Origin of the sequence: Geobacter sp. (genome assembly GCA_009684525.1) — a bacterium.
In the GTDB taxonomy this organism is placed as follows: domain Bacteria; phylum Desulfobacterota; class Desulfuromonadia; order Geobacterales; family DSM-12255; genus Geoanaerobacter.
In genome coordinates this window covers 115026-172696 of the sequence record WKKR01000002.1, presented here as the reverse complement: position 1 = coordinate 172696, position 57671 = coordinate 115026, and the positions used below count along the sequence as shown (strand labels likewise).

The 57671-nt window shown below is 59.7% G+C and carries 49 protein-coding genes and 1 tRNA gene; 26 read left to right on the top strand and 24 right to left on the bottom strand.

Translation table 11 applies throughout. The annotated features are described in order from the left end of the window. Nucleotides 1-61 precede the first annotated feature (61 nt). The 4 genes from GJT30_07080 to trxA form a co-directional block, all read right to left on the bottom strand. A complete protein-coding gene (locus tag GJT30_07080; protein ID MSM39368.1) occupies nucleotides 62-313 on the bottom strand; it encodes a hypothetical protein in 252 nt (83 codons plus the stop codon). Between the two features lie 226 nt (nucleotides 314-539). Beyond that, entirely contained in the window at nucleotides 540-1670 is a 1131-nt protein-coding gene (locus GJT30_07075; protein ID MSM39367.1) for a diguanylate cyclase, read from the bottom strand. A gap of 306 nt (nucleotides 1671-1976) precedes the next feature. Continuing rightward, nucleotides 1977-2489: a redoxin domain-containing protein gene (locus GJT30_07070; GenBank protein ID MSM39366.1), complete on the bottom strand. Its 513-nt coding sequence runs from the start codon at nucleotides 2487-2489 to the stop codon at nucleotides 1977-1979. Between the two features lie 3 nt (nucleotides 2490-2492). Next, a complete protein-coding gene (trxA, locus tag GJT30_07065; protein MSM39365.1) occupies nucleotides 2493-2822 on the bottom strand; it encodes a thioredoxin in 330 nt (109 codons plus the stop codon). A gap of 15 nt (nucleotides 2823-2837) precedes the next feature. On the opposite strand from trxA, the gene GJT30_07060 reads away from it, so the two are divergent. The 6 genes from GJT30_07060 to hemB all read left to right on the top strand — a co-directional run bounded on the left by GJT30_07060 (nucleotide 2838) and on the right by hemB (nucleotide 9628). After that, nucleotides 2838-3683: a bifunctional precorrin-2 dehydrogenase/sirohydrochlorin ferrochelatase gene (locus tag GJT30_07060; GenBank protein ID MSM39364.1), complete on the top strand. Its 846-nt coding sequence runs from the start codon at nucleotides 2838-2840 to the stop codon at nucleotides 3681-3683. Next, the gene (gene ccsB, locus GJT30_07055) at nucleotides 3680-4495 is read left to right on the top strand and encodes a c-type cytochrome biogenesis protein CcsB (GenBank protein MSM39363.1); all 816 of its coding nucleotides are present in this window, start codon (nucleotides 3680-3682) and stop codon (nucleotides 4493-4495) included. The genes GJT30_07060 and ccsB overlap by 4 nt, the downstream gene beginning before the upstream one ends. 114 nt (nucleotides 4496-4609) lie before the next feature. Next, nucleotides 4610-5914, top strand: coding sequence for a glutamyl-tRNA reductase (locus GJT30_07050; protein MSM39362.1), 1305 nt, complete (start codon nucleotides 4610-4612; stop codon nucleotides 5912-5914). A gap of 111 nt (nucleotides 5915-6025) precedes the next feature. Continuing rightward, nucleotides 6026-6982 carry a hydroxymethylbilane synthase gene (hemC, locus tag GJT30_07045; protein ID MSM39361.1) on the top strand — a complete coding sequence of 319 codons (957 nt, stop codon included), beginning with the start codon at nucleotides 6026-6028 and terminating at the stop codon, nucleotides 6980-6982. A gap of 103 nt (nucleotides 6983-7085) precedes the next feature. Further along, nucleotides 7086-8627, top strand: a complete 1542-nt coding sequence (gene cobA, locus GJT30_07040; GenBank protein MSM39360.1) for a uroporphyrinogen-III C-methyltransferase — start codon at nucleotides 7086-7088, stop codon at nucleotides 8625-8627. A 17-nt stretch (nucleotides 8628-8644) separates the two neighbouring features. Beyond that, nucleotides 8645-9628 (top strand): porphobilinogen synthase, encoded by a 984-nt coding sequence (hemB, locus tag GJT30_07035; GenBank protein MSM39359.1) that lies wholly within the window; start codon nucleotides 8645-8647, stop codon nucleotides 9626-9628. 78 nt (nucleotides 9629-9706) lie between these two features. On the opposite strand, the gene GJT30_07030 is transcribed toward hemB, so the two are convergent. Beyond that, nucleotides 9707-9904, bottom strand: coding sequence for an RNA-binding protein (locus tag GJT30_07030; GenBank protein ID MSM39358.1), 198 nt, complete (start codon nucleotides 9902-9904; stop codon nucleotides 9707-9709). An 81-nt stretch (nucleotides 9905-9985) separates the two neighbouring features. Between GJT30_07030 and GJT30_07025 the strand changes: the two genes are divergently transcribed. From GJT30_07025 to uvrA, 10 genes are all read left to right on the top strand, one after another. Next, the gene (locus GJT30_07025) at nucleotides 9986-10549 is read left to right on the top strand and encodes an elongation factor P (protein MSM39357.1); all 564 of its coding nucleotides are present in this window, start codon (nucleotides 9986-9988) and stop codon (nucleotides 10547-10549) included. Between the two features lie 69 nt (nucleotides 10550-10618). Beyond that, nucleotides 10619-10694 (top strand) — tRNA-Phe (locus GJT30_07020). A 418-nt stretch (nucleotides 10695-11112) separates the two neighbouring features. After that, nucleotides 11113-11568, top strand: a complete 456-nt coding sequence (locus GJT30_07015) for a chemotaxis protein CheW (protein MSM39356.1) — start codon at nucleotides 11113-11115, stop codon at nucleotides 11566-11568. Continuing rightward, a complete protein-coding gene (locus tag GJT30_07010; protein ID MSM39355.1) occupies nucleotides 11565-13010 on the top strand; it encodes a chemotaxis protein CheR in 1446 nt (481 codons plus the stop codon). Before GJT30_07015 ends, GJT30_07010 begins: the two co-directional genes overlap by 4 nt. A gap of 15 nt (nucleotides 13011-13025) precedes the next feature. Continuing rightward, nucleotides 13026-13652: a chemotaxis protein CheW gene (locus GJT30_07005; protein MSM39354.1), complete on the top strand. Its 627-nt coding sequence runs from the start codon at nucleotides 13026-13028 to the stop codon at nucleotides 13650-13652. Between the two features lie 64 nt (nucleotides 13653-13716). Continuing rightward, nucleotides 13717-15330 (top strand): HAMP domain-containing protein, encoded by a 1614-nt coding sequence (locus GJT30_07000; GenBank protein ID MSM39353.1) that lies wholly within the window; start codon nucleotides 13717-13719, stop codon nucleotides 15328-15330. A gap of 66 nt (nucleotides 15331-15396) precedes the next feature. Then, on the top strand, nucleotides 15397-17628 hold the full coding sequence (locus tag GJT30_06995; GenBank protein MSM39352.1) for a response regulator: 2232 nt from the start codon (nucleotides 15397-15399) through the stop codon (nucleotides 17626-17628). 215 nt (nucleotides 17629-17843) lie between these two features. Beyond that, nucleotides 17844-18896: a chemotaxis-specific protein-glutamate methyltransferase CheB gene (cheB, locus tag GJT30_06990; protein ID MSM39351.1), complete on the top strand. Its 1053-nt coding sequence runs from the start codon at nucleotides 17844-17846 to the stop codon at nucleotides 18894-18896. Further along, nucleotides 18893-20152: a response regulator gene (locus GJT30_06985; GenBank protein MSM39350.1), complete on the top strand. Its 1260-nt coding sequence runs from the start codon at nucleotides 18893-18895 to the stop codon at nucleotides 20150-20152. The genes cheB and GJT30_06985 overlap by 4 nt, the downstream gene beginning before the upstream one ends. Nucleotides 20153-20239: 87 nt before the next feature. Then, nucleotides 20240-23119 (top strand): excinuclease ABC subunit UvrA, encoded by a 2880-nt coding sequence (uvrA, locus tag GJT30_06980; GenBank protein ID MSM39349.1) that lies wholly within the window; start codon nucleotides 20240-20242, stop codon nucleotides 23117-23119. A gap of 10 nt (nucleotides 23120-23129) precedes the next feature. Here the strand turns inward: uvrA and ald are convergent, their stop codons facing one another. Next, nucleotides 23130-24203 carry an alanine dehydrogenase gene (ald, locus tag GJT30_06975; protein ID MSM39348.1) on the bottom strand — a complete coding sequence of 358 codons (1074 nt, stop codon included), beginning with the start codon at nucleotides 24201-24203 and terminating at the stop codon, nucleotides 23130-23132. Nucleotides 24204-24403: 200 nt separating this feature from the next. Here ald and GJT30_06970 point away from each other — a divergent pair, with 200 nt between their 5' ends. The 6 genes from GJT30_06970 to GJT30_06945 all read left to right on the top strand — a co-directional run bounded on the left by GJT30_06970 (nucleotide 24404) and on the right by GJT30_06945 (nucleotide 28912). Further along, nucleotides 24404-25507, top strand: coding sequence for a cytochrome-c peroxidase (locus tag GJT30_06970; protein ID MSM39347.1), 1104 nt, complete (start codon nucleotides 24404-24406; stop codon nucleotides 25505-25507). Between the two features lie 79 nt (nucleotides 25508-25586). After that, nucleotides 25587-26660: a twin-arginine translocation signal domain-containing protein gene (locus tag GJT30_06965; GenBank protein ID MSM39346.1), complete on the top strand. Its 1074-nt coding sequence runs from the start codon at nucleotides 25587-25589 to the stop codon at nucleotides 26658-26660. A 25-nt stretch (nucleotides 26661-26685) separates the two neighbouring features. Further along, nucleotides 26686-27093, top strand: coding sequence for a cytochrome C (locus GJT30_06960; protein MSM39345.1), 408 nt, complete (start codon nucleotides 26686-26688; stop codon nucleotides 27091-27093). A gap of 89 nt (nucleotides 27094-27182) precedes the next feature. After that, nucleotides 27183-27566, top strand: coding sequence for a hypothetical protein (locus GJT30_06955; GenBank protein MSM39344.1), 384 nt, complete (start codon nucleotides 27183-27185; stop codon nucleotides 27564-27566). Between the two features lie 138 nt (nucleotides 27567-27704). Next, nucleotides 27705-28229: a flavin reductase family protein gene (locus GJT30_06950; protein MSM39343.1), complete on the top strand. Its 525-nt coding sequence runs from the start codon at nucleotides 27705-27707 to the stop codon at nucleotides 28227-28229. 74 nt (nucleotides 28230-28303) lie between these two features. Continuing rightward, nucleotides 28304-28912 (top strand): hypothetical protein, encoded by a 609-nt coding sequence (locus GJT30_06945; GenBank protein ID MSM39342.1) that lies wholly within the window; start codon nucleotides 28304-28306, stop codon nucleotides 28910-28912. A 25-nt stretch (nucleotides 28913-28937) separates the two neighbouring features. On the opposite strand, the gene msrA is transcribed toward GJT30_06945, so the two are convergent. Together msrA and GJT30_06935 are read right to left on the bottom strand one after the other, a co-directional pair. Continuing rightward, the gene (gene msrA, locus GJT30_06940) at nucleotides 28938-29555 is read right to left on the bottom strand and encodes a peptide-methionine (S)-S-oxide reductase MsrA (protein ID MSM39341.1); all 618 of its coding nucleotides are present in this window, start codon (nucleotides 29553-29555) and stop codon (nucleotides 28938-28940) included. Nucleotides 29556-29597: 42 nt separating this feature from the next. Next, on the bottom strand, nucleotides 29598-30419 hold the full coding sequence (locus GJT30_06935; GenBank protein MSM39340.1) for an alpha/beta fold hydrolase: 822 nt from the start codon (nucleotides 30417-30419) through the stop codon (nucleotides 29598-29600). 252 nt (nucleotides 30420-30671) lie between these two features. Between GJT30_06935 and GJT30_06930 the strand changes: the two genes are divergently transcribed. The 4 genes from GJT30_06930 to GJT30_06915 all read left to right on the top strand — a co-directional run bounded on the left by GJT30_06930 (nucleotide 30672) and on the right by GJT30_06915 (nucleotide 33634). Then, nucleotides 30672-31166, top strand: a complete 495-nt coding sequence (locus GJT30_06930; GenBank protein ID MSM39339.1) for a ferritin — start codon at nucleotides 30672-30674, stop codon at nucleotides 31164-31166. A gap of 183 nt (nucleotides 31167-31349) precedes the next feature. Continuing rightward, nucleotides 31350-31697 carry a DNA mismatch repair protein MutS gene (locus GJT30_06925; GenBank protein MSM39338.1) on the top strand — a complete coding sequence of 116 codons (348 nt, stop codon included), beginning with the start codon at nucleotides 31350-31352 and terminating at the stop codon, nucleotides 31695-31697. Beyond that, nucleotides 31672-31875, top strand: a complete 204-nt coding sequence (locus GJT30_06920) for a SlyX protein (protein ID MSM39337.1) — start codon at nucleotides 31672-31674, stop codon at nucleotides 31873-31875. Before GJT30_06925 ends, GJT30_06920 begins: the two co-directional genes overlap by 26 nt. A 133-nt stretch (nucleotides 31876-32008) precedes the next feature. Then, nucleotides 32009-33634: an aldehyde dehydrogenase family protein gene (locus GJT30_06915; protein MSM39336.1), complete on the top strand. Its 1626-nt coding sequence runs from the start codon at nucleotides 32009-32011 to the stop codon at nucleotides 33632-33634. Nucleotides 33635-33709: 75 nt separating this feature from the next. Here the strand turns inward: GJT30_06915 and GJT30_06910 are convergent, their stop codons facing one another. From GJT30_06910 to dnaA, 16 genes are all read right to left on the bottom strand, one after another. Then, nucleotides 33710-34756 carry a hypothetical protein gene (locus GJT30_06910; GenBank protein MSM39335.1) on the bottom strand — a complete coding sequence of 349 codons (1047 nt, stop codon included), beginning with the start codon at nucleotides 34754-34756 and terminating at the stop codon, nucleotides 33710-33712. Nucleotides 34757-34985: 229 nt separating this feature from the next. Then, nucleotides 34986-35399, bottom strand: a complete 414-nt coding sequence (locus GJT30_06905; GenBank protein MSM39334.1) for a DUF393 domain-containing protein — start codon at nucleotides 35397-35399, stop codon at nucleotides 34986-34988. Nucleotides 35400-35520: 121 nt separating this feature from the next. Beyond that, on the bottom strand, nucleotides 35521-36543 hold the full coding sequence (locus GJT30_06900; protein ID MSM39333.1) for a uroporphyrinogen decarboxylase: 1023 nt from the start codon (nucleotides 36541-36543) through the stop codon (nucleotides 35521-35523). Nucleotides 36544-36679: 136 nt separating this feature from the next. Further along, on the bottom strand, nucleotides 36680-37759 hold the full coding sequence (locus GJT30_06895; protein MSM39332.1) for a radical SAM protein: 1080 nt from the start codon (nucleotides 37757-37759) through the stop codon (nucleotides 36680-36682). Between the two features lie 87 nt (nucleotides 37760-37846). After that, nucleotides 37847-38602 carry an ABC transporter permease gene (locus tag GJT30_06890; GenBank protein MSM39331.1) on the bottom strand — a complete coding sequence of 252 codons (756 nt, stop codon included), beginning with the start codon at nucleotides 38600-38602 and terminating at the stop codon, nucleotides 37847-37849. A 49-nt stretch (nucleotides 38603-38651) separates the two neighbouring features. Beyond that, entirely contained in the window at nucleotides 38652-39581 is a 930-nt protein-coding gene (locus GJT30_06885) for an ATP-binding cassette domain-containing protein (protein ID MSM39330.1), read from the bottom strand. A 10-nt stretch (nucleotides 39582-39591) separates the two neighbouring features. Next, a complete protein-coding gene (locus GJT30_06880) occupies nucleotides 39592-41808 on the bottom strand; it encodes a response regulator (protein MSM39329.1) in 2217 nt (738 codons plus the stop codon). 49 nt (nucleotides 41809-41857) lie between these two features. Further along, nucleotides 41858-43390 carry a response regulator gene (locus GJT30_06875; protein MSM39328.1) on the bottom strand — a complete coding sequence of 511 codons (1533 nt, stop codon included), beginning with the start codon at nucleotides 43388-43390 and terminating at the stop codon, nucleotides 41858-41860. Further along, nucleotides 43380-45656, bottom strand: coding sequence for a HAMP domain-containing protein (locus GJT30_06870; GenBank protein ID MSM39327.1), 2277 nt, complete (start codon nucleotides 45654-45656; stop codon nucleotides 43380-43382). The genes GJT30_06875 and GJT30_06870 overlap by 11 nt, the downstream gene beginning before the upstream one ends. Before the next feature lie 89 nt (nucleotides 45657-45745). Beyond that, nucleotides 45746-46753 (bottom strand): NAD(P)H-dependent glycerol-3-phosphate dehydrogenase, encoded by a 1008-nt coding sequence (locus tag GJT30_06865; GenBank protein MSM39326.1) that lies wholly within the window; start codon nucleotides 46751-46753, stop codon nucleotides 45746-45748. A gap of 36 nt (nucleotides 46754-46789) precedes the next feature. Beyond that, entirely contained in the window at nucleotides 46790-48370 is a 1581-nt protein-coding gene (locus tag GJT30_06860) for a HEAT repeat domain-containing protein (GenBank protein ID MSM39325.1), read from the bottom strand. Nucleotides 48371-48421: 51 nt separating this feature from the next. Beyond that, nucleotides 48422-50995 (bottom strand): DNA gyrase subunit A, encoded by a 2574-nt coding sequence (gyrA, locus tag GJT30_06855; GenBank protein ID MSM39324.1) that lies wholly within the window; start codon nucleotides 50993-50995, stop codon nucleotides 48422-48424. Nucleotides 50996-51109: 114 nt separating this feature from the next. Continuing rightward, complete coding sequence (gene gyrB / locus GJT30_06850; protein MSM39323.1) at nucleotides 51110-53494, bottom strand: DNA topoisomerase (ATP-hydrolyzing) subunit B; 2385 nt, start codon at nucleotides 53492-53494, stop codon at nucleotides 51110-51112. Next, on the bottom strand, nucleotides 53491-54600 hold the full coding sequence (recF, locus tag GJT30_06845; protein MSM39322.1) for a DNA replication/repair protein RecF: 1110 nt from the start codon (nucleotides 54598-54600) through the stop codon (nucleotides 53491-53493). Before recF ends, gyrB begins: the two co-directional genes overlap by 4 nt. A gap of 76 nt (nucleotides 54601-54676) precedes the next feature. Further along, on the bottom strand, nucleotides 54677-55795 hold the full coding sequence (locus GJT30_06840; protein MSM39321.1) for a DNA polymerase III subunit beta: 1119 nt from the start codon (nucleotides 55793-55795) through the stop codon (nucleotides 54677-54679). Between the two features lie 232 nt (nucleotides 55796-56027). After that, nucleotides 56028-57380 carry a chromosomal replication initiator protein DnaA gene (gene dnaA, locus GJT30_06835; protein ID MSM39320.1) on the bottom strand — a complete coding sequence of 451 codons (1353 nt, stop codon included), beginning with the start codon at nucleotides 57378-57380 and terminating at the stop codon, nucleotides 56028-56030. Nucleotides 57381-57671: the final 291 nt, after the last annotated feature.

Here is a 57671-nt window from a genome sequence, read left to right as displayed (position 1 = left end):
GAGGCACCAGCGTGGAACACTGTGCCTCTTGTACGCGACAAACCAACCCCGTTAAAACCGGTCAGAGCGGAGGATTGCTGATAATGTCCCGCACCGACAGCAGCCGCTCGCGGAGCACCTCACCGCTTTTCACAACCTGGCGTGCGCGCCATTCGCTCCTGACATAGGGGGAAAGGCGCACAAGGGCCTCGTCGATCTTTCTGCTCACCAGCACTCTCTGCTTGTAATCCAGGAATTTGCCTTCTTCGAGCTGGCAGAGTATGGTGCCGAACTCCTCCTCGAAGTAGGAAATTACCTGTTCGGACATGGTCACGTCTTCCATCCTGGGCAGAACCCCCTCGCCGCTACAATCTCTTCTACTTGTGAATTTCGGCTCTTTGACAGCATTTCTTTAGAACAATGTATTAAGGTATTGCGAAAGAGGGCCTGTAAAATCAACATATTCACGAAGGGATAGCAAATGGGAGCAGTGCGCACGGAGTTCGGCCGTGCCATACCTGACAGGTGGTGAGAATATGAAGTCTGCGAAGAGAGATCCGTTATGCAGTCCTGAGCCAGGCAAAAGCCGATTCTCCGACCTCCGGCTTTTTGTTGAGGGCCACTGACTTGCAGGTATAGATGTAGCTCATGTTCTTGCCGCTTTTCTTGGCTCGATACAGCGCCTGGTCCGCCCTGCTGACTATCTGGGGGATGGAATCGGTTTTGGCCCCGGAGGTGTAGGAAATGCCGATGCTTGCCGTCAGTTTGAGGTGCTGGCCATTGAAGACGAACAGGGTGCTGGCAAGCCGTGACCGCAGGCGCTGGGCAATCTCGAATGCAGTGGCTGCCGTGGTCGCAGGGAGCATGATCGCGAATTCCTCGCCGCCGTACCGGGCAACCAGGTCCGAGCCACGGGTTCCCTCCCGCAGGATTCGCCCGACTGTCGCCAGCACTTCGTCCCCGGCAGGATGCCCATAGGTGTCATTGACCCTCTTGAAATCGTCCAGATCAATGAGGAGCAGCGAAATCGGCAGCAGTTCCTTGCGACGGACCTCCACGGCAAGCAATTCGTCAAAGACCCTGCGGTTGAACAGGCCGGTAAGGCTGTCCTTCATGGCCATCTCTTTGACCTTCACATGGGTCAAGGCGTTCTTCAGCGTCCGGGCAAAATGCGCCATGACCTCGGACAGGACTGACGACGTATAGCACTGCCGTTCAATCGCACTGAAAACGATCTGTACCCGGCCCAAATCTTCGGGGAGCACAAGCCGGATACCCGTACCGCCGGTTTCCGGATCAACGTACAGGGAACCCTGCAGCATTTCGTCGATCTTGAAGCCTTTGCAACGGGCCGTTGCAGGCCCCGTAACGAGGACGTCGCGGCCATCTTCCGATTTTCCCGGGGCAATGACAATGGACGGAAGGCCGAACTCGCTGGAGAGACAGAAGACGATGCGATTGAAGGGGGCAAAATCATATAGGTGCCGCGATGCAATGGCACAGATATCATGGGGATCGAGACTGGAGCCGATGGCAGCCATGAATCGGCTGATGAAGTTCGCTTCCTTGAGCTGTTGCTCCAATGCAGCCACATCAGGCAAATTTTTGACAGTAATCCCGGCGTTGCATGATTCTGACCCATTCTGACCGATTTCGGTTATCCCATGCGACATGGCATTCCCTCTCTTCATACGGCATACGCCTAATCTGGAGGATTTTGCAGCTCTCTACGCGCGGACCTCATTAGTGGTTGCAAATTGTTTGCCACAAATGGCAAAACCTCTCCACGAGCGCGCTGTAAGCCGGTCAAGCCATCTTAAAGGCTTCCAGCGCACCTTGACATCGCAGGGAAACCGTCAAGCCTGACAACAGGCACGTCAAAAACATGACTTTCAAGGGAAGGCTTTGTTACTCTCGGAGCGGAGGCTTTTGGCGGCGGGAAACTGCATGAAATAGGGGGGGGAGAATCTCCTCCCCCCGAAACGGCGGGAACTGCGCTATTCGGCAAGCAGCTGCTTGATTAAAAGATCCAGCTTTGCTGCCATGTCGCTGTTGAACCCCATGAATTTCTCTGCGACAATCCCTTTTTTGTTGATGACGTAGAGGGTTGGGATCGAACGGAGTCCATATTCGGTCTGCATCTCTTCGTTGGCAAGGGCAACGGGATAATTGACCTTCTGCACCGCACAAAAATCGCGGACCGTCTTATCTCCCTCTTCATCGAGACTCGCACCCAGAATCTGCAGCCCCTGCTTGCCATATTTTTGATTCAGACGAATCAGATGGGGGATGGAATCGCGACAGGGGCTGCACCACGTGGCAAAAAAATCGATCAGGAGCACGTGGCCCTTGTAATTGGCCTCTGTTATCTGCTGCCCCGAGGTACTGACCACCTTGAAGGGAGGGGCTGGCTGGCCTTTCTGCAGTATTGCCGAAGCCTGGCCCGGCAGCATCAGCATGGCCACCACCAGCACTGTCGCGAGCGGCATGGATATGAGTCTCTGCATCATCAGTTACAGGGCCTTCTTTATCAAGGCTTCGAGCTGTGCCTTGGGCACGGCTCCCACAACCTGGTCGACCACCTTCCCCTCCTTGAAGAGGATGATGGTGGGGATGCCGCGGACGCCGTATTTGCCGGGAGTGGCGGGATTGTCGTCCACATTGACCTTGCCGACCGCAACCTTGCCGGCATACTCGTCGGCGATGGAGTCGACAACCGGGGCTATCGCCTTGCAGGGCGCGCACCAGGTGGCCCAGAAATCGACAAGGACGGGAACGGTGCTCTGCAGCACGTCGGTATCGAAGTTTGCATCGGTAAAGGTTTTGACCATTTCGCTAGCCATATACTTCTCCTTGGTATGATTGTGTTTGGGAATCACTATATCGCGGAGAAGAAAAAAATCAAGGTGAAAACCGCGCGAGAGGCTGCAGCGGGACCTCTTAACCGACTGACAATATGCAATTGCGGCGGGACATGTTATAGTCTCATTTTCACGGTTGAACACCAGCGTAAGGACGGTATCTACGACATGCCTCACCTGCCGATAGCACTGGACGTGCAGGGAAAAAGGGTCGTCATGGTGGGAGGGGGCAGGGTTGCCGCCCGCAAGTGTCCGGGGCTCATCCGTTGCGGCGCCCAAGTGGTCGTGATCGCTCTGCAGCTCTCTGCCGGACTGCGCCGACTGGAAAAAAGGGGATGGCTCGCCCACCAGGCCCGAGAATACCGGGCAGGAGACCTGGCCGGCGCCTTCCTGGTCTATGCGGCAACGGACAGCCCGGAGCTCAATCAGACGGTCCGCAACGAAGCGGCATCCGCGGGCATCCTGGTAAATGTCGTCGATGCGCCGGCATCAGGCTCGTTTCACTCTCCCGCCGTGGTCCGCCGGGGCAGTATCGCCATTGCCATAACCACGGACGGGGAAGCTCCGGCGCTTGCACGGCGCCTGCGAAGACAGCTCGCCACCGGCTTCGGTCGCGAGTATGCCCTGACCGCCCGTCTCCTGGGAGCCATCCGCGAAAAGCTATTGACTCAGTGCGGTAACCGCGCATACAATAAGCAGATTTTAAGCGCTCTGGCCGCCAGCGACCTCCCGAAACTTTTCAGAACAGGCTCGTTTGCCGAGATCGACGACCTCCTGCGGGGGCAATGCGGCACCGGGTATTCACTGACTGAACTGGACCTGCGAAAAGAGGATTCTCCATGAACGGCTTACTCTACTTCGGCACCCTGGGCATTTACCTCCTGGGCACCATCGCCTATCTTGCCTACCTGGTCAAGCCCAGACCCCAGCTCGGCAGTGCCGCGCGCTGGATCGTCTTTGCCGGCTTTCTCGTCCATGCAGCCTTTACCCTGGCCCGCTACTTCGAGGCAGGGCGCACCCCCATTACCAATCTCCACGAGTCGCTCTCCTTTTTCAGCCTGACCATTGTCGGCGTCTTCATCATCTTCGACCGGAAATACCGGATTTCCATTCTCGGGTCGTTCGTGACGCCCATTGCGCTGCTGCTGATGGTAGCCTCAATGCTCTTCCCCATGTCCATCAACCCGCTCAACCCGGCGTTGAAGAGCAACTGGCTGGTGATCCACACCGTGGTCGCCTTTCTGGGCTATGCAAACTTCACCATCGCCTTTGGCGCAGGCATCATGTACCTGATCCAGGAACGCTTCCTGAAGCAGAAGAAGCTGGGCGCCATGTACCAGAAGCTGCCCTCCCTGGACAAGTTGGACGACATCAACTATCGGAGCCTCACCTTCGGGTTTCCGCTCCTCACCTTTGCCATCATTTCCGGAGCAATCTGGGCCGAAACCGCCTGGGGAACCTACTGGAGCTGGGATCCGAAGGAGACTTGGTCGCTCATCACCTGGTTCGTCTATGCGGCGCTGCTGCACGGCCGGCTGACCACCGGCTGGCGGGGACGCAAGGCTGCCATCCTCGCCATTGCCGGATTTTTCGTGATGCTCTTCACGTTCCTCGGAGTCAACCTCCTGCTGACAGGGCTGCACAGCTACAAATGAGGCGGAGTACCGCATTCCGCCGGGAGGTTGTTTGATGACGGGCGAATACAGATCGACACTACCCATATTGCACGTGCTTGATTGCTACTCCGTTGAGACAGAGGTTTTTGGCGAATGAACATTATCGTTGTGGGACTGTCGCACAAGACAGCTTCCGTTGACATCAGGGAAAAGGTGGCGTTTGCCCCCACAAACATGGAGAAGCCGCTGGCAGCTCTGGTGGCGATCCCCGACATTACCGAAGCTATCATCGTCTCCACCTGCAACCGGGTGGAGATCTACGCCACAACCCACGACATCGCCGGCGGCATTGCCAGGATCAAACGGTTCCTTGCCGACTACCACAAGCTCTCCCTGGACACGCTGGATTCCCACCTCTACAGTCATCACGGCGAGGCAGCCATCCGCCACGTCTTTCGCGTCGCCTCCAGCCTCGATTCCATGGTGGTGGGCGAACCGCAGATCCTCGGCCAGATCAAGACCGCCTACGGCTATGCCGCCGAATTCAAATCGTCCGGGATCATCCTCAACCGCTTCCTGCACAAGGCGTTCTCCGTTGCGAAACGGGTCCGCACCGAGACCAGGATCGCCTCATCGGCGGTCTCCGTCGCCTTTGCCGCCGTGGAGCTGGCCAGAAAGATCTTCGACGACCTCTCGGACAAGACCGTCATGCTGATCGGTGCCGGCGAGATGTGCGAGCTGGCGGCAAAACACTTCCTGAACAACGGCGTCCGCGGCGTCATGGTCACCAACCGGACCTTCGAGCGGGCCGAGCGGCTGGCCGAGGAATTCGGCGGTCGCGCAGTACAGTTCGACGACCTCTTCGACTACCTGCACAAGGCCGACATCATCCTCTCCTCCACCGGAGCCCCCCACTGCATCATCGGGCCCAAGGACCTGGAGGAGGTGATGCGGCGCAGAAAGCTAAGGCCGATGTTTTTCATCGACATTGCCGTGCCGCGGGACATCGACCCCAAGGTCAACGACGTGGAGAACGTCTACCTCTACACCGTCGACGACCTGCAGGAGGTTGTGACCGCCAACCTGCAGCAACGGGCCGCCGAGGCGAAAAAGGCGGAGGAGATCGTCGACCAGGAGATCGGCCAGTTCTTCAAGTGGCTCTCCTCCCTGGAGGTCACCCCGACCATCGTCGCCCTGCGCGCCAAGTTCGACGAGATCCGCAAGGCCGAGCTGGAAAAGACCCTCGCCAACTGGAAGGACCTGACCCCGGAGGGGCAGAAGCGGCTTGAGGCTTGCACCTCGGCCATCATGAACAAGCTGCTCCATCCTCCCACCTCACTGTTGAAGCAGGCAGGGCAGGGGGGGCGCGTCGACCTCTACGTGGATGCGCTGCGAGCGCTGTTCGAGCTGCAGACCGGCGAGCCCGAGCCGGGGGACCTGCAGGACCTGGATGACTGATTTTTCGCCGATCCCCGGCCGGCAAGGGATGAGAGAGCACCGGCTCCGTCCGGTCGAACCTGTCCTGCCGGGACGTTACCGCACTATCGTTTGTTTCAAAGGAGATTGAACATGGCATTGAAGCAGTTGAGAATAGGGACCCGGGCCAGCCAGCTGGCTCTCTGGCAGGCCAACTGGGTCAAGAGCGAGCTGGAAAAGCGCTATCCGGGCATGGAAGTCTCCCTGGTAAAGATCAAGACCATCGGCGACAAGATCCTCGATGTGCCGCTGGCACAGGTAGGGGGCAAGGGGCTGTTCGTCAAGGAGATCGAGGAGGCCATGCTGCGCGGCGAGATCGACATTGCCGTGCACAGCATGAAGGACGTCCCGACCGAATTCCCCGAAGGGCTCGGCCTGGTCTGCATCACCGAACGGGAAGATCCGCGCGACGCGGTCATCTCCAATGGGACTACCTTTGCCAACCTGCGCCAGGGGGCGCGGATCGGCACCTCGGCACTCCGCCGCCAGGCCCAGCTCCTCAAGGTCCGGCCCGACATGGAGATGGTGATCATCCGCGGCAACGTGGAAACCCGCATGAAAAAGCTGGAAACAGAGGGGCTCGACGCGGTCATCCTTGCCGCAGCCGGCCTGAAGCGGCTCGGCTTTGCCGATCGCATCGTCGAATACCTTTCTCCGGACCTCTCTCTCCCCGCCATCGGCCAGGGGGCGCTGGGGCTCGAATGCCGCCTCGACGACGAGAAGGTGAGGGAGACCATCGCCTTCTTCAACCACCCCGACACCAGCCATGCGGTACGGGCCGAACGTGCTCTCCTCTGGCGCTGCGAGGGTGGTTGCCAGGTCCCCATCGCCGCTTTCGGCGAAGTCACCGGCGACCAGCTCAAACTGACCGGCTTCATCGCCTCGGTGGATGGCAAGACCTCCCTCAAGGACTCCATCACCGGTCCGGCAACCGACTGCGAGAAGCTCGGGGTCCAGCTTGCCGAGCGGCTGCTCAAGGCCGGCGGCGCCGATATCCTGAAAGAGGTATACCAGCGCGAGGTATCCCGGGAAAAAGAGATCCCGGTCTAGTTCTCTCCCGCGACAGTAGGTTCAACGGCTCGCAAAGGCTAAAGGTAATAAGGTAGCTCCTTGTGCCCTTAGCCTTTTGCCATTCCGGGATTGGCAGCACCCTATGACAGAAATCACCCGCAAAAACGGCTATGTCTACCTGATCGGCGCCGGCCCCGGCGATCCCGGCCTGATTACGGTCCGCGGCCGGCAGTGCCTTGAGCTGGCCGATGTGGTGCTCTACGACTACCTGGCCAACGACCGCCTCCTGGCCCATGCCCGCCCCGATGCCGAACTGATCTATGCCGGCAAGGTGGGAGGTGCCCACAACCGCGAACAGGCCCAGATCAACGAGCTGCTGGTCAGCCTCGCCCTCGGCGGCAAGGTCGTGGCACGCCTCAAGGGGGGAGATCCGTTCGTCTTCGGCCGCGGCGGCGAGGAATGCGAGGCGCTGGTGGTGGCCGGCATTCCCTTCGAGATCGTCCCCGGCGTCACCGCCGGCATCGGCGCGGCAGCCTATGCCGGCATCCCGCTCACCCACCGTCACGTCACCACCTCCGTCGCCTTTGTCACCGGCCACGAGCACCCGGACAAGGATACCAGCGAGATCGACTGGGACCGGTTGTCGCTGGGGAGCGGCACTGTGGTCTTCTACATGGGGGTGAAAAACCTGCCGCAGATAACCGCGAACCTCATGGCGCACGGCAGGGGACCGGAAACGCCGGTGGCGCTGGTCCGCTGGGGGACCCGGCCGGAGCAGCAGGTTCTGACCGGCACCCTGGCCGACATTGCCGAAAGTGCCCGCAAGGCCGGCTTCAAGGCCCCGGCGATCACCGTGGTCGGCGAGGTGGTCAGGCTCAGGGAGAAACTCCGCTGGTTCGACAACCGGCCGCTGTTCGGCAAGGGGATGCTGGTCACCCGCTCCGCCGATCAGGCCGGCGAATTCAGCACCATGCTGGAGGATCTGGGTGCCTCGGTCTGGGAATGCCCCACCATCCGGATCGTTCCGCCCGAGGACCCGACTGAGCTGGACAGGGCCATTGGCGAGCTGCATGCCTTTGCCTGGGTCGTCTTCACCTCATACAATGCGGTACAGGCCTTCTTTACCCGACTTCACGAGCTGGGACGCGACAGCCGGGCGCTCGGCCCCTGCCGGGTCTGTGCCGTCGGCCCCAGGACGGCCGCAGCCCTTGCCCCTTACGGCATACGGGCGGACCTGGTCCCTGCCAGCTACAAGGCAGAAGGGGTGGTGGCGGCCTTTGCCGAACTGAACCCGGCAGGAAAGCGGATCCTCTACCCCAAGGCCGACCGGGCGCGCGATGTCATTCCCGCTGGCCTTGGTGTGCTGGGCGCCGAGGTGGTCGCGCCGGTGACATATTGCAATGTCCTCCCGGATGCCGTGCCGGCCGGGGTGATCCAGGCCCTGGAAGAGCGCCGCATTCACTGCGCCACCTTCACCTCCTCCTCCACCGTGGACAATCTCGCACGCCTGCTGGGTGAAAACCGCTTTCTCCACCTCCTGGAAGGGGTAACCATCGCCGCCATCGGCCCGATAACCGCCAGAACCTGCCGGGAACTGGGGCTGGACGTCTCTATCGAGCCCGCAGAATATACCCTTGCGGCAATGACCCAAGAAATTGTACGATACTTCAATGTGACTTCATGACGTAAGAGGAGAGTTCCATGTTCTACCCCACGTTCCGTGCCCGCCGCATCAGGGGCAAAGAGGTCTTCCGCCGGATGGTCAGGGAAACTACCCTGTCTGCAAACGACCTGATCTATCCCATGTTCTCCGCCTTCGGCACGGGGATCAGGAAGGAAATCTCTTCCATGCCCGGCATCTACCAGCAGTCCATCGAATATATCGTGGAGGAGGCTCAACAGGCCTATGAGCTGGGAGTCCCGGCGGTGATCCTGTTCGGCATCCCCGAGACCAAGGATGCAGTGGGAAGCGATGCCTATGCCGAGCACGGCATCATCCAGGAGACGATCCGTGCGCTGAAAAAGCAGGTGCCTGGCCTGGTGGTCATCACCGACGTCTGCATGTGCGAATATACCGACCATGGCCACTGCGGGATCATCAAGGACGGCGACGTCGACAACGACGCCACCCTGGAACTCCTGGCCCAGGAGGCCCTTTCCCATGCCAGGGCCGGCGCCGACATGGTCGCCCCGTCGGACATGATGGACGGCCGGGTCATGGCCATCCGCGAGATCCTGGACAATAACGGCTTCACCCATATCCCGCTCATGAGCTACGCGGTGAAATACGCCTCGGGCTACTACGGCCCGTTCCGCGAGGCAGCCGAGTCCACCCCCCAGTTCGGCGACCGCCGCTCCTACCAGATGGACCCCGGCAACCGGCTGGAGGCGATCCGCGAGGCGCAGATGGACGTGGAAGAGGGGGCCGACATCATCATGGTCAAGCCGGGTCTCCCCTACCTGGACATCATCCGGGAGATGCGCAACCAGTTCAACCTGCCGGTGGCTGCCTACAACGTCTCGGGCGAATACAGCATGATCAAGGCCGCCGGCAAGATGGGCTGGATCGACGAGGAACGGGTCATCATGGAGACCATGCTCTCCTTCAAGCGGGCCGGCGCCGACCTGATCCTCACCTACCACGCCACCGAAGTGGCAAAACTGCTCAAAAGCGGCAACTTCTAAAAATATCCAATACCGGAAATGAAAAGGCCCGCGGGAAACCGTGGGCCTTTGTGCGTCGGCGGATGCCAAAATGTTGCCTTACTCCACCAGGAACTCCTCATCCCCCAGCCGGACCCGGTCGCCGGGGCGCAGTTTCCTGCCACGCTCCAGGGCCACTGCGCCGTTGACCATGACCATCCCTTCCTGGATCAGCAGCTTGGCCTCCCCACCCGAGGAGACGGCATTCACCGCCTTGAGAAAACTATCCAGCTTGATGGTCTCGGTTTCTATCTTCATGGCCCCTCCTGTTTCCGGCAACGGTTGTTTTTAGCACATTTTTCTGTTAAAAAGGGACAATTTCATGTTTGGAGAGATACCATGCTAACCACATCCGATTTCAAGCGGGGCCTGATCATCCAGCTGGATGGCGCCCCCTGCGTCATCATCGACGTCCACTTCCAGTCCCCCTCCGCACGGGGGGCCAACACCATGGTCAAGACCCGCTACCGCAACCTGCTCACCTCCCAGGTGCTGGACAAGACCTTCCGGTCCGGCGACAAGGTGGACGAAGCCGATTTCGAGCGGCACAAGGGGCAGTTTCTCTACGCCGACGGCGACCGCGGCGTCTTCATGGACCTGGAGACCTACGAGCAGTTCGAGATGGACGCCGAGGCCTTCTCGCTCATCTCCCCCTTTCTCCTGGAGGGGACCGAGATGACCTTGGGCCTGTTCGAGGGGCGGATGGTCAGCGCCGACCCGCCGCAGACCGTGGAACTGACCGTGACCGACACCCCGCCGGTCATCAGGAATGCCACGGCCACGGCCCAGACCAAGGAGGCGGTTCTGGAAACCGGCCTGAAGCTGCAGGTCCCCCCTTACCTGGAGACCGGAGACCGGATCAAGGTCGACACCAGGGACGGCCGCTTCATCTCGCGGGCATAGACAGTTTGCGGCAAGGTCAATTAGGGTATTGACAGCGGACCGTTTTCGGATTATAAAGATGACCTTTCTGCCTAGGTAGCTCAGTCGGTAGAGCAGTGGACTGAAAATCCACGTGTCGGCGGTTCGACTCCGTCCCTAGGCACCATTTACAACTACATACCTTCATATAGACAGCACAGGCCTCCGGATTGGAAATGGGGGCCTTTCTGTTTTTGCGCAACCATCCACGTTGCCTCTATTTTTACGCAGGACCCTCTCACGTTACTCTTTCCTCCATGCCCTGTTCCGAAAAATGCCCCCTAAAATCTACATTTCGATGAAAAGCATCAATCGCCGGCCAGACTCCCATTTTCTTGACAGTATTCCGACTTCTCCATATGCATTCCATGACATATTCTTGTCCCGGACAAGGAGATGGAGATGAAAGTGCCCAACGTGATGCTCTCGTGTGAGAGAGTTGCATTTGCAGTTTGTAATAATTGACAAGTTGATTCAGTGCTGTGTATTGTAATGATCCAGCACATGGCCGTTTACCTAACAACTTGATCTATGCAAACAACTCTATGACCCCTTTCTGCCAACTCCTTGTCTTTACCATCGATTGCAAGCGCTTTGCACTCCAGCTCAAGGACGTGGTAAGAGCCGTCCGCATGGTTGAGATCACGCCGCTTCCCAAAGCACCGGAAATCGTGCTCGGTGCCATTACGGTCCAGGGGACGATCGTGCCGGTCCTGGACATGCGCCGGCGTCTGGGTCTCGCCCCCCGCACGCCGGAGCTGGACGACCATCTCCTCATTGCCCGCACAAGCCGGCGGACCGTGGCACTGGTCGCGGACACGGTCGACAGCCTGATCGAGCTGGCACACGAGACGATCGTTGCGCCGGCGTCGATCGTTCCCGGCATGGAATACGTGACCGGGGTTACCAGGCTCGATGACGGGCTGGTCTTCATCCACGACCTGGACAGCTTTCTTTCCCTGGATGAGGAGCAGACCCTGGAAGCCTCCCTGGCCTTATGAAACGTCACCTCCCCCCCCTGCTGCTGAGCCGGTTGAGCGGCTTTGTCACCGGCAGGCTGGGGCTGCATTTTCCGCAGCACCGCTGGCATGACCTTGAACGCCGCATCAGCCAGGCAGCCGTTGATTTCGGTTTCGACAACGCGAAAACGTGCATTGAATGGCTGCTGGAGGAGAAGCTCTCGCCGGAGCACATCGGGATGCTGGCGCGCCACCTGACGATCGGCGAGACCTACTTTTTTCGGGAGAAGAGCAGTTTCGAGAAGCTGGAGACCGTTATCCTGCCGGAGCTGATAGCCGCCCGCCGGGGGAAGGACCAGCGCCTGAGGATCTGGAGTGCCGGCTGCTCATCGGGGGAAGAGCCCTATTCGGTTGCCATAAGTCTGAGCCGGCTGCTCCCCGATCTGCATGAGTGGCAGATTACCATCCTGGCCACCGACGTCAACCGTGCGGCGCTTGCCAAGGCCGCCCGCGGCAGTTATGGCAACTGGTCGTTCCGGGGGATTCCCGCCTGGCTGCGGGACCGGTACTTTACCCGCGAGAACACCGGAACATTCCGGATCAGCGACACCATTCGGAGGATGGTTACCCTGGCCCCGCTCAACCTGGCGCAGGATAGATATCCGGCACTGATCAACAACACCAATGCCATGGACATCATCCTCTGCCGCAATGTCCTGATGTACTTCGAGCCGGCAGAGGCTCAGCGGGTTGTGAGCTGCTTCCACCGGTCCCTGCTGGATGGCGGCTGGTTGTTCGTCAGCCCGTGCGAGGCATCGGCAGATCTCTTCAGGGACTTCGAGACGATCTCCTGTCCGGGGACCATCTTTTATCGGAAGAGCGGGGCTTGCTCGCCGGTACCGGACAGACGGCGGGAAGCGGGCACCGAACTGCCGGCATCCGGCCAAAGCCCGTCAGCTGACAGCTGCCTGCCGCTGACAGCTGACGGGGTAGTGCCGCCACCCCTTGCCGGTGAGTGGGTCGAAACAGCGCCGGCAGCTCCCGCAACAGCCGCAGAGCAGCCCGAAATCCCGTCGGAAGCACCCGACGCCGCCAGCATGGCCCGGGAATTCGCCAACCAGGGGAAACTCAATGACGCCCTCGCCTGGTCGGAGAAAGCGATCGCCCTGGCAAAGACCGACCCGGAACTCTACTATCTCCGGGCCATGATCCACCAGGAACTGGGAGAGGCGGATGCGGCGATGGAATCACTGAAACAGACCCTCTTCCTCGACCATGACTTCGCACTTGCCCATTTCGCCCTCGGCAACCTCTCCCTGCAAGCGGGAAAGACGCTGGACGCGAAACGCCACTTCGGCAATGCGCTGGAGCTTTTGCAGCTTATGCCGGCCGCGGAGCCCCTGCACGGGGGAGAGGGGCTTACCGCCGGCAGGCTGGCGGAGATCGTTGCTACCGTGCAGGAAACCGCCACCGGCCAAGGATAACGGGAGAGCAACCACATGGAGCGAGAACGGAACAACGCCATACCGGATCGGCATCAGACATCTGACTGGGATGAGTTGCGCAGGCGATTGACTGCCGCCAGGGAGGCAACCAGCCGGGAGCCGACCCAGGCGGAAAAGCAGTCGATCCTCAGGGCTCGGGCCGCCATCCTGGCCCAAGACCCGGCAGGGGAGGAAACCGCTGCCGACTACACCGAGGTGTTGGAGTTTCGCCTTGCCCATGAGCTATACGGCATCGAAACGACGTACGTCAGCGCCACCGTCCCGTTACTGGAACTTACCCCGATTCCGGGGACTCCCCCTTTTCTGCTCGGCCTGATCAACCACCGCGGCCAGATCCTGTCGGTGATCGACCTGAAGAAATTCTTCGACCTGCCGGAAAAGGGGCTGACCGACCTGAACAAGGTCATCGTCGTCCAGAACGACGAAATGGAGTTCGGGGTCCTGGCCGACGAGATTGCCGGCGTGCGGCAGATCAGGCGGGACGAGATCCAACCGGCCCTTCCCACCCTGACCGGGGTCAGGGAAGAGTACCTGTTGGGGGTCAGCAGGGAGCGGACGGTACTCCTGGATGGCCGCAGACTGTTGGCAGATAGCTCCCTTGTCATCAACGACGAAGAGTAGACAGACCGGCAACCCTTAAGTCGGACAGCGAATCGAGCATACGGAGGGAGAAGCGGACATGATTATGGATATGAAGATACGGACCCGGCTGGTATTGACTTTTGCGATCATCCTGACGCTCCTCGTGGGGGTCGGTGGCTACTCGCTCAACCGGATGACCCTCCTGGCAGACCTCACCACCGATCTCTACGAACACCCCTTCACGGTCAGGAAATCGATCCGTGACGCCTACCTCAACCTGATGAAGATGAACCGATCGATCAACAGGATGGTGACGGCGCCGGGCAACGAGACGCTCAGTGTCGACCTGCAGACGATCCACGACACCGAACTGGAGTTCCAGAAGAACATGCACATGCTTAAAGAGCGGTTCCAGGGCAATCAGAGCGAAGTGGACGACGTCGCCAAGACCTATGACGAGTGGAAGCCTCTGCGCGACCGGGTCATTGCCCTGGTGGTTGCCAACCAGAAGGTTAAGGCACGAGAGGTCTACGCCGGCATGGATGCGCGGCTTTTCACCACACTGGACAAGGAATCGGCAGATATCCTCGCCATTGCCGACAACAAGGCAGCCACGTTGTTCAGCGATGCCCAGCAGACCGCGAAGTTCTCGCTCATCCTGACGACGCTCGCCGTCGTGCTCTCGGCCGGCATCGTCATTGCGGTGGCAATCACCCTTTCCCGCAGCATTACCCGGCCGCTCGACATCGCCATGGGTGTGGCATCACGAGTGGCCGAGGGCGACCTGACCGCCACGGTCCCGGTCACCGGCAGCAAGGACGAGATGAATCTCCTGCTCCGGACCTTTGGCCGGATGGTTGAGAACCTGCGCAGCCAGACCATGGAGATCCATGAAGGGGTGAATGTCCTTGCCGCTTCGGCAAGCGAGATATTGGCCGCCACGACCCAGGTCGCATCCAGCGCGGCAGAGACGGCAGCAGCGGTGAACGAGACGACCGCCACGGTCGAAGAGGTGAAGCAGACAACTCTGTTGGCTGACCAGAAGTCGCGCTATGTGGCCGATACTTCCCAGCGGACGATGCAGGTCTCGCAGGGTGGGCAGAAAGCGGTCGCCCAATCGATCGTGGGCATGGGGCGGATTCGCGAGCAGATGATGAGCGTCGCCGAAAGCATCGTCAGCCTCTCCGAGCAGAGCCAGGCCATCGGTGAAATCATTGCCACGGTAAACGACCTGGCGGAGCAGTCCAACCTGTTGGCGGTCAATGCCTCCATCGAAGCGGCCAAGGCAGGGGAGCACGGCAAGGGATTCGCCGTGGTGGCCCAGGAAGTGAAAAGCCTGGCAGACCAGTCGAAGCAGGCGACCGCCCAGGTGCGCAGACTCCTGAACGATATCCAGAAGGCGACCAACACGGCGGTAATGGCCACCGAACAGGGGAGCAAGGCCGTGGAAGCGGGCGAAAAGCAGGCAAGTGAAGCAGGCGAGGCCATTCGGATGATGTCTGAAAGCATTGCCGATTCTGCCAATGCCTCGGCCCAGATTACGGCAACCAGCCAGCAACAGCTGATCGGCATGGACCAGGTGGTTCTGGCCATGGAGAACATCAGCGAGGCGAGCACCCTGAGCGTGACCAGCACCAGGCAGGCGGAACGCTCCGCTCAGGACATTCATGAACTGGGTCAGAAGCTGAAACAACTTGTGGCGCAATTCAGGGTATAACCGAGGCACAGGGACGTTCACCCTGCAGAAGAGATGACAATATACCTGCCGATACGCGGATGATTTATGGACAGTGAACTTCAGAAAAGACTGCTTGCCACGTTCCGGGTTGAAACCCGGGAACGGCTTGAAACCATCGGTACCAGCCTCATCGATCTGGAGCGGGGACCGTCTGTCGACCTGGAGCAGGAACTGATCGAGGCGGTTTTCCGGGAGACCCACAGCCTGAAGGGAGCGGCCCGTTCCGTGGGTATTGCCGCCATCGAAACGGTCAGTCACGGGCTGGAGAGCGTCTTCTCGGCCCTGAAACGGCGGGAGATCTCTCTTGCCCCGCCGGTGTTCGATCTGATGCATGCGTCGATCGATCTGATCGGGCGTCTCCTCCCATCCCTGGAGGCTGCGCCCACATCCGAGGAAAATGAGCAGGTGCGGGCACTGAATCAACGCCTGGTGCGCGCGGCAAAGGGCCAATACTCGCCCCCTCCCGAAAAGACCGCGCTGCCTCCTACAGAGCGGGAAGAGACCGCCATCGAGAAATCAACGCCTCCCAAGACCGTGCGGATCGCCACCGAAAAGCTCGATGCAGTGTTGCAGCAGACAGAAGGCATGTTGACGGCGAAACTGGCTGCGGCACAGCAGGTAGAGGAGTTGCGAGAGGTTGGGAGAAGCCTCGCCCTGTGGGACAATGAGTGGAAAAAGGTCCAGCCGGCCTTCCGACGACTGCGGCGGCTTCGGCAGGTCGACGGTATTGACGGGGACCAGTACGGCGTGCTCTTCGAGTTTCTCGACCGGAATCATGCGACGGTTCATGGGCTGGCGCATCGCCTGGCCCAGATCACCAAGACGGCGGAACTGGACCATCATCACCTGGGAGGGATGGTGGAGTCGGTGCTCGATGACGTGCGGGATGCACTCATGCTCCCCTTTGCTTCTGTCCTGCCGATTCTGGAGAAGAGTGTCCGCGATCTGGCCCGCGACCGGGGGAAAACCGTCAGACTGGAGACAGAAGGTGCATCGGTCGAGATCGACCGGAGGATTCTGGAGGAGATGAAGGACCCCCTGCTCCACCTGATCCGCAATTGCATCGACCACGGCATCGAGAGCCCCGATGAGCGGAAGCGGCAGGAAAAGCCTCCCATCGGCACCATCACCATCGCCTTGACACTGGTCTCCGGCAACCGGGTGGAAATCATCGTCGCCGACGATGGCGCCGGCATCGACACTCAACTCCTGGTACGAACAGCCATTGATGCGGGTCTTGTCGCGCCGGAGGAAACTGAGCGGATGACGGCAACGGAACAGTTGAACCTTGCCTTCGCGTCCGGTCTCTCCACCAGCCCTCTCATCGACGACATCTCGGGACGCGGGCTCGGGCTGGCCATTGCCAGGGAGCGAACGGCATCCCTCGGCGGAACCATGTCCGTTATGACCCGCGTTGGAAAAGGGACGACCTTCCGCATCTCCCTCCCGTTGACCCTCTCCACCTTCCGCGGGGTGATGGTCGAGGTGGCAGGCCAGCTCTTTGTCGTGCCGACCACCGATGTGCAACTGGTCACCAGGCGGAAGAAGGAGGCCATCGCCACCGTCGAGAACCGTGAGACCATCGACCTGGCGGGCCAGCACCTCTCCTTTGTCCGGCTGCGCGACACCCTGGGGCTCCCGCAATCAGCCCCTCTGGCGGAAAGCGATTTCGTGCCGCTGTTTGTCCTTGCAGCCGACGCCGACAGGATTGCCTTCGGAGTGGATCGGGTTATCGGTGAACAGGAAGTGGTGGTCAAGGGGCTCGGGAAACAGTTGCGCCATGTCCGTAATTTCTCCGGGAGCACGGTCCTCGGAAACGGGCGCGTGGTGCCGATCCTGAACAGCCGGGAGCTTGCCAGATCGGCAGTGCAGGCGTCCGCGGCAGGAACCAGGGCGGTTGTCGGCACGACCGAAAGAAAAACGGTGCTGGTGGTGGAAGATTCGATCACTTCCCGCACCCTCCTGAAGAATATTCTGGAAGGAGCCGGCTACCGCACCCTGACCGCCGTGGACGGGATCGAGGCCCTGACCCGGCTCAAGACCGATCCGGTGGACCTGGTGGTTTCCGACGTGGATATGCCCCGCATGGACGGTTTCGAGCTGACCTCGCGCATTCGCGAAAGCAGGGAGTTCGCCGCTCTCCCTGTGGTGCTGGTCACCTCCCTCGATTCGCGCGAAGACCGGGAGCGGGGGATCGATGCCGGTGCCAATGCCTACATCGTGAAGAGCAGCTTCGACCAGAGCAACCTGCTGGACGTGGTTCGGCGTTTAATCTGAACATCAATCCGTGACAGATGCCGGGTCGACGAAGCGACTGTGCCCGAGAGCCAGCCGCTGCAGGCAAAATGAAGCGTCAACCGGCCAGCCTGTTTGAGCCCGAAAGGGTGAGTTGCAGGCCGGTAGCGAAATAAGCCGTACAGCGGCGGTGCGAGAGGCACGCGGAGCGTAGCGGCCCGGTAGTCGTCACGGGTTCACTCTGAAGGTAGGAGTCCATGATCAAAGTCCTGATCGTCGATGATTCGGCGAGCGTCCGTCTTTTTCTGCAGGAAATACTTACCGCCGATCCCGGCATCGAGGTCGTCGGCAGTGCCGGAGACGGGGAAGAGGCACTGGAGGCCGTGGCACGGCTCCGTCCCGACGTCATAACCATGGATGTCCACCTGCCGCGGATGAATGGCCTTGTCGCGACCCGGCGGCTGATGGAGACGTTCCCGACGCCGATCGTTATCGTCAGCGCCAGCCTGGATGCGGAAGAGGTTGCAACCACATTCCACGCCCTGCAGGCCGGGGCAGTGGCTGCCATTTCCCTCCCCGCAGGTCCGGGTTACCCTGAACACGCCACAGAGGTCAAGAATTTCGTCCTGACGGTGAAGCTGATGGCAGAGGTGAAGGTGGTGCGCCGCTGGTCCCAGTTCACCCGGGAACTGACACGACCCGCGCCTTCCTTGCCCGTTGCAACCCCACCCCCGGCCCAGATCCGTGCCGTTGCCATCGGCGCCTCAGCCGGGGGGCCGCTGGTGATCCAGACCATCCTGGCCGGGCTTCCCAGCAAGTTTCCGGTGCCGCTGCTCATTGTTCAGCATATGGCCCCCGGTTTCGTCGCGGGTTTCGTGGAGTGGCTCAATATCACCTCACGTCTGCCGGTCCGCCTGGCCAGCCATGGCGAGCCTCTGTTGCCCGGCCATGCCTATGTGGCCCCGGACGGTTGTCACCTCGAAGTGATGGCGGGCAACAGGGTCAACTTGCACAATGTCACCCCTGTCAACGGACTCTGTCCGTCCGTCTCCGTGCTCTTCCGTTCCGTTGCCATGGTCTACGACAAGGAAGCGGTCGGCGTGCTGCTCACCGGCATGGGGAGCGACGGTGCCCGTGAACTGCACATCATGCGGGAACTGGGTGCCGTCACGATCATCCAGGACCAGGAAAGTTCCGTCATCTACGGTATGCCCGGTGAAGCGCTGAAACTGAAGGCCGCCGGCCACATTCTCCCCCCCGCCGGGATCATTGCCCTTTTGCAGCGATTGATCATGGAGAGAACAGCATGACGACTACCCAGAAAGACAAGAACCGTGCAGGCGAGACGATCCTCGTCATCGAGGACAGCCCGACGCAGGCCGAGCACCTGCGGTATGTCCTGGAAAAACAGGGCTACCACGTTGTCGTCGCCGGCAACGGCCCGAAGGCCCTGGCGCTTCTGCCATCGCTGCACCCGGCCCTTGCCATCAGCGACATCATCATGCCGGGGATGGACGGCTACGAGCTCTGCCGCCTGATAAAGGCCGAAAGCGATGAGCGGGAGCTCCCGGTGATTCTCCTCACCTCCCTTTCGGACCCCCATGACGTGATCAAGGGGCTGGAATGCGGCGCCGATGCCTTTATTTCCAAGCCGTATCAGGAAGACAACCTGCTATCCCGGATCCGGTACCTGCTCGCGAACCGCTCGCAATGCCGGGAGGGAACGACGGAAGCCGGGATCGGCATCGACTTCGACGGCCGGGACTACCGAATCACTGCGGACCGGCGGCAGATTCTCGATCTCCTGCTTTCCACCTACGAAACCGCCATCCATAAAAACGCCGAATTGCTCACAGCCAGGGACAACCTGAAGATGTTGAACGATCGGCTTGAGGTCGCCAATAAAGAGCTTGAGGCATTCAACTACACTGTATCCCACGACCTGCGCTCCCCATTGACCAATATCAGCGGCTACTGTCAGGTCCTGCTGGAAATGTACGATGCGAAACTACCGGAGGATGCCAAGGGGTTCATCGAGGACATCTACAAGTCCGTGCTCAGGATGAACCAGCTAATCAGTGCTCTGCTCAAGTTTTCCCGCTTGATCGGCAAAGAGATCGCAACGGCGGAGGTCAACCTGAGCGCCCTTGCCGAGCTGATAGCGGCGGAGCTGCGAACCGCCGAGCCGCAGCGTTCGGTCCAGTTCTCCATTGCCCCGGGGCTTACCGCCAATGGGGACCCGGTGCTGCTCAGGGCAGTTCTGGAAAACCTGCTGGGGAATGCATGGAAGTATTCCGGCAAAAGGGAGAAGGCCACCATCGAGCTCGGCATGACCGAAGCAGGGGGAGAGGAGTGCTTTTTCGTCCGGGATAATGGTGCCGGATTCGACATGAGCCAGGCCCATCTGTTGTTCAGTGCCTTTCATCGGCTTCATAGCTCCAACGACTTCAAGGGGACCGGCATCGGGCTGGCAACCGTGCAACGGATCATCGAACGCCATGGTGGGCGGGTCTGGGCCGAAGGGGAACCGGATAAAGGAGCGACGATCTACTTTACCCTGCCGTAGCATCAGGTAACGCCTTTTTTGTCCTTTCATGAGTGAAAACATGGTAATGTATCCTGTTGTCATTCCATCACAGATACGGTTACCACCATGGCACACGATAAAATCATCATCAAGGGCGCCTGCGAACATAACCTGAAATGCATCGACGTGGAGATCCCCCGTGACCGGCTGGTGGTCATCACCGGCATCTCCGGTTCCGGCAAGTCAACCCTGGCTTTCGACACCATCTATGCCGAAGGGCAGCGACGCTACGTGGAGTCGCTCTCGGCCTATGCCCGGCAGTTCCTGGAACAGATGGAAAAACCGGACGTGGAGTCCATCGAGGGGCTTTCACCCGCCATCTCCATCGAGCAGAAGACCACCAGCAAGAACCCCCGCTCCACCGTCGGCACGGTCACCGAGATCTACGACTACCTCCGCCTCCTCTTCGCCCGGATCGGCACCCCCCATTGCTACCAGTGCGGCAAGGCCATCACCTCCCAGACCGTCTCCCAGATGGTGGACCAGGTCATGGCGCTCCCCGAGGGGACCAAGCTGAACCTCCTCTCCCCCATGGTCCGCGGCCGCAAGGGGGAATACAAGAAGGAGCTGAACCAGCTGCGAAAGGACGGTTTCGTCAGGGTCGTCATCGACGGCACCCCCCATGAGCTGGCCGACGAGATCGTTCTGGACAAGAACAAGAAGCACGATATCGACATCGTGGTGGACCGGCTCATCGTCAAGCCGGGGATCGAGCGCCGGCTGGCCGACTCCTTCGAGACCGCCCTCAACCATGCCGAAGGGGTGGCCAAAATCGTCCTCCTCGGTTCGAATCCCCTGCCGGCACCATCCGACCATCCCCGCGAGGAGCCTTCCCAAAGTGGAGACCAGCAGGACCAGACCATCCTCTTTTCCGAGGCGCTCGCCTGCATCGACTGCGGCATCTCCTACCCGGAGATGACGCCACGGATGTTCTCCTTCAACAACCCCTACGGCGCCTGCCCCGACTGTACCGGCCTGGGGACCCGGATGTACTTCGACGCCGACCTTGTGGTGCCAAACCCTGAGCTCTCCATCCGCGAGGGGGCCATAGCCCCTTGGGAAAAGCGGCTCTCCGGCTGGTACCACCTGACCCTGGAGGCGCTGGCCAAGGCCTACGGATTCGATATCCGCACCCCTTTCAAGGATCTGCACCCAGAGGTTCGCGAGGTGATCCTCCGGGGCTCCAAAGGGAAAAAGATCGAGTTCTGGTGGGAAGAGGACGGCGGGCGGCGCCACACCTACCTGAAGGAGTTCGAGGGGGTGCTGAACAACCTGGAACGTCGCTACCGGGAGAGCGAATCCGAGCATGTGCGGGAGGAGCTGGAAAAGTACATGAACGTGATGCCCTGCCCGAGCTGCGAAGGGGCGCGGCTGAAGAAGGAATCGCTCTTCGTCAGGGTAGGGGGGCAGAATATCCGCGAGGTGACGGCCCTTTCCATCCGCGACTGCCTCGACTTTTTCGCCAGCCTCTCACTCTCGGCCAAGGAGGCGGAGATCGCCCGCCGCATCCTCAAGGAGATCCGCGAACGGCTCAACTTCCTGGTCAACGTGGGGCTCGACTACCTCTCCCTCGACCGGACCGCCGGCACCCTCTCCGGCGGCGAAGGGCAGCGGATCCGCCTTGCCACCCAGATCGGGTCGAGCCTGGTGGGGGTCCTCTACATCCTGGACGAGCCGTCCATCGGGCTGCACCAGCGGGACAACACCCGCCTGCTCGCCACGCTCAAGCATCTGCGAGACATCGGAAACACTGTGCTGGTGGTGGAGCACGACGAGGAAACCATCATGGAGGCCGACCACGTCATCGACATGGGGCCGGGCGCCGGCATCCACGGCGGCAGGGTGGTGGCCGAGGGGACCCCGGCCGAGATCATGCAGAACCCTGCCTCGCTCACCGGCAGATACCTCTCCGGCGACCTGACTATCGCCGTCCCCGCCGGCCGCCGCAGCTCAGACAAGTACCTCCGGCTGATCGGCGCCAGCGAAAACAACCTGAAGCAGGTAAACGTCGACCTGCCGCTGGGGATCATGACCTGCGTCACCGGCGTTTCCGGCTCAGGCAAATCGACCCTGGTGATCGACACCCTGCACAAGGTCCTTTCCCAGCGGCTCTACAAGAGCAAGGAGCGGGCCGGCCAGATCAGGGAGATCCAGGGGCTGGAGATGCTGGACAAGGTCATCAACATCGACCAGTCCCCCATCGGCCGGACCCCCCGCTCCAACCCGGCCACCTACACCGGGCTGTTCAGCGACGTCCGCGATCTGTTTGCCCAGCTCCCCGAATCAAAGGTGCGCGGCTACAAGCCGGGGCGCTACTCCTTCAACGTCAAGGGGGGAAGGTGCGAGGCCTGCAGCGGCGACGGCATCATCAAGATCGAGATGCACTTCCTGCCCGATGTCTATGTCCAGTGCGAGGTCTGCAAGGGGGCTCGCTACAACCGCGAGACCCTGGAGGTGCGCTACAAGGGGAAGACCATCGCTGAGGTCCTGGACATGACCGTTTCCCAGGGGCTGCAGTTCATGGAGAACATCCCCAAGATCCGCAACAAGCTGAAGACCCTGGAAGAGGTGGGGCTCGGCTATATCAAGCTCGGCCAGTCGGCCACCACCCTGTCGGGCGGCGAGGCGCAGCGGGTCAAGCTGGCCAAGGAACTCTCCCGGCGTGCCACCGGCCGCACCATCTACATCCTGGACGAGCCGACCACCGGCCTCCACTTCGCCGACATCGCCAAGCTGCTTGACGTGCTGCAGAAGCTGGTGGAGGGGGGGAACACCATCGTCATCATCGAACACAACCTGGACGTGATCAAGACCGCCGACTGGATCATCGATCTCGGCCCCGAAGGGGGAGACCGGGGAGGGGAGATAGTGGCCTGCGGCACGCCGGAGCAGGTGGCGCGGGTGACCCGCTCCTACACCGGCCAGTTCCTGCGGAAACTGTTGTAGCGCCGCCCCGTCACAGGGCTTGTGCCAGCGTCGGATGGACGATCCGGCCGTCCCGGATATTGACGGCGCTGGCGAGCTCCGGGCTGGCGGCGATGGCTGCGTCGATCCCCCGGTCTGCCAGGAGCTTCACATAGGGGAGGGTGGCATTGGTGAGGGCGAGGGTCGAGGTGCGCGGGTAGGCGCCGGGCATGTTGGCCACGCAGTAATGGATGATGCCGTCCACCGCGTAGACCGGCCGGTCATGGGTGGTCGGCCTGGTGGTTTCGCAGCACCCCCCCTGATCCACCGCCACATCCACGATCACCGCACCCGGTTTCATGGTCGCAAGCATCTCCCGCGTGACGAGCACCGGCGTCCGGCCACCCGGGACCAGCACCGCCCCGACCACCAGATCGGCGATGCGGACCTCTTCGCGAATATGCGCGCCGGAGAGGGCAAGGGTGGCAACCCGCCCTGATAGCAGCTCGTCGATCCGTTGCAACCGCTCCACGCCCCGATTGAGCACCACCACCTCCATGCCGAGCCCGGCAGCCACCCGTGCCGCGTTATACCCCACCATCCCCGCCCCGAGAATGACCGCCCTGGCAGGCTTCACCCCGACGGCACCGGTCGGCAACAGTCCGGCTCCGCCGTTGATCTTCTGCAGGGACCAGGCACCGGCCAGCGGCGCCATCCGCCCGGCGATCTCGCTCATGGGGGCCAGGAGCGGCAGCCCTCCTCCATGCTCCAGGGTCTCGTACGCCAGCGCGGTCACCCTCCGCTCGCAGAGAAAGGCGGTCAGCTCCCGGTTCGGCGCCAGATGGAGGTAGGTAAAGAGGGCCTGCCCCTGGCGGAACAGCTCGAATTCGGCCGGCAGCGGCTCCTTGACCTTGACGATCAGCTCTGCCTGCCGGAACAGTTCATCGCGGGAAAGGACCAGGGCACCCTGGCGGCGATACTCTTCGTCGCCAAAACCGCTCCCTTCCCCGGCCCGTTCCTCCACCATCACCGTATGCCCGGCGCCAACCAGCTCGGTCGTCCCTCCCGGCGTCACGGCGACCCGGTATTCTTCACGTTTTATCTCCCTGGGAATGCCGATGATCATCTCTGCCCCCTTTCCGGCGTACTACGTACCCTTATAATCCTCCCGAGCAGCTTGTCAACCGGTGCAGCATTCGCCAGTGCGGTTATATCCTCCCTGCCGCTTGCAAAACGACTCCCATACAGTACATTGTTAATGTATTTGAATTGTTGGTACTATTGTCCTTTTTTGATGGAAACGGAGGTGAGACCATGAAAGTAACGATGCGAAGCATCGGCGTTGCAGCTCTCCTGTTGTGGGTTGTGCCGCTCTGGGCGGGAACGCCCCCCCTGGGACTGCCGCCGGTGCCGGTACCGGCCGACAACCCGCAGACCGCGGAGAAGATCGCCCTGGGCAAACGGCTCTACGAAGACAAGCGTTTCAGCGGCGACGGCACCATAAGCTGCTCCAACTGCCACGATGAATCCAAGGGGTTCACCGACCATCTCCCCGTGGCAGAGGGGATCCGCAAGCAGAAAGGGACCCGCAACTCACCGACGGTCATCAATGCCGCCTACTACACCAGCCAGTTCTGGGACGGGCGACGGGCCACCCTGGAGGAGCAGGCAAAGGACCCCTTCCTGAATCCCATCGAACACGGCCTGAAGAGCCACGACCCCATCATTGCAATCGTCCGCGAAGATCCCGCCTACCCTGCCGAGTTCAAAAAGGTGTTCAACGTTTCTCCGCAGGAGATCACCATCGACCACGTGGTGAAGGCCATCGCCTCTTTCGAGCGTACCGTGGTGGCAGGAGACTCCCCCTTTGACCGCTACCTGTACGGCGGCGACAAGACCGCCCTGTCGCCGGCAGCCATCCGCGGCCTGGATACCTACCGGACCAAGGCGCGCTGCCAGGACTGTCACGTCATCGGCCAGACCGATGCGATTTTTACCGACAACAAGTTCCATAACCTGGGGGTCGGCTTCAACCGGATCGAGAAGACTTTCATGCCGGCAGCCAACGCCTTTCGCAAGGCCAAGCAGGCAGGGAAAAACATCGACGAGAGCGTCCTCACCAGCTTTGAGGCCTCGGAGCTGGGACGTTTTGCCGTAACCCTGCGCCCCACCGATATCGGTGCATTCAAGACGCCGACACTGCGGAATCTGACGGTAACCGCCCCGTACATGCACGACGGCAGCATCAAGACCCTCGAAGAGGTCATTGAGCTGTACGACAAGGGGGGCGAGAAGAATCCGCTCCTGGACAGCGGCATCCGTCCACTCAACCTGACTCCCCAGGAAAAATCAGATCTGGTTGAACTCTTGAAATCCATGACCAGCCCGCAATTTGCCCGTCAGGCACCTACCAGCGCGCCCGTCAAGTAACGACACGGTGGCGGTGCACCGATGCAGCCTGTCAGCAAACCTGAGTGTGTACTTGAGTAATGCCGGAAAGGAGTGACATATGACGAACGGAATCAATCGCAGGACATTTCTGAAAGGGGCCGGGGTCCTTGCCGCCAGTGCGGCCCTTCCCGTGGGGCTCGTGGAAATCGCCTTCGGCAAGGGGAACGAGTCGTTTACCTTTGCCTACATCTCCGACTCCCACATCACCCAGATCAACGACACCCAGTTCGTGCGCAACTTCGACAGAGGGTTGCAGAAGGCAGTGCTGGAGGTCAATTTCATGGACCCGCAGCCGGACTTCGTGATCTTCGGCGGCGACCTGGCCCAGCTCGGGAAAAAGGCCGAGATCGACCACGGCCTGGCAATAATGAAGGATCTCACCGTACCGGTGAAGTGGGTGATCGGCGAACATGACTACTACCTGGACCTGGGCAAATACTGGCAGGAAAAGGTCAGCCCCCTCTATTACAGCTTCGACCACAAGGGTGTCCACTTCGTGGTCCTGAACAGCATCCTCACCCATGACGACTGGACCCACAAGCGCTGGCCGACACCTGAAGAGCGGATGCGGCAGATGGCGCGCCTCGACAACCCCGAGGGATCGCCCTTCATGGTGAAGGACGAACAGATTGCCTGGCTGAAAAGCGATCTGGCCAAGGTCAAGAAGGATACGCCACTGGTGGTGCTCTCCCATTCCCCGCTCTACAAGGTCTTCAAGGAGTGGAACTTCTGGACCGACGACGCCGAAAAGGTCCAGGCTCTGCTCAAGCCGTTCAAAAAGGTGCAGGTGCTGCACGGGCATGTCCACCAGGTGCTCTACAACCGGATCGGGAACATCTCCTTCAACGCCTTCATGGCAACGGCCTGGCCCTGGCCCTACCCGGTGAGCTACTCCCAGTTGAAGAACAAGGTCCCCGACATGACGGTGTTCATGAGCCGGGCCGACCCCTTCAAGGAGCGGGACGGAACGGGCTGGGGCAAGATCGACCTGGCTGACGGCCCCAAGGTGGTGCACCATTATGAACTCTGGGAGAATTCGCCCCGCACCGTCGAGAACAACCCCAAGGGAAATCCGGCCGATACCAAGTACCAGGACCCGAAAAAACGGATACCCTCGCAGGAGCACTACTGACCCCATACCGGCAAGGAGGACAACCATGCTGAAAATAGTTTGCAGTGTAGCGGCCGTAGTGGTTGCGGCAATCGCTCTGGTCATCTCGCCGGCCCGTGCCGATGAATTTACCAAGGAAGATCTGAAAAAATGGGATGCCGCCTTCCAGACCGTGGCAAAGGAGGGGGAGAAACTGTTCCACAGCGCACTCGGCAAGAACTCCGTCTCCTGCGACATGTGCCATCCCCACGCCTCGAACAACCACCCGGAAACTTACCCCAAGTTCCAGAAACAGCTTGGAAAGGTGGTTGGGCTGCGGGAGATGATCAACTGGTGCATCCAGAACCCCCTGGAAGGCGTTCCCCTAGCCCTTGACGACCCCAAGATGTACGCCCTTGAGGCATACATCTACTGGGAGCGGCGCGGCGTAAAACTGGCACCGGGCAAGCACTGATCTCCGGCCAATTCCCCTGCTACCAAACTGCGACGAGGGGATCGGTTTTCAGCCGGTCCCCTCTCGGGTTTCACTCGACGAGCTGCCAGATGCCAGACCTCTTTCGCCTTCTCCCCATATTCTGCCTTTTAACCGTAGCCGGCACCGCCCCGCCCGTTGCGGAGAGATCGTGGCTGACGCTGCGCGACGACGATCGAACCACGTACCGGCTCGATCTCTCCAGCCCGAACGGCCCGCCCGCCTCCCGCACCTGCCGGATCCGGCGCACCTTCAAGGTGCATGACGAGCGGGCCTATGCCCTCGACACCGTGGAGATCGACTGCACACGCAACAGCTACCGCTACCGCACGATTCTTGTCTTTGACCGCGACGACCTGCTGATGCACCGTTACGCCCTGACCGACCAGTTCTGCGGAATTCCCGGGGATTCATTCCTGAACAGGGTTCGCGATGAGGTATGCGGTTCTCCCTAGACTGCGCCCTTGCCAATCGGCCTGCCGCGCGGATTGACGCCGGGATGCCGCCATGCCGAACTGTGGTATACTGTCTGAATCATTGAACAGGAGGCTCTTGTGACCCAGGTGCAGATCAACCTGCAGGTATTCCCGCCGATGCCTGTTGTCCTCGTCGGCACCCAAGTGGCGGGCCGGCCGAACTTCATGGCGCAAGGGTGGATCACCCGCTGCAATTATGAGCCGCCGCTTCTGGCAGTGGCCATCAACAAGGGGCATTACACTTATGAAGGGATCATGCAGACCCGCCAGTTCAGCATCTGCATCCCCGGAAGGGATCTCCTGGTGGAGACCGACTACTGCGGCATCGTATCCGGAAGGGATGAGGACAAGGCCGATCTGTTCGAGGTCTTTTACGGCAATCTGCCGTCGGCCCCGCTCATAGCCGATTGCCCCCTGAATCTGGCCTGCTATGTCGTCAATGAGCTGGAATTCACCACCAACACGCTGTTTATCGCAGAGATCTGCGAGGCCTACGCCGATAACACGAAGATGGACGGCACCCGCCCCGGTTTCCGCGAGATCGACCCCTTCATCCTCACCATGCCCGACAACAGCTACTGGTCCCTGGGCGAGCCGATCGGCAAGGCCTGGCAGGACGGGAAAAAGCTCGACGGAGAATAAGTGACGATTTACTGTATCGCGACACGGATTCCAGCTCAGGGACGAGCCACCGAACCGCCCCCCCAACACAAGCCATGCATGCTCTCCGCCACAGCATAGCCGTCCTCCTTATCGTTGCCATCCCCGGCGCGATCCTCTACTGGTTTATGATCCATCCCTTCATCCGATTCTGGCGCAGGCTCGGCACACGGCTCTCCTACACGGTCATCTGCAGCGTCCTCGCTCTCTTCATGGCCTCCCTCTACCTGCTGAGCGGCCCCCTGCTGGCAACGAAGTGGCCATTCACCCCCTGGCTAGCCATCCCCGGCCTGCTCCTTCTGGCAGTCTCGGTCTGGTTGAAGATACGCCTTCGCAAAGAACTCTCCGTCAGAGTCCTGATCGGCATCCCGGAGCTTGCCAACGAACAGCCGGGGCGGCTTCTCTCCAGCGGGCTCTTCGCCCATGTCCGCCATCCCCGCTACATGCAGATGACCTTCGCCCTTGCCGGCTTCGCCCTCATCGTCAATTATCCTGCTACCTACGGAGCCCTGCTCGTCTGGCTCGCCGGTATCCGTGTCGTAGCGATCCTGGAGGAGCGGGAGCTGTGCGAACGCTTCGGCGAACCGTACCGGGAGTACTGCAGGGATGTCCCGCGATTTATTCCCCGGCTTAAAAAGAACCGCTCCACCGATGCCCGGCCCTAGCCGCTTTTTCAACGGAAACTCAGGTCTATTTCCCCCACAGCTCCTGTAGCCGCCTGTCCCGTCCGCATCCCTGCCGATAGAACTTGTACCGAATCGGATTTTTCCGATAATAATTCTGATGGTACTCCTCGGCACGATAAAAGGCGCCGGCAGGGACAACCTCAGTGGCTATCTTCCACCCGTGTATTTTCTGCAACCGGTCTTTCGATTCCAGTGCTGCCGCCTTCTGCTGTCCGTCGTGGTAAAAAATGGCGCTCCGATACTGTCTCCCCGCATCGCAGAACTGCCTGTTTACCGCCAGCGGGTCTATATTGTGCCAGAAAATGTAGAGAAGCTTTTCATAACTGATCCTGGCTGGATCGTAGACGATCTGTACCGCTTCGGCATGTCCGGTCCCCCCAGCAGAGACCTCCTCGTAGCTCGGATTTTTCGTCTGCCCGCCCGTATAGCCCGCCGTCACCGAGACAACCCCATCCTGCCCCTCGAAGGGTGGCTCCATGCACCAAAAGCACCCGCCGGCAAAGGTCGCCGTGGCAAGCAGGGTTCCCGGCAGGGGAGCCGCCCCCGACTGCCGGGCTGCCAGCGAGGGGACTGCCGTGCCTAAACCGATCAGAAACAGGATACCGAACAACACTCTCTTCATCACTCGAACCTCCTTCGGCTGATCAGCCGGTGAACCCCACGATCAAAGCAGCTTCCCGGCGCGAAGGAACTCGCCGATCATCCGCCAGAACTCCTGCCAATCCGGAGGACAATCGTTATGCGCACAGGCAAGCCCGACCAATCGCCCATGCCGGGAAAGCCGCGCCAGTTCGCTGCCGTGGGAAAAAGGGATAAGGTCATCGTGCCGGCCGTGCAGGATCAGGATCGGACCGGCAAAATCGACAACGGCACGCCGGTTGTCGAAGACGTCACGCACCAGAAAAGGGGGGAGGAAAAATCGCGGGGCAAAATCCCGCACAGAGGTAAAGGGTGACTGCAGAATCAGGGCTGCCAGGGGCCGCTTCCGGGCAAGGGCGCACGCCACGCCGCACCCCAGCGACCTGCCGAAACCGATGATCCGCCCGGCATCCACGTCGCTTTGCACTGCCATCGCATCGAACGCCGCAACAGCCGCTGCAAGAAGGCTCTCTTCGGACGGGCTCCCGGTCGATCTCCCGTAGCCGGGATACTCCACCAGCAGCACTCCGCACCCCAAGGCGCGGAAGCCTTCCGTCTGTTCTATCAGGAGATCGATGACCTCGCCGTTGCCATGGAAGAACAGAACAACAGGCTGCTTTTTTCTGCCGGGCATGTCCTTTGCCGGCAGAAACCATGCCTCGAGTTTGCCCGTGGATGTCTCGAACCAGAGCGGAACGCGGTCCGGCGAGGGTTCAGGGGAGTGTTGACCGACCTTGATGCTTTGACCGGGGTAGAGGAGAGTCCGTTGGGCGAGATAGAGCAAAAGCGCATAGCAAGCATATCCGGCAACAACGATTCCGGCCACTCTCCAGACGTTGAACTCCATGACGCTCCACACCCCTTGAAGGCGAGTACCTGCCCGGACTCATTCGACGTACTTTGGCAATATCCTTTATGAAATCATAGTTCATGATGCACCGAAATCAACTTGGAGGGAACTACTTTTATTACCGTGCGCTCATTTTATTTTCATCGATCCCTCACAGCTCATGGCAATAGCACCCGACCTATCGAGTATGTTTACCTGCCACGTCATTGTTCCGTGCTATAATTACTCCATGGAGAGGAGGTGGAATATATGAACATCTTCGATTATGCCATCAGGATAGAAGCAGAGGGGAACCAGCTGTTCCAACGGCTAGGCCATGAAACGACCAATAACGAACTGAAGAGGATCTATGGACTTCTTGCCAGTGCGGAACAGGAACATATCGGGACCCTGGAAGCCATGAAAAGGGAAATCGATCCGAACGATGCCGAGTCGAGCCTGGTGGAACGTGCCTGGCAAGTCAAAAGCGGCTTCAGGAAACTGCTGGAGAGCAGTGACGTTCTGCACGAACTGAAGGACGACCCTGACGGATTCTGGCACATCGTCAAGGCCGAAGAAGAGAATATCAAGCTGCTGGAGGGCATGGCTGCTGCCGAGCTGAAGGATGAAGCCCGTGTTCTTCTCTCAAAGATCGCCGATGACGAAAAGAAACATCTGGAAATCATCGAGGGGATCTACGAATTCATCGAAACGCCGCATACCTATCTGGAATGGGGCGAATTCAGCAATCTGCACCCCCTGTGAGGTGCGCGGACGAAAGAAAGGGTGGGGGAGATGAATCTTCTACGGTAAGCGGTCACCAGCGTGGCCGCTTTTTGTTTCCCCTCCCTCGGAGCATGAACGGTTTCCGTTCGATCACGGCAGGATTGTCCCCCCGGAGACTCCTGCTATACTTGAGATCTGCAATCCACGACGCACAGGAAGGCCATGGACAACACGGAAAGCGAACAGGAGCCCATCGATCTCCCCATAGACGGGGTTCTCGATCTCCACACCTTTCTCCCACGCGAGATCGGCCAGCTTCTGCCTGCCTATCTTGAGGAGTGCCGCCAACGAAAGATCCTGCAGGTCCGGATCATTCACGGCAAAGGGACCGGGACCCTGCGGCGGACCGTGGCGGCGCAACTGGACCGGCTTCCCTTTGTCAGGGGCTATCGGCTCGGCGACGAGACCAGCGGCAGCTGGGGTGCCACCATAGTCGACCTGGCCCCCCCTGGAACAGACATATCACCGAAGGAAGGACCCGACGATGGAAGAACGCCTCACCGATCTTGAGATCCGCTATACCCACCAGGAGCGTACCATCCAGGAGCTGAGCGATGCCATGTTCCGTCAGGAACTGAAACTGGAACAGCTTCAGACCGAGGTGCGCCAGCTGCGGGAACAGCTCATGATCGTCAGCCCCTCCATGGTGCGAAGCCCCGAAGATGAGGAGCCGCCCCCGCACTATTGACCCCTCTTCCACGGTCGAAGCGCCAGCACGAAACCCAGCCCGCATCTCCTGCCGGAGATGCCAAATCCCGTTTTTGTGTTAGAATGGGTCAATGAAATGCCCGGACCGGGCAACATCAGACCTGGAGGTTACCATGGCCACAATGGAACGGATGGATGGCATCTTCCCTTCACTGGAGGATATCCCGCCGCGATTTCGGTTCTCCGAGCCGATCCGGCAGCGGGAATACCTGTCAGGAGGAGAGATGCTGCTCTGGGACGGCCCGGTTCAGGAGGTCCGTTCCCCGCTCTGCATCAGGACCCCCCAGGGTCTCGAACAACAGACCATCGGCTCCTTCCCCCTCATGACGGAGGATGCCGCTCGCCAGGTCCTTGACGCTGCCGTGAAGGCTTACGATCACGGGCGCGGTACATGGCCGACCATGGCCGTTGCCGACCGGATCGAGCATATCCAGCGTTTTGCCCTGAACATGCAGGAGCGGCGTTCCGAGGTGGTCAGGCTCCTCATGTGGGAAATCGGCAAGACGCTGCGCGACGCTGAAAAGGAGTTCGACCGGACCGTCGCCTATATCGCCGACACCATCGATGCGCTCAAGGACCTGGACAGGGCCTCTTCGCGGTTCACCATCGCCGACGGCATCATTGGCCAGATCCGCCGCGCCCCTCTCGGCGTGGCCCTTTGCATGGGTCCCTACAACTATCCGCTGAATGAGACCTTCACCACGCTGATTCCAGCCCTGATCATGGGAAACACCACCATCCTGAAACCTCCGCGGCATGGGGTCATGCTGTTCCAGCCGCTTCTGGAAGCCTTTCACAAGTCATTCCCCCCAGGTGTAGTCAACACGGTCTATGGCGCCGGCAGGATCGTAACTCCCGCCCTGATGGGGACGGGAGAGGTGGATGTCTTCGCCTTCATCGGCACCAGCAAGGCTGCCAACCTCCTGCAGAAAGCCCATCCGCAGCCCCACCGCCTCCGGCTGGTACTCGGCCTGGAGGCGAAGAACCCGGCCATCGTCCTCGCCGACGCAAACCTGGATCAGGCCGTGGAGGAATGCCTGGTGGGGAGCCTCTCTTTCAATGGCCAGCGGTGCACAGCGCTCAAAATCATCTTTGTCCACCGGCAGGTGGTCGATGCCTTTATCGCCAAATTCGCCAATGCCCTCGCGCCGCTCGGCTGCGGTATGCCCTGGGCGCCGGGAGTCACCATCACGCCGCTGCCCGAAGAGGGAAAGCCGGCCTACCTGGCCGGGCTGGTGGAAGATGCATGCAGCCTCGGCGCACGGGTCATCAACGAGGGGGGCGGAACCACCATCGCCACCTTTTTCGCTCCTGCCCTGGTCTACCCGGTAAACGAACGGATGCGGCTCTATCGCGAGGAGCAGTTCGGCCCGGTGATCCCGGTCGTCCCCTTCGACAACCTGTCCGAACCGGTCGACTATATAACCGCAGCAGATTACGGCCAGCAAGTGAGCATCTTCGGCCGCGATCCCGAACTCCTTGCCAGCCTCATCGACCCCCTGGTCAACCAGGTCTGCCGGGTCAACCTCAACAGCCAGTGCCAGCGCGGTCCCGACATTTTTCCCTTCACCGGCCGGAAGAACTCTGCCGTGGGAACCCTCTCCGTCTCGGACGCCCTCCGCTCCTTTTCCATCAGAACCCTGGTGGCGGCCAAGGAAAACATGGCCAACAAGGAGATCATCCGGGAGATCATCCGCGAACGGCGCTCCACCTTCCTCTCCAACGACTTCATCCTCTAGCCGCAGCCGAGAAACGAAACGAGCGGGGTCACCCCCGCTCGTCCGCACCTTCATCCGCCTGCTCACGTATCGATATTAATAGGGTAATACAGCATTGGGGAGGACCACCACCTGGTCGGTGTCGGTCCGGAACGCCAGGCCGATACCCAGGTCGATCAGGCTCGACGTGACACCGGAGATCCCGAGGATATCGGAGCTCCCCAGCAGCACATAGGTGTCCAGGTCGTAGGAATAAATGGTCGGGATCGTCCCGGTCAGGTAAAAGATGATCCGCCCCACCGGATCGGGAGCCACCAGGGTCGTTGCCCCCATGCCGGGGATGGTTGCCACCAGGGATGGTGTGGCGGGACGGGGATCGATGACCTGGCCGCTGGTGGCGTAGATGAAGGTGCCGTCGCTGGTGATGTCGACATTATAGCCCGAGATGAGGCTCTGAGTCACGTCGGTCACGGTGACCCCCGAGGCATCGATCGCCATCCGGTAGAAGCCGAACAGACTGGTTTCGTTGTTGTACCCGTAAAGTGTCGTTGGACTGCCGGCAAAGGTAATGACGTTGCTTCCCGTGGCTCCCGGCGTTACCGTCGTCCTGATAGCCCCGTCATCGTAAACCGCCACTCCGGCATGACGAGGGCTGACGCCGAGGACCTTGCGCGAAACCGCAACTGACCGGGGATTGCTGGGGAGCACGGCCATGTCGTCCACGTAGTAGGGGCCAAAGGTCGGATCGCTCCCTAGGGAGAATCGGATATCCGCAACCGGCGTTGCCGGCAGGAGATCGAGGCGTGCCACTTCGGCAGAACCGTCCAGGGCGACGTAGAGGTAGCTGCCATCGTCTGAAAGGGCGAGTTTGCCCGGTTCGCTGCCGACAAAGATATACGGGCCCACCGCACCGCTCACCGGATTGATCAACGCCACCGAGTTGCCGTTCACCCCTTCGCGGCTCGGCACCGAGGCGTAGATGTAGCCGTCAAAAGGGTTGTAGACCAGGTCGTTGGTGGCAAGGGTTATGGTAAATGCTGCGGGCGGTGGAGCGGAGGTACCGGAACCGCCGCATCCGGAAACGGACAACAGTAACAGTGCTGCAAGAAACAACCAACCGGCCTTCATCGCCACTCTGCGCATGCCGAGAACCTCCCCTGATCGGAATATCCGTATCCATTCATTCAATTCGGGCGTACAGGCTCCACCCGCCACGGGAATCCTTCCATCTGTGGAAACTCTATCCCTCCACCCCCCCATCGTCAAGACAGCATTTCGATAAGGATGTTCGCTTACTATCAAAATTCCGGTTATTGCGTACTCACACAACCCGTATTGCCGCCGTGACCGACAAACCCGGAATGGGGCAGGATCAGCGGTGGAGCCTGCAGCTTTCGTTGGTGCAGTCAGGTGAACGTCTCGGGAAATATCGCCGCAACCGGGCAAATGTCCGGTAGGCGGCACGGGCAAGGGGATTCAGCAGAGGATGGGTGATGAGCCGCCCGGCGACCCCAAGCAGGGTCGAGGCGGGAAAGGCCTGCCAGATGGCCCAGAACGCCTCGACGCCACGGTAGACGGCGCCATGGCTGTCTATGGCATGGAGTTCGGCCATAAAGGCCTGCAACGGGATTCCATGGGGAAGGGGATCGAAGGAAGGGATGCTGATATCGATAAATTCCAGCTTCCCCGCGCGGTCGCGATCGCGGTAGTGCGCCATCTCCCCAGCGCAGACAGAACAGGCGCCGTCAAAGAAGATCTTGAGCGGAAAGTGCGGGATAGCGGGCATGCCCCCTCCTGCGGTGCAGCCATGCAACAGCGCCGGAACCGGTTGACAGAAGCCTGGCCGGGGAAGCCCGGCGCATGAAATGCGAAGGGGCGGTCTTATGACCGCCCCTTCGCTTCATTCCCTATTTCTGCGACAGCCGGTGCACGCACTCGACCATGTGGATGGCGTTCTCCGGCGGGACCGTAGGGAGGATGCCGTGGCCCAGGTTGAAGATGTGGCCGGGCCGATCGGCGTTCTCCGCCAGGACCCGCTTCACTTCGGCCTCGATGACGCTCTTGGGGGCAAAGAGGACCGTCGGGTCCAGGTTCCCCTGGACGGCCATGCCCGTGCCGAGGATGTCGCGAGCCTTGCCGAGGTTGATATGCCAGTCGAGCCCCATCACGTCGCCCCCTGCCTGTTGCACGATGTCGAGCATGGTGCCGGCACCCTTGACGAAATGGATCACCGGGGTGTGGGTCCGGTTCAGGCCGTTGATCAGCTTGGTGGTGTAGGGCAGGACATATTTCTCGTAATCGGAAGGGGAGAGGACCCCGCCCCAGGTATCGAATACCTGGATCGCCTGGGCGCCGGCCTTGATCTGGGCGTTCAGGTACTCCATGTCCATCATGGTCACCTTCTCCATCAGGGCGGCGTAGACCTCCGGGGCCTCGTACATCATCCGCTTGATGGTTGCCCAGTCCTTGGACCCCTTCCCTTCGACCATGTAGCAGGCCAGGGTAAAGGGGGCGCCGCCGAAACCGATGAGCGGCACCTTGGAGGCCAGCTCGCGGCGGAGGATCTTGAGGGTCTCCAGGACATAGGGGACATCCGCCTCGGGATCGGGGATGCGCAGCCGCTCCACGTCCGCCATGGTCCGGACCGGGTTTTCGAAGACCGGCCCCGGCACGAAGTCGAGCTTGAGCCCCATCGGCTCCACCGGGGTGAGGATGTCGGAAAAGAGGATGGCCGCATCGACCCCCAGGATATCCACCGGCTGAATGGTTACCTCGGCGGCAAGCTCAGGGGTCTTGCAGAGCTCCAGAAAGGTGCATTTGGAGCGGACCCGCATGTAGTCCGGAAGGTAACGGCCCGCCTGGCGCATCAGCCAGACAGGGGTCCGGTCCACCGGCTTGCCCCAGCAGGCATCGAGAAAACGTGTATTCATTGATAGTCCTCCTTGGAAATTCAAAATCTTCACCACGGAGACACGGGGGCACGGAAAACCGCAAAAATCCTTTTAAGGGTTTGAAGCCAAAAGTTTTAAGGTTTTCTCCGTGTCTCTGTGTCTCCGTGGTAGGTTTTCAGTTTTTGCCTTGCGCTTTTTGCATTCTGATCGGCACATAGTTGCAGAACGGCTCCTCTGCCATGTAATCCCCATGGATCGCATCGGCCCTGGCCCGGCAGCCGCCGCAGACGTTGATGAACTCGCACTCGCCGCACTTCCCCTTGTAGGCCTTGAAGTTGCGCAGATCCTTGAAGATCTCCGAATTTTCCCAGATCTCGCGGAAGGGGGTGGTTTTCACGTTGCCGGCAGTGCGGTGGAAATAGGAGCAGGGCTTGACGTTGCCGAAGCAGTCGATCAGGCAGATGGTCTGGGCCGCGATGCACCCCTTGCCGCCGCCGGTGGAGAAGGTGAGGGAGCGGCGCTCGAACTGGATCCCCTCCTCTTTGGCCCGCATCGGCACCATCCGGTAGTAGTGGGGAGCACAGGTGGGGCGCATCAGGATGTCGTCCTCCAGCTTCTCCTGCTGGTAGTGCCACTCCAGGATCTCCTCGTAATCCTCCTTGGAGATCAGCTCGTTCATGATCTCCTCGCCGCGGCCGGTCGGCACGATCATGAACATGTACCAGGCCGTGGCGCCCAGGCCCTTCGCCACCTTGAAGGTATTGGCGATGTCATGCTGGTTCCGCTTGGTGAAGGAGGAGTTGATGAGAAACTTGATGCCATTGTTGCGGAAGTGTTCGGCGGCATTGACCACACCCTGGAAGGCGCCGGGGCACTGGCGGAAATCGTCATGCACCTCTGCGGTGGAACCATCCAGCGACAACGACACCATCTTGATGTCGGCCTTCTTCATTTTCTGGCAGACCTCGTCGTTGACCAGGGCTCCGTTGGTGGCCATGCACATGCGGAGCCCCAGCGAGGTGCCGTACTCGGCCAGCTCGAAGATGTCGGGCCGCAAAAGCGGCTCACCGCCCGAGAGGACCACTACCGGCTTGGAGAAATCGGCGATCTCCTTGAGGAGCTTCTTCCCTTCCTCGGTGGTGAAGTCGCCTTCGGAAGAGGTCATGTCCGAGGAACAGCGGCAATGGACACACTTCAGGTTACACTTTTGCGTGGTTTCCCAGGCAACCCATTTGGGGATGAATTCTTCGGCCATACACTCTCCCGGAATCAGATATCAGAAAATCCTACTATGAAAACATCCCAAAACTCAAGGCATTTGACGTTGTTTCTCATTAATCTGCTATTCGGCCATCTTCCGGTTGAAGGTCTGCACCGCGGCGACAAAGGCGACCAGCGCCGTCACCAGGAGGTTTACGGCATAGCCACCATCCACACCCCCCTGCAGGAGCGACTGACGGGCACCGGCAAAGATCGCCGTGGTCGGGACCAGCTTGATGAACGGCAGCAGCCCGGCAGGATAGGAGGAAAGGGGAAAAAAGATGCCGGACATGAAGACCAGCGGGACAATCACCACCGCCTGGATCCGGCCGATATTCTCCGGCTTGTCGACCATGGTGCCGCAGATGGTGCCGATGCAGGAGAAGATCATGGAGCCGAGCACAATGAAGAAGAGGTAGGAGGCCAGATTGGCCGCCTCCACCCGGAAGGAGGTGATCAAAAGGATCACCGCGGCCACAGCCAGCCCCTTGATCGCCCCCTGCATGAACCCGGAGAAGATCTTGCCGATGACGATGTCATAGACGGTGATCGGCGCGGTCCGGTACTCCTCGATGGTCCGCTGCACCCGACGGTGGAACCACATGCTCCAGGCGCTCTCGTCGAAGGCCGCGTTGATGGCGGTCATGGAGATCAGGCCCGGCGCAATGAAGACCGGGTAGGGGACCCCTTCGACCGTACCGATATACCCCTTCATGCCGATGCCGAAGGCAAAATAGAGGGTCAGCGGATAGGCGACCACCGCCAGGAGCTCCGAGAAGATGCTGCGCCGCATGACCCGCATGTCGCGGCGAAAGATGGGGAAGGCACCCTTTATCATGCATTGCCTCTGTCCGCGCAAAGCGGTTTTCCTGCGCTACAGATGCGGATCATTCCCGCACCTCCCGGCCAGTCAATTCGATGAAAACATCCTCCAGGCTCGGTTCACGCAGGCAGACCCCCTTCAAGTCATCGGTGCCGACCGCATCCAGGAGGGGTTTCAAAAACTCCTCGCCGCGCAGGGTGACACGCAGAGCTTCGCCGTTGCGAACCAGGGAGGTGACGAAGGGGAGCCGGCCGAGCTGTTCCGCGTAACGGTCCAGACCGGTGCGGAACTGCAGCTCGTAGCCATGGGCATGGGCAAAGCGCTCTTTCAGCTCACCGGCGCTGCCGTCCTCCAGTATCCGCCCCTTGTCCATGATGACGATCCGGTCGCACAGGGCATCGGCCTCGTCCATGTAATGGGTGGTCAGAAAGATGGTCATCTCCCGCTGCAGGTCCCGCACATAATCCCAGACCGCCCGCCGGGACTGGGGATCGAGGCCGGTGGTCGGCTCGTCCAGGAACAGGACCCGAGGCCGGTGCACCAGCGCCCTGGCGACCACGAGGCGGCGCTGCATGCCGCCGGAAAAGGTGTCGGGAAACTCGTGCTGCCGGTTCGCCAGGCCGGTCAGCTCCAGGAGGGCATTCACCTGGCGGCGGTAGTCGGCGCTGCGCATCCCGTGCATGCGGGCATGGAGTTCCAGGTTCTCCCTGGCGGTCAGGTAGCGGTCGAGGTTGTTTTCCTGGGGGACGACACCGATGAGTGCACGGACCTTCTTCGCCTCGGACAGGACACTGCACCCTTCGATGAAGGCCTCGCCCGTAGTGGGCCGGATCAGGGTGGTAAGGATGCGGATGAGCGTGGTTTTGCCGGCACCGTTGGGACCGAGCAGGCCGAAGATGCTCCCCTGGCGAACCTCCAGGGAGAACCGGTCGACCGCGGCAAGGCTGCCGTATGACTTGCTGACGGAACGGATATCCACCGACATATCGATCATGCTGCCACCGTCAGTGCTGCCCAGCGGCAGCACTGTTTCCGACGGCCTGCCGCGCACCCGCTGCCTCGTCCGCCGGAAGGTCCAGCGGGAAGAGGAGGGCAAAGAGGCTGCCGCGGCCGCTGGGACCCTCGGTCACCCAGACAAGGCCGTTGTGGGCGTCCATGATCCCCTTGACAATGGAGAGCCCGAGCCCCGACCCCTTGGACATGAACTCGGTCTTGCCGGAGGAATGGTAGGCGATGTCTCCCACCCCGTAAAATTTTTCGAAGATCCGCTGTCGCTCCTCAGCAGGGACGCCGATGCCGTTATCGCAGACATCGAGCCGGTAAAACTGCTCCACGGCAGGCAGGCCGGACGGAAAGGCGGGGTAGAACTCCTTGATCTGCAGGGCGTCACCCAGGACGTCCTCCCGGTCGACACAGCGACCGAGGATGATCAGTTCGCCACCGTCAGGGGTGAATTTTATGGCGTTTTCCATCAGGTTGCGGATCACCAGCTTGGCAAATCTCTCGTCCACCGGCACCGGCCGGTTGTCACCCAGGATCTGCACGTGGATCTGCCGCTTGGAAAGGGGGAGGCTGAAGGTCTCGTAGACCTCGCGGGAGATAGAGATCAGGTCGTGCGGATGCTTCTGGAGGACGATCCCCTTTGCCTCGATGCGGGAGATGGAGAGCAGGTCCTCCACCAGCTTCTTGAGCTGCAAGACCCCCTCGTGGACCGAGGAGAAAATATCGAGCTGCTCTTCGGTGAGCTGGAGGCCGCTGTACCTGAGCAGAAACTCGACCCCGCCGAGGACCGAGGTGATCGGGGTCTTCAGCTCGTGGGAGGCCATGCCGATGAAACTGTTCTTGGCCCGGTTGAGCCGGTCCAGCTCGATGTTTGCCAGTTTCACCTCGTGCAGGTTCTCGCGTAGCGCCTTGCGGCTCCGCTGCAGCTCGGCCGCCTTCTCCTTCATCTCGTCGTAAAGCATGTGGTTTTCGATCAGCACCGCTAGCTGGCTGCCGATGGAGGTGAGAAGAAAGACCTCCCGGTCGGTGAAGTTCTTTTCCGATTTGTGGGCCACCATCAGGACACCCACGACCTCCTGACCGATCTTGAGGGGCACCGCGCACCACGCATGGATGCCGATCTCGCGGGCAGCCTCGATCACCTCCTGCGGTAGCTCCTTGCTTGCCATTGCCTTGGCCTTGAACGGCTTGCCAGCCAGGACCTCGCTCACCCAGGGGGCGAAATTGAGCAGCTTCTTGATGGCGGGCTCGAAATGCTCGGAAAAGCCGAGCGACGCCTGGAGCCGCAGGGTGCCGTGATCCAGCAGGTGGATGCTGGAAAAATCGATCTGCAGCATGTTGTGGATCTGGAACAGAACGTTGTTGAGGATCTCCTTGGAATCGCGCACGGAATTGAGACGGAAGGCAACGGCGTAGAGGGTGAGGAGTTCCCGGTCGCTGACCCGTTTCTCCTCCTCCATCCGTTTGCGCCTGGTCACATCCTTGACGATATGGACCATCCCCTGGCTCTCACGGTCGGTGTTGTTCATGGGGCAGCTGGTAACGGTGAACCATGCCTGCAACGTGGGAAAACGGAGGTCCTCCATACCGGCGTTCTGGCGCCCCTCACCGATGAAGACATCCTCGTCGTGACCGATCTCCCCGTAAAAGAGGTCACTGATGTTCCGGCCGATGATATCCGGGTAATCCGCCTGGAATGCGTCGATCACCCTCCGGTTGCAACGGGTGATGGTCCCGTTGGCATCGGTTACCAGGATCAGGTCGGACACGGCATCGAACACCGCCTCCCACTCGATCTTCCCCTGCAGGATCGCCTGTTCCGCCCGATGGCGCAGCCGGCGTTCAGCTGCCTCGCGCAGCGCACGCTCGACCGTGGGAATCAGGCGGGGCAGGTTGTCCTTCATCAGGTAGTCCATGGCCCCGGCCTTCATGGCCGCAACTGCTTGGTCCTCGCCGATCTTGCCGGACACGATGATGACGGGAAGGTCGTCGTCGAACTTCTTGATGATCGCCAGAGCGGCCGGGGCGCTGAAACCGGGAAGCCGGTAATCGGAGATGATCAGGTCCCACGCCTCACCCGCCAGGGCTTCCCGCAGCCCCTTTTCATTGTCTACCCTGCAGGTATGCAGCCGATAGCCGGCAACGGCGAGCTGTTTCTCAATGAGGATGGCGTCCTCTTCGGCATCCTCGACGAACAGGATTCTGAGTTGTTCTGACATGTACTCCCTCGGTCCGGCGAGGCCGTCGAATGCGACGCCGGGAGATGGGCTAGGATTTGCCTGCAGCGGGGAAGAGGAGGAAGAAGGTGCTGCCCCGTCCCTCTTCGCTCTCCACCCAGATGTAGCCGTGATGTGCGTCCATGACCTTACGGCAGAAGGCCAGGCCGAGACCCGTGCCCCGAGTCTTCCCAGCCCGGCGGTTCTTGGCCTGGGCAAAACGGTCGAAGATAGTCTCCAGGGCATCGGCCGGGATACCGACGCCGCTGTCGCTTACCGTGATGAGCAAAAATGTCCCTGCTGTCGGCAACTCGCCCGCGCTATAGAGATGCGGGGTGATGCGCGAGACCAGCTCTTTCGGGTCATTGAGCATGGTGGCACGCAGGCCGACCGTGCCCCCTTCCGGCGTGAACTTGAAGGCATTGGACAAGAGGTTCGCCAGCACGCGTCCCACCTTGGCACGGTCCAGCTCGACCGGAACAAGCTTCTTCTCGACCTCCAGGTGCAGCTTCAACTGCGCCCTGTTGGCAACCGGTCGATAGCGGGCCTCGGTCTTCTGCAGGAGCACGAGCGGGTCTTCCGGGTTGTGGGTCATGGTCATCTTGCCGGCCTCGAACTTATGCACGTCGAGAAGGGTGTCGATCATCTCCGTCATCTCGGCACAACTCTCAACCGCAGACTCCAGGTACTCTTTCTGCTCGGAGTTCACCGGACCGAGCCGTGCTTCCCGCACCAGGTCGAGTGAGCCGACAATGGCGGTGATGGGAGACTTGAGGTCATGGGAGAGCATGCTCACGAAATCTTCCCGCTCCTGCTCCAATGCCTTCAGCCGCGAAATGTCGCGGATGATCTCCACCGAACCAAGCAGTTGACCGTCCTGGCCCTTGAGAGGAGTTGCACTGGCAAGGACCGGTACGCTCCCCCTCTTCAACCTGAGGTTGTAGGCGACATCCCGGCACGGTTCCGCCGTATGGAGAGCGACCATGCAGGGAAGCCGCTCAACCGGGATATCCGTGACCAGTACCTCCTGTACCTGCCGGCCGAGCAGGAATTCCCGGTCCAGACCCAGCTCCTCTTCCACCCGTTGGTTCACCGTCATCAGACGACCATCGAGGTCAACCGCGATGAGCAGATCGGCCAGCCCCTCCAGGATAGCCGCCACCTTCTGCTGCTCATGGGCAAGCTCTTCCTGAAGGCGGCGGTTTTCCAGGCGGGAGCGATTGAAGGCGATGGCACGGTCCACTTTCTTCACCGCATCCTCGCCGGAGAAGGGCTTGGCAATGTAGTCCACCGCTCCCTTCTTCATCGCCTCCACGGCAATGTCCTCGCTGCCATGGGCGGTCATCATCACCACCGCCACTTCCGGGAACTCCTTCTGTGCCCGAGCTAGAACCTGGATGCCGTTCATCCGCGGCATCTTGATATCGAGCAGCATCAGGTCGAAGGGCTGCCGGGAAAGGCACTCCAGTCCTTCTAAACCGTCACGAGCGCGCACAGTGCGATAGCCGGCATCTTCCAGCTGCAGCTTGAGGATCAGGCTGATGTCGGCTTCGTCATCAACGATCAGAATGGTATCACCCCTCATGGCTCTCCTCGCAGACCGGCACCGTAAAGGAAAAGACATTCCCCCCGGACTGGCTGTTTTCATAGTATATCCTGCCGTGGTGTCGCTCGACAATCTCCTTGCAGATGGCCAGCCCCAGCCCTGTTCCGCCTCGCGTCCCCATGTCGTCGCGCTCAATCTGCTGGAATTTTCGGAACAGCTTGTCCCGGTCCGCCCACTGGATCGGCCTGCCGCTGTCTGTTACCGAGATGGTGACGTAGTTGCCGACATGCACGGCGCTGACCACGACCACCTTCTGCTCCGGCGAAAACTTGACGGCATTGGAAAGGAGATTGGTGAGCACCTGGACCAGGCGGTCATGATCACCATACACCAGCGGCAGGTCGACCGGAACACTGTTGATCACGGTTATGCCCCTGGCCAGGGCAACCCCCTTGATCTCTTCGATGGCGTTCACCACTAGCTCGTTCGCCGATTCGGGACGTAATATCAACTCCACCCTGCCGGCCTCGATCTTGGAAATGTCCAGGATATCGCTGATGAGACGGCTCAGGCGGTCGCTATTACGCAGGCAGACGTTAATCAGTTCACGTTCGGTGGTGGTCAGCCATTTCCCCTTGTTCATGATGAATTGCAAGGCCCCCTTGATGGAGGTGAGCGGGGTCTTGAGCTCATGGGAAACCGTAGAGATGAAATCGGATTTCATCCGATCGACCTCTGCCTCGGCAGTCACATCCCTAAGCGACACCACGACACCGGCACGCTCTCCGCTGCACTCAACCAGTTGCGACACCGAAACCTGCAGTTGCTTGCCCTTGACATGAATGGTTCTCTCTCCCGCGCCACCCATCCCCTCCTCATCAGCCCCGACACTCTGCGCAAAGCGGATCAGCTCGGCAAACCCTTCCTGATCGGCCAGTTGGGTAAGTGAATGGCCGATAACCCGGCAGGGAACGATGTCGAAGATCTTCTGGGCTGCGGGGTTGAACCGGACAACGCACCCCTGACTGTCGACGACCACCATCCCCTCGGCCATGCAGGTAAGTACCGTCTCCAGCATGCCCATCTCCAGCTGCAGCTGGGAAGTCCGCTCAGTGACGATCTTCTCCAGCCGTTCATTCAGTTTCTGCAGATCGTCGGTCTTGGACTCTATGATTCTCTTCCGTTCAGCCAGGGTTTTCACCATGCTGTTGAACGAACGGGCCAGTTGGCCCACCTCGTCGGACGACGTCACCTCCACCTGCTGTTCCAGGTCCCCTGCCTCGATCATCCGTACACCCCTGGCCAGTCTTCTGAGCGGTTCGGCCAGCTTGCGCGAAATAACCACGGCAATCACCAAGAGCAGCATCATGGAGACCACCGCAGTATTGAGCACGTTCTGCTTGGTATTGTTCCGGATCTTCTGGTAATCGGCGGTCGATACGGCCACTGCCAGGGAGCCGATGAATCCTCCCCGGCCGTTCAAAATCGGCACATAGGAGGAGCGATAGGGCATCTCGCCGGTCTCTACCCTGCCATAATAGGCCTGTCCCGACTTCAGCTCCTCCATGATCTCCGGGGCAACACGGGTGCCGTTGATCATCTCCTGACGGCTGCTGCTGACAATGGTGGTATCGAACTGGCTCACCATTATCTCGCCTTTATCGCCGAACAGGCTACGGTACTGTATCGGGAGGAAATTGTCGCCGTTCAGGACATCGCCGGCAACCACGGCGCCGATGACCTTGCCGGTCGCATCGATCACCGGCAGGACCAGGGTCACCATCATGACCCCACCATTCACGCTCTGCAGCGGAACCTTTGCAGAACCCGCCTCCATGGAGAGCGCTTTCACGCTGACCAGTTCTGTGGAAACCACCGGCTTTTTTTCGCTGAACGCCTTGTCGAGAAGGTCCGGCATGGCGAAGCGTCCCACAGGCTCGGCAGTGTTGAGTCGGGCCAGGGTCATCTGGTCGGCATTGACGATGGAAAAGAGATCGAGGAAGGGGAGAATGGCCTTCCAGCGCTGCAGCGCTGCGGACAGCCAGATACGATCATCCGCCCGCAGGTGTTCCTGCATGGTTGGCGACGTAAGTTGCTGGCCGAGGGAATCCCGCACGGTTTCGGTACGTTCGTAAAAATGATGCTGCACGTACCCGAGCTGTTCCGCAAGCTCGGTGTCGATCTGCCTGACAACGAAACTGTCGATACTTACAAGGGTGGATACCAGCAGGATGGAAAAGGAGATGACCAGCAGAAAGAAGACCGCAAGGAGCAGCTTGGTGCGTATGCCGATGTATAGGTTCATGGCGGCGGCTCTCTGCCCTGCGGTGGCGGTTTACGGGATGTCTATGCGACGCATGGCACCATACGGCACGTCAATGGCGGGAAAATCGCTCAAACCCCTTCCGCCTTCAGATCGCGGGTCATGAGCTCTATCACTGCGGTCCGGGCAGATTTCCCCTCGTAAAGGACCCGGAAGACCTGTTCGGTAATCGGCATGTCGACACCATGGCGTTGTGCAAGCTGCCAGGTCGACTCGGTGGTTTTCACCCCTTCAGCAACCATCCGCATCTCGCCCAGGATCTCTTTGAGGCTGCTCCCCTGGCCGAGCTGTATCCCAACGGTCCGGTTTCGCGACAGATCGCCGGTACAGGTGAGCACCAGATCCCCCATGCCGGCCAGGCCGGCAAAGGTTTCCGCCCGTGCCCCCATGGCCAGGCCAAGGCGGGTGATCTCGGCCAGACCGCGGGTAATGAGTGCTGCGCGGGTGTTGCAGCCAAAGCCGAGTCCGTCCGCGATACCCGCTCCGATGGCGATGACGTTCTTGAGCGCCCCCCCCAACTCGACCCCGATGACGTCGGAATTGGTATAGACCCGGAAGAATCCGCAGGTAAAGGCTTGTTGCACCTTCTTCGCCACAGCCTCGTCGTCAGCCGCCGCAACAACGGCGGTGGGCATTTCGTACGCCACCTCACGGGCAAAGCTCGGCCCGGAAATGACTGAAAAACGGCTGAACAGGGCAGGGGGGAGCAGTTCCTCATAGATCTGGGAAACCGCCTGCAGGGTCCCCACCTCGATCCCCTTGGAAGCGCTCAGGATGACGGCATCGGGCGAGACAGCCGGCAACGCCTGCCGCAGCACGCCGCGCAGCACCTGGGACGGTACCACAAAGAGCAGCAGCTCCTTGCCCCGTACCGCCTCCTGCAGATCGTTGGTAAAGGTCAGGTTCGGAGCCAGGGTGATACCGGGAAGGAACAGGCGGTTTTCCCGCGACGTCCCCATCTCCAGGACAAGCTCCGGCTCGTAGGCCCAGAGCGTCACGCTATGCCCTTTTTTCGCCAGCAGATCCGCCAGGGTCGTCCCCCAGCTTCCCGCCCCGATCACTCCGATGTTCTGTTGCATGCGACCCTCACCTGCCGACAGCGGCACTGTTCCGGTTTAGTCCAGCCATTCGTCGTCATCCGCCTCGTGCGGATGTTCCCTGAGATCATACCCTTCGGCAAGCGCCTCCCGTGCCGCATCCATGCTCTCCAGCGCAAGCCGGCGCAGGAATGGATGGAAATGATACGGCATGGTAAAGGAGTTGAGACTGAGGGCCGTTGCCAGGGCTGTCTCCACCAGCAGCCGGTCCCGCCCGGTCCGCAGCAGCAGATCCGCAGTGAGAAACAACCGGCTCCTGATCTGCTCGATGGCCGGTCCGATCAGTTCCCTGCAGAACTGTTCCAGGATGGTCTCCAGCCCCTTTGCCAGCGCCTTCCGCTCACCTGTTTTCTCCAGAGTGCTCCATTCCTCGGCAAAATCATAGACACGGCAGGTAGCCATATACCAGCCGGCAAAATAGTCGTCGTCGAAGAGGTCGTCCGAGGCCACCACATGCTGGGTGGCGTGGGCCAGGGCATTCAGGTCGAAACCCGCAAAATCGGGAAGGTAGGGGGTCGGTTGCAGATCCTCGCCCAGGAAGATCCCCTTGAGGACGTAGAATTCCGGCGGCAACTGGAACATGGTGTCGCGGTTACGGAACAGGCCGTCCCGGAGGAGTTGCAGGGCGTAGGGGAGGGGAATCCTCACCAGCCCCTCTTCGGGGAGCCTTTCCCTGCTCAATTCGTCGAACTCCTTGACTGAGATGTTTCCTGCCCCCCACGCAGCCCTGATTCCCGTGGTTTCGTGGAGATGCAGGCAGATGAATGCCAACTGGCCGGTTCCCCGCCAGCGGGCAAACCAGAGCGTACGGTAGCCTGCCCCGTCCATCGGGCTGACCCACGCCACATGAAAGGGTGAAGGGTGGACCGGCACCGGGGGGGATGGTTGGATGCCGACAAAGGCGAGCCGTCGCAGACTGCGCCGGCAGAGTTCCCGGAGCGGCTCACTCGCGGCCGCCGCACAGGCAGAGAGCACGTCGGCGGAACCAGGCTCGCGGATCTTCCCCAGTGTCGCCACCGCTTCTTCAACGATCTCCGGCGAATCGACCCCGAGCAGGACCTCCAGCAGGGTCAGCACCCGTGGGTCCGGAACATGGGCCAGTTCCTGCACCAGGGCCAGTTGCATCTCCTGGGGATAGAGGAGAAAATCCTCCATGAAGATGATCAGCCCTTCCTCTCCCTGTTCCAACAGGCGGGGAAGGGTCTCGGACAGCGGTCCCTGCACCTCGTCCAGCAGGCGGGCAAAGGGCGGCAGGTTGATATCGATGCCGTATTCCTGGAGCGCGCCCAGAAGCGCGCTCTTCGCGGTGCTGTCCAGGTCTGTCCGGCGCAGGACGATCTGTATCAGCTGCTCAAGCCACGGCTCATCCTCGAAGAAGTCGAGGAGGTAGGCATACTTGGAGAGAAGCTCGGCATCGGTTTCCCGCCAGAGACTGCGGACCAGGGGAGAGAGGGCACGCTTGCCCGCACGTTTCAGGGCAAGACCGATCTCGTCCATCTCGTCGTAGGTCACGTTCTCCTTCTCCACCTGTTTCAACAGGCTCAGGATGCCGTGACGCTCCTTGAGGCTGTGATCCACTATTTTTCTGCGTCGTTCCATGCGTGCCATTCCGCAGCAGGGAAAGAGACCTCTTCTCCCTGCAGGCGACTCCTATTCTTCGTCGCCTTCGATCGGCTCGATGACGTCCAGCTCATCATCGCCTGTTCCGGCTTCGTCGCCTTCATCCTTCTCCGCCAGCTTGGCAACGGCAACGATCCGCTCCTCGGGCTCGGTTACCATCAGGCGGACCCCCTGGGTATTGCGGCCGATGATGGAGAATCCCGACACCGGAACCCGAAGGATCTTACCCTGATCGCTGATCAGCATCAGGTCGTTCTCGTCGGTCACCTGCTTGATGTCCACCACGCAGCCGTTCCGCTCGGTGGTCTTGATGGTGATGACCCCCTTGCCGCCGCGGCTCTGGGTACGGTATTCGGTAAGCTCGGTCCGCTTGCCGAAGCCGTTCTCGGTGACGGTGAAGATGGTCGAGGCACTGAACGCCTCGTTGATGATCTCCATGCCGATCACCACGTCGTCCTCTTCCAAGGTCATCCCCCGAACTCCGCGGGAGACCCTGCCCAAGGGACGGGCATCCTCTTCCTTGAAACGGATCGATTTGCCGTGTCTGCTGGCGAGCAGCACGTCCTGCTTGCCGTCGGTGAGCGACACGGCAATCAGCTTGTCGTTGTCGTCAAGGTTGACGGCGATGATCCCGCCGACGCGGATGTTTGAGTATTCGCGCAGCGGGCTCTTTTTCACCACGCCGAGGCGGGTGGCCATCATCAGGTAGCGGTCCTCGCTGAACTCCTTGACCGGCAGGATCGCCGTGATCTTCTCGCCCGGATTGAGGTTCAACAGGTTGACTATCGCCTTGCCGCGGGTGGCGCGCCCTGCCTCGGGGATTTCATAGACCTTCAGCCAGTAGACCCTGCCGGCATCGGTGAAGAACATCATGAAGTCCTTGCTGGAGGCGATGAAGAGATGTTCGACGAAATCCTCTTCCTTGGTCTTCATCCCGGTCTTTCCTTTACCGCCGCGCCGCTGGGCGCGGTAAAGGGTCACGGCGTTCCGCTTGATGTACCCGGTATGACTGATGGTGACCACCATGTCCTCTTCGACAATGGTATCCTCCAGCGAGATCTCGGCAGTCTGGCCGACGATCTCGGTCCGCCGCTCGTCGCCGAACTTCTCTTTCAGCTCCAGAAGCTCTGCCGTGATGATCTTGAGGATTTCCTCCTCGGAGGCGAGGATCTCCTTTAACCGGCCGATGTATTTGAGGATATCCAGGTACTCCTGGATGATCTTGTCCCGCTCCAGGCCGGTCAAACGCTGCAACCGCATCTCCAGGATCGCCTGGGCCTGCAGCTCGGAGAGCCGGACCGGACCCTCGAAATTGGCCGGCATCGGGATGTCGAACCGCTTGAGGAAGTCGGGATCGGCAAACCGTCCTTCTATCAGCCCCATCTTTGCATCGGCAGGGGTAGGTGAGGAACGTATCAGCTCTATCACCGCATCCAGCCAGTCGAGGGCTATCTTGAGGCCTTCCAGGATATGGGCCCTGGCCTCGGCCTTTTTCAGATCGAAGATGGTGCGCCGGGTGACAATCTCCCGCCGGTGGTCGATGAAGTAGTTGATCATCTCCCGCAGGGCCAGCACCTTGGGCCGGTTGTTGACAATGGCCAGCATGATGATGCCGAAGGACGACTGCATCTGGGTCTGCTTGTAGAGGTGGTTGAGGATAACCTGGGGGTTCTCGTCCTTCTTCAGTTCGATGACGATCCGCATGCCGTCGCGGTCCGATTCGTCCCGCAGGTCGGAAATCCCTTCCAGCTTCTTCTCCTTCACCAGTTCGGCGATCTTCTCGATCAGCCTGGCCTTGTTCACCTGATAGGGGATCTCGGTCACCACGATGGACTGGCGCTCGGTCTTCTTGTGGGTTTCGACGATGGCTCTGGCCCGCATCTGCACGATACCGCGGCCGGTGGAGTAAGCGGAGAGAATCCCTTCCCTGCCGTAGATGAAACCGCCCGTGGGGAAATCGGGACCGGGGATGTGGCCGAGCAGTTCGTCGAAGGTGAGATCGGGGTTATGGATGACGGCAATGATCCCGTTGATCACCTCGGTCAGGTTGTGGGGGGGGATGTTGGTCGCCATGCCGACGGCAATGCCGGCCGAGCCGTTGACCAGCAGGTTGGGAAACTTAGAGGGGAGAACCAGCGGCTCGCTGAGCGAGTCGTCGTAGTTCGGCCCCATGTCCACCGTCTCTTTGTCCAGGTCGGCAAGCAGCTCATGGGCGAGCTGGTCCATGCGGATCTCGGTGTAACGCATAGCAGCAGGCGAGTCACCGTCCACAGAGCCGAAGTTACCCTGACCGTCCACCAAGGGGTAGCGGAGGGAAAAATCCTGCGCCATCCTGACGATGGTGTCGTATACCGCCGAGTCGCCGTGGGGATGATACTTACCGATGACATCACCGACGACGCGGGCCGATTTCTTGTACGGCTTGTTGTAGTCGTTCCCCATGTCGTACATGGCGTAAAGACAGCGCCGGTGCACCGGCTTCAGTCCGTCGCGGACATCAGGAAGGGCCCTGCCGATGATGACCGACATGGCGTAGTCCATGTAGGACCGTTTCATCTCGTCTTCGATATTAACGGAAATCTTGTTGTTGTTCTGGTCGAGCATGTAGTGTCCTTTATGCGGAAATCACTGAATCGCGCTGCTGCCACGTACTTCAGGAAACCCCATTACCGGCGGTTGCCGGAAGCCCCGCTCTTGTGGCGGCCGGTAAGCAGCAGGTTAAATATCCAGGTTCGACACGTTCAGCGCATTCTGTTCGATGAACTCTCGGCGCGGTTCCACCTGGTCTCCCATGAGGATGGTGAAGATTTCCTCCGCCTCCACCACGTCCTCGATCTTGACCTGCAAGAGCACGCGATTCTCCGGGTTCATGGTGGTTTCCCAGAGCTGTTCCGGGTTCATCTCGCCAAGGCCTTTATAGCGCTGGATGTAGAGCCCCTTTTTGGCATTTTCCAGGAAGAAGGTGAGCAACTCCTCGTGGAAGCCGGTCTCCAGCAGGGTCTTGTTCTCATTGGCAACAGACGCCGTGCCGTCACCCAAAAGCTCCTTTACCCGGTTGTTATGCTCCACGAGGATTTCATACTCGTGGGAATTGAAGACCTCCAGGGTGTGCATGTCGATGGCAACCCGCAGGTTGCCCATGCGGCAGATGATCCGCCCCTCGGAAACCGCAAAATCGAAATCCTCGTTGTGCACCTTGACCAGTTCCAGGGCGGGCGCCAACCCCTCCAACTCCTCACAGCCGCCGATGACCCCGTGCTCCAGGAGCAGACGGAGGAGTTCCTCGTTCACCCCTTTGCGCACCACCTTGTCGAACAGGCTTTTCCGCTCAATCAGCTGCCTGAGGATGGGAATGATCTGCTTGCCGCGGTAGGTCTTGTCCACACCGGCCAGGGTCAGCGTCATATCCTCGGTTCCCTCGTCCAGAAGGTAATTCTGCAGAGCCGCCTCGTTCCGGAGGTAGAGCTCCTTCTTGCCCCGCTTCACCTTGTAAAGCGGCGGCTGGGCAATGTAGAGATGCCCCCGCTCCACCAGCTCCGGCATCTGGCGGAAAAAGAAGGTCAGGAGCAGGGTCAGGATGTGCGAACCGTCCACGTCGGCATCGGTCATGACGATGATCCGGTTGTAGCGGAGCTTTGCGATGTCGAAGTCATCCTTGCCGATGCTGGTCCCCAGAGCCGATATGAGGGTCCGGATCTCCTGCGACGACAGCATCTTGTCGAAACGGGCCTTCTCCACGTTGAGGATCTTTCCCTTGAGCGGCAGGATCGCCTGATTTTTGCGGTCTCTCCCCTGCTTGGCAGAACCGCCGGCAGAATCGCCCTCGACCAGGTAGAGCTCGCAGAGCGCCGGATCCTTTTCCTGACAGTCGGCCAGCTTGCCGGGAAGGTTCCCCACTTCCAGGGCCCCCTTGCGCCGGGTCAGGTCACGGGCCTTGCGGGCCGCCTCGCGCGCCCGGGCCGCCTCGATGGATTTCTCCAGGATCCGCTTGGCAATGGCAGGATTCTCCTCCAGGTAGACCGCCAGCTTCTCGTTCATCAGGGTCTCCACATACCCCTTGACCTCCGAATTGCCGAGCTTGGTCTTGGTCTGTCCCTCAAATTGCGGCTGAGGAATCTTGACGGAGACGACCGCGGTGAGCCCTTCCCGCAGATCCTCGCCCGAGATGGCCACCTTTGCCTTGCTCAACAGGTTGTTTGCATTGGCATAGGTATTCATGGTCCGGGTCAGTGCGGCCCGGAAGCCGATGAGGTGGGTGCCCCCCTCATGGGTGTTGATGTTGTTGGCAAAGGTAAAGACCTTTTCATCGTAGGAGTCGTTATACTGAAGCGCAATCTCCATGTCGACCCCCCCTTTTTCGCCCCGGAAATAGATCGGTTTGGGATGGAGCGAAGTCTTGTTCCTGTTCAGGTACTCGACAAAGGAGATGATCCCCCCTTCGTAAAAGAACTCATGGCTCTTGTCCGCCACCCGTTCGTCGGTGATCTTGATCTTTACCCCGGCATTGAGGAATGCCAGCTCCCGCAGGCGCTGGGACAGGACGTCGAAAGAGAATTCCGTGGTTTCGAAGATCTCCTCGTCGGGGAAGAAGGTGATCTTGGTGCCCCGTTTCTTGGTTTCACCCGCGTCCTCCAGTGGGGCCAGCGGCTCGCCGCGGCGGTAGGACTGGCGGAAGAGCCTGCCGTTGCGGCGGATCTCCAGCTCCAGCCGCCGGGAGAGTGCGTTCACCACCGAGATACCCACACCGTGCAAACCACCGGAAACCTTGTAGGAGGTGTTGTCGAACTTGCCCCCTGCATGCAGCACGGTCATGACGACTTCCGCAGCCGACTTCCCCTCGGTGGGATGGATGTCGGTGGGGATGCCGCGGCCGTTATCCACTACGGTCACCGAACCATCCACATGGATGGTCACACTCACCGCGTCGCAGTGCCCGGCAAGGGCTTCGTCGATGGAGTTATCGACGACTTCGTAGACCAGATGGTGCAGACCCTGGGCCGAGGTGGAACCGATATACATCGCCGGCCGCTTGCGAACCGCGGACAGCCCCTCAAGAACCTTGATCTTATCGGCACCGTAATCGTTGACGTTCGTATCTGTCATTGCAACTCCTGTCTTTGCACGCTCCCCTGTTTCACGTGAAACGTGCGCAATGTCTCATGTTCTGCAAACAACCCGACCTGATCCAGGCTGGTCGTGGTGATAAAGACCTGCATGCCGCGCTGGGTGAGAAACCTGACCAGATTGGCCGTTCGTTGCCGGTCCAGTTCGCTGGTCATGTCGTCCAGCAACAGCACGGGCGGATGGCCGTTAAGCTTTCGAAGATATTCGATCTCCGCCATCTTGAGAGCCAGCACATAGCAACGCTGCTGACCCTGGGATGCTGCATGTCGCAACGGCTTGCCGTTCAGGGTAAAGGCAAGGTCGTCGCGGTGCGGGCCAAGGAGAGTGGTCTGCTGCAGCCGTTCCTGGTTTTTCACGCCGGCCAGCGCAGCCAGAATCCTGGCGCTGTTGTCCGTTTCATCGGCAGAGTAGCTTACCTGGGAACTCCGGTATGCAATGGTTGCCCTGTCCATCGTACCAGTTATTTCCCGGTACAGAGATGAGAGCAGGTCGCCGATCCGTGTCAGGTAATCGACCCGTTGTGCTGCCAGGCGGCCGCCTGCCATGGCAAGCTGTTCGTTCCACGGCTCAAGGGCGGATGAATCGCCGCTGCGCAAGAGCGAGTTGCGCTGCTTCAATATCCGCGAATATTCATGGTGCTGGGTCAGGTAATGGAGATCCCCGGCGAATATGGCCCGGTCGAGATAGCGTCGCCGCGAGTCAGGAGCTCCCCTGACCATCAACAGCTCTTCGGGAGCAAAGAGAACAACCGTAAGTATGCCGAAAAATTCAGCCACCCTGGTGACTGTTTTCTGATCGATCCTGACCTTCTTGCTCCCTTTTTCCAGGAGCAGTGCTAGCTCATGCCTTGTCAGATCATCCGTGACAGCACCCCGGATCAGGGAAAATGGGGTGTCCCAGGCGATCAGATCGCTGTTTCTGGCATGCCTGAACGACTTCAGCGTACCGAGCAGAAAGATCGATTCCAAGAGATTCGTCTTCCCTTGGGCATTATCTCCATACAGGATGTTGAAACCCTTACAAAATTCGAGGGTCGTGGCATCCAGGTTGCGAAATGACTGGACCGAAATTTTCGTGAGAATCATGGTCCGCTGGTAGTCATGAAAAAGGCCGCTCTGCTCGATCGGCCTTCAGAAGCTTGCTGTTACGTGCCATATCCATTTACAGGCGCATCGGCATGATTACCGACAGGAAGCCCTGTTCCACCGCGGGCTTGACGATCGCCGGCGCCATCTCGCTCTTCAGCATCAGTTTGATCTGATCTTCCTGCAGCACAGACAGGACATCAATGATATAGCGTGCATTGAAGCGGGTTACCAGTGGATCGCCGGAATATTCAATCTCCAGCTCCTCCTTGGCTTCTCCAACCTCGGGATTGCTGGATGAAATCTCAAGAAGCTGCGGTGCAATGTTGAACTTGACCCCCTTGAATTTTTCGCTGGAGAGAATGGCGATACGTTTCAAGGCCCTGAGGAATATCTCTCTGTCAATCTTGATCTCCAGATCGTTGCCAACGGGAACAACCCGGGTGTAATCGGGGAAATCGCCGTCAACCAGACGCATCACTACGATGGTATCACCTTTCTTGACAACTGCACTGTTGTCGAGAAAAGTCATCAGGATGTCCTCATCTGCATCCTCGGTAATCTTCTTCAGCTCGAAGATCCCTTTCTTGGGGAAGATGATGCCGGCACTCAATTCGGGACAGACTGAGCCGCTGAACTCCCGTTCAACTATGGCAAGGCGATGGCCGTCTGTTGCCACCATCCGGAGCAGATTTCGCCCTTCTTCTTCCACGGCCCGCACAAAAATGCCATTGAGGTTGTACTTGGTCTCGTCATGACAGATGGCATAGGCAGTTTTTTCGATCATGTCATTCAACAGGCCGCCGTTGATCTTGATCAGATTCTCATCGCTGACACGCGGGAAATAGGGAAACTCCTCCGGAGAGAGCCCGACAATGTTGAATTGCGCCTTACCGCTTCGCAGTTCTACCCAGTCGTTCTCACGGGTAAGAAAGGTGATCTCATCATCTGAAAGTTCTTTGATGATCTCGTAGAGCTTCTTGGCAGAGACGGTTATTCTCCCTTCCTGAATCACCTTTGCCGGATGGGAGGTCTTGATTCCCACTTCCAGGTCGGTTGCCAGGATACAGATCCTGTCATCAACGGCTTCGAGTAGTACATTGGAAAGGATCGGCATGGTGTTCTTCTTTTCCACGATGCCCTGGACCTTTTGCAGTGCGCGTAAGAAAGGTTCTTTGAGAATCTTGAATTCCATGGTCCCCCCTGTGAAACGTGATCAATACATAGACTAATAATAGGTTTTAAATAATTTAAAGGCAGTAGTAGTAGTAAGCCTTGTGGAAATGTTGAACGACACGTTAATTTATTGATATTATTATACTTATTGCAAAAAACCTGCTGTTGATCCGAAGGCCGATTTCAGCTTTGTTTCAACACCCAAAAAAATCCGTCCACAGCTCGCCTGAGTTATCAACAGATTGTCAGGCTCAATTCAACAGGTTTCTTCTGATGGTTTCTATGGTGCTCTTCAGTTCGGCATCATGGGTGAGGACCTTGTCGATCTTTTTCACCGAATGGATCACAGTCGAATGATCCTTGCCGCCGAAGCGGTCGCCTATCTCGGGAAATGAGGCCTTGGTGAGATCCCGGCAGAGATAGATGGCTATCTGGCGAGGCAGAACCAGGGTCTTGAGCCTTTTGTCCGATTTGAGTTCAGCCACCTTTAATTGAAAATGATCAGCAACAGCCTTCTGAATGGCCTCTATGGATATATCCTTTGATTTGTCGACAATGATATCCTTTAGAACTTCTTTGGCCATGGTAAGGGTGACCTTGCTGCTGGTGAGGCTTGAATAGGCACCAAGACGGACAAGCATCCCTTCAAGTTCCCTAACGTTGCTCGCCGAACTCGATGCCAGGAAAAGAGCCACATCATCAGGCAGATCAATATTGTCGCATTCTGCCTTTTTCTTGAGGATGGCCGATTTCGTCTCTATGTCAGGTGGCTGGATATCGGCGATGAGACCCCACTCAAACCGTGACCGGAGGCGTTCCTCCAGATCCGGGATATCTTTCGGGTATTTGTCCGAAGTGAGCACAATCTGTTTGTGCGATTCGTAGAGTGAATTAAAGGTGTGGAAAAACTCTTCCTGGGTCGCCTGCTTGCCCGCCATGAACTGGATATCGTCGATGAGCAGGACATCGGCCTTTCTGAATTTGTTACGGAATTCATCCATTTTCTTATGTCGGAGAGAATTTATCATCTCGTTCATGAATTTTTCCGACGTATAGTAACAGATGCGGGCATCGTTGTTGTGTGCCAGGATATGGTTTCCTATGGCAATGAGAAGGTGCGTCTTGCCGAGGCCGACGCCGCCATAGATGAAGAGAGGATTGTAGTTGGTAGCCGGGTTGTTGGCCACGGCATGGGCAGCGGCATGGGCGAACTGGTTGCCACTGCCGCACACAAATTTATCAAAGGTATATTTCGGATTGAGAAAGGTCTGGAATTCATTGACCTTTTCCGGCTCTTTCGGCGTATTCTTCGGAGGAAGCGGAATGGCAGACGGTGCTGCTACTGTATCGTCGAGCGTTTCCTTCCGTTCCTGGATGGCAAATTCGAGGGTATAGTTCTGGTTGGTGAGGGCAGCAAGCGCCTCGTTGATCATGATGGAGTATTTGTCTTTGATATATTCGCGGGAAAAGGAGTCGGGGACTTCGAGGACAAGCGAGGACCCCTGGAGTGTCTGATACCTGATCGGCTTGATCCAGGCATTAAAGGTCTGGGGAGTCAGCACTTTTTCAATATTCGACTGTACCTCTTGCCAGATCTTTTCCATAGGACAATCACAACTACCCAGTATTATGTGCAGGCTGCACTACCTGTAGATCACAGGCAGCAAATGAGCGGAACAGGGGAACATATCATGATCTACTGCAGGTGACGGAGGTGCCACTTAACAGTCGATTTATACACAGGTTTATCAACACCTGTTGATAATATATTTATGTTTGTAAATTGAGAGCTTATGCAGGTGTTTCTCTGTTTATCGATGCCTATTTTGGGATTTTGAAGACTACCAGAGCTACCTCTCATTTGCAAGGCTAATTTTTTTTCAGGGAATGAAATA

What these genes read in the sequence shown, in the direction of transcription:
- recF (MSM39322.1), bottom strand. Translation starts at nt 54,600, where the DNA reads ATGATTCTCACGAAAATTTCGGTCCAGTCATTTCGCAACCTGGATGCC.
- GJT30_06915 (MSM39336.1), top strand. Translation starts at nt 32,009, where the DNA reads ATGGCCACAATGGAACGGATGGATGGCATCTTCCCTTCACTGGAGGAT.
- GJT30_06985 (MSM39350.1), top strand. Translation starts at nt 18,893, where the DNA reads ATGACGACTACCCAGAAAGACAAGAACCGTGCAGGCGAGACGATCCTC.
- GJT30_06840 (MSM39321.1), bottom strand. Translation starts at nt 55,795, where the DNA reads ATGGAATTCAAGATTCTCAAAGAACCTTTCTTACGCGCACTGCAAAAG.
- GJT30_06890 (MSM39331.1), bottom strand. Translation starts at nt 38,602, where the DNA reads ATGATAAAGGGTGCCTTCCCCATCTTTCGCCGCGACATGCGGGTCATG.
- GJT30_06875 (MSM39328.1), bottom strand. Translation starts at nt 43,390, where the DNA reads ATGAGGGGTGATACCATTCTGATCGTTGATGACGAAGCCGACATCAGC.
- gyrB (MSM39323.1), bottom strand. Translation starts at nt 53,494, where the DNA reads ATGACAGATACGAACGTCAACGATTACGGTGCCGATAAGATCAAGGTT.
- GJT30_06920 (MSM39337.1), top strand. Translation starts at nt 31,672, where the DNA reads ATGGAAGAACGCCTCACCGATCTTGAGATCCGCTATACCCACCAGGAG.
- GJT30_06970 (MSM39347.1), top strand. Translation starts at nt 24,404, where the DNA reads ATGCGAAGCATCGGCGTTGCAGCTCTCCTGTTGTGGGTTGTGCCGCTC.
- GJT30_06860 (MSM39325.1), bottom strand. Translation starts at nt 48,370, where the DNA reads ATGGAACGACGCAGAAAAATAGTGGATCACAGCCTCAAGGAGCGTCAC.
- GJT30_06945 (MSM39342.1), top strand. Translation starts at nt 28,304, where the DNA reads ATGCATGCTCTCCGCCACAGCATAGCCGTCCTCCTTATCGTTGCCATC.
- GJT30_07015 (MSM39356.1), top strand. Translation starts at nt 11,113, where the DNA reads ATGACCCCTTTCTGCCAACTCCTTGTCTTTACCATCGATTGCAAGCGC.
- msrA (MSM39341.1), bottom strand. Translation starts at nt 29,555, where the DNA reads ATGAAGAGAGTGTTGTTCGGTATCCTGTTTCTGATCGGTTTAGGCACG.
- GJT30_07060 (MSM39364.1), top strand. Translation starts at nt 2,838, where the DNA reads ATGATTGTGTTTGGGAATCACTATATCGCGGAGAAGAAAAAAATCAAG.
- hemB (MSM39359.1), top strand. Translation starts at nt 8,645, where the DNA reads ATGTTCTACCCCACGTTCCGTGCCCGCCGCATCAGGGGCAAAGAGGTC.
- gyrA (MSM39324.1), bottom strand. Translation starts at nt 50,995, where the DNA reads ATGCTCGACCAGAACAACAACAAGATTTCCGTTAATATCGAAGACGAG.
- hemC (MSM39361.1), top strand. Translation starts at nt 6,026, where the DNA reads ATGGCATTGAAGCAGTTGAGAATAGGGACCCGGGCCAGCCAGCTGGCT.
- GJT30_06885 (MSM39330.1), bottom strand. Translation starts at nt 39,581, where the DNA reads ATGATCGATATGTCGGTGGATATCCGTTCCGTCAGCAAGTCATACGGC.
- GJT30_06950 (MSM39343.1), top strand. Translation starts at nt 27,705, where the DNA reads ATGCCTGTTGTCCTCGTCGGCACCCAAGTGGCGGGCCGGCCGAACTTC.
- cobA (MSM39360.1), top strand. Translation starts at nt 7,086, where the DNA reads ATGACAGAAATCACCCGCAAAAACGGCTATGTCTACCTGATCGGCGCC.
- GJT30_07010 (MSM39355.1), top strand. Translation starts at nt 11,565, where the DNA reads ATGAAACGTCACCTCCCCCCCCTGCTGCTGAGCCGGTTGAGCGGCTTT.
- GJT30_06925 (MSM39338.1), top strand. Translation starts at nt 31,350, where the DNA reads ATGGACAACACGGAAAGCGAACAGGAGCCCATCGATCTCCCCATAGAC.
- GJT30_07030 (MSM39358.1), bottom strand. Translation starts at nt 9,904, where the DNA reads ATGAAGATAGAAACCGAGACCATCAAGCTGGATAGTTTTCTCAAGGCG.
- ccsB (MSM39363.1), top strand. Translation starts at nt 3,680, where the DNA reads ATGAACGGCTTACTCTACTTCGGCACCCTGGGCATTTACCTCCTGGGC.
- GJT30_06965 (MSM39346.1), top strand. Translation starts at nt 25,587, where the DNA reads ATGACGAACGGAATCAATCGCAGGACATTTCTGAAAGGGGCCGGGGTC.
- GJT30_06995 (MSM39352.1), top strand. Translation starts at nt 15,397, where the DNA reads ATGGACAGTGAACTTCAGAAAAGACTGCTTGCCACGTTCCGGGTTGAA.
- GJT30_06955 (MSM39344.1), top strand. Translation starts at nt 27,183, where the DNA reads ATGCCAGACCTCTTTCGCCTTCTCCCCATATTCTGCCTTTTAACCGTA.
- dnaA (MSM39320.1), bottom strand. Translation starts at nt 57,380, where the DNA reads ATGGAAAAGATCTGGCAAGAGGTACAGTCGAATATTGAAAAAGTGCTG.
- GJT30_06870 (MSM39327.1), bottom strand. Translation starts at nt 45,656, where the DNA reads ATGAACCTATACATCGGCATACGCACCAAGCTGCTCCTTGCGGTCTTC.
- GJT30_07050 (MSM39362.1), top strand. Translation starts at nt 4,610, where the DNA reads ATGAACATTATCGTTGTGGGACTGTCGCACAAGACAGCTTCCGTTGAC.
- GJT30_07070 (MSM39366.1), bottom strand. Translation starts at nt 2,489, where the DNA reads ATGATGCAGAGACTCATATCCATGCCGCTCGCGACAGTGCTGGTGGTG.
- GJT30_07000 (MSM39353.1), top strand. Translation starts at nt 13,717, where the DNA reads ATGGATATGAAGATACGGACCCGGCTGGTATTGACTTTTGCGATCATC.
- GJT30_07075 (MSM39367.1), bottom strand. Translation starts at nt 1,670, where the DNA reads ATGAAGAGAGGGAATGCCATGTCGCATGGGATAACCGAAATCGGTCAG.
- cheB (MSM39351.1), top strand. Translation starts at nt 17,844, where the DNA reads ATGATCAAAGTCCTGATCGTCGATGATTCGGCGAGCGTCCGTCTTTTT.
- uvrA (MSM39349.1), top strand. Translation starts at nt 20,240, where the DNA reads ATGGCACACGATAAAATCATCATCAAGGGCGCCTGCGAACATAACCTG.
- GJT30_06895 (MSM39332.1), bottom strand. Translation starts at nt 37,759, where the DNA reads ATGGCCGAAGAATTCATCCCCAAATGGGTTGCCTGGGAAACCACGCAA.
- GJT30_06865 (MSM39326.1), bottom strand. Translation starts at nt 46,753, where the DNA reads ATGCAACAGAACATCGGAGTGATCGGGGCGGGAAGCTGGGGGACGACC.
- trxA (MSM39365.1), bottom strand. Translation starts at nt 2,822, where the DNA reads ATGGCTAGCGAAATGGTCAAAACCTTTACCGATGCAAACTTCGATACC.
- GJT30_06905 (MSM39334.1), bottom strand. Translation starts at nt 35,399, where the DNA reads ATGCCCGCTATCCCGCACTTTCCGCTCAAGATCTTCTTTGACGGCGCC.
- GJT30_07025 (MSM39357.1), top strand. Translation starts at nt 9,986, where the DNA reads ATGCTAACCACATCCGATTTCAAGCGGGGCCTGATCATCCAGCTGGAT.
- GJT30_06880 (MSM39329.1), bottom strand. Translation starts at nt 41,808, where the DNA reads ATGTCAGAACAACTCAGAATCCTGTTCGTCGAGGATGCCGAAGAGGAC.
- GJT30_06930 (MSM39339.1), top strand. Translation starts at nt 30,672, where the DNA reads ATGAACATCTTCGATTATGCCATCAGGATAGAAGCAGAGGGGAACCAG.
- GJT30_06900 (MSM39333.1), bottom strand. Translation starts at nt 36,543, where the DNA reads ATGAATACACGTTTTCTCGATGCCTGCTGGGGCAAGCCGGTGGACCGG.
- ald (MSM39348.1), bottom strand. Translation starts at nt 24,203, where the DNA reads ATGATCATCGGCATTCCCAGGGAGATAAAACGTGAAGAATACCGGGTC.
- GJT30_06960 (MSM39345.1), top strand. Translation starts at nt 26,686, where the DNA reads ATGCTGAAAATAGTTTGCAGTGTAGCGGCCGTAGTGGTTGCGGCAATC.
- GJT30_06910 (MSM39335.1), bottom strand. Translation starts at nt 34,756, where the DNA reads ATGCGCAGAGTGGCGATGAAGGCCGGTTGGTTGTTTCTTGCAGCACTG.
- GJT30_07005 (MSM39354.1), top strand. Translation starts at nt 13,026, where the DNA reads ATGGAGCGAGAACGGAACAACGCCATACCGGATCGGCATCAGACATCT.
- GJT30_06935 (MSM39340.1), bottom strand. Translation starts at nt 30,419, where the DNA reads ATGGAGTTCAACGTCTGGAGAGTGGCCGGAATCGTTGTTGCCGGATAT.